Raw genomic sequence first — 57671 nt, forward strand, 5'->3', positions numbered from 1 at the left:
CCGGAAACCGCTGCGGCTTCCGGTTCCGGCAATGAAGACTCCGCCGGCATTCCGGTCGCCCTCGCCGGCAGCGATGTCGACGGCAGCGTCGCCAACTTCGTCATCAAGTCCCTGCCAGCCAACGGCACCCTGCTGCTGAATGGTGTGGCGCTGGCCATCGGCGATAGCGTGCCGGCCAGCGGCAATGGCGCGGCCATCACCTTCGTGCCCAATGCCAACTGGAACGGCACTACGACCTTTCAATACGCCTCGGTGGATAACCAGGGCCTGGAAGATAGCAGCCCGGCCACCGGCACCATCACCGTGGCTTCGGTTAACGATGCCCCGGAAACCGCTGCAACTTCGGGCTCCGGCAACGAAGATTCCGCCGGCACTCCGGTCGCCCTCAGCGGCTCGGACCTCGATGGCACGGTCGATCACTTCATCATCAAATCCCTGCCGGCCAATGGCACCCTGCTGCTGAATGGCGTGGCGCTGGCCATAGGCTCCGAAGTACCAGCCTCCGCCAACGGCGCCAGCATCACCTTCGTCCCCAACGCCAACTGGAATGGCACTACGACCTTCCAGTACGCCTCGGTGGATAACCAAGGCCTGGAAGACAGCAGCCCGGCAACTGGCACCATCACCGTGGTTTCGGCCAACGATGCACCGGTCGCCATGGACAGCAATGCCAGCACCGAGGAAAACACCGTACTGCAGAGTGCAGTCCCCGCTGCCAGCGACACCGACGGCACCATCAGCAGTTACGCGCTGGTCAGCGGCCCCGGTGCTGGCAATGGCACGCTGACCTTCAACGGCAACGGCTCCTACACGTTCAACCCGGGCAGCGACTTCGACCATCTTGCCGCGGGTGAAAGCCGCACCTTGAACTTCACCTACACCGCGACCGACAACGATGGCGCAACCAGCGCTCCGGCAACCATCACCATCACGGTCACGGGGACCAATGACGGTCCGGTGTTCGCTGCCGTGAATCTGACCGCCAACGTCTCGGAGGAAGGTCTGGTCAATGGTTTGCCGGACACCACCGGTTCGCCAACTGATGTCAGCAACGCACTGGTCGCCAGCGGCACCTTCGCAATCAGCGATGTCGACAGCCAGAGCCTTTCAGTGACCCTTACGGCGCCGACGACCAATCTGACGTCGAATGGAATCCCCCTCACCTGGTCGGGCAGTGGCACTTCAATGCTGAGCGCAAGTGCCGGCAGCAATCCAATCATGACCGTCAGCATCACCAGTACGGGGGCCTACCTGGTGACCCTGCTCGGTCAGGTGGATCATTTGCAGGCGAATGCGGAGGATGTGCTCAACTTCTCGGTGGGAGTGACGGCAAGCGATGGCCTGACTTCCATCAGCTCGGCCCTGCAAGTGAGGATCGAAGACGACGCCCCGCTCCTTGCAACCCCGATGCAAGCCATCCTGCTCGACAGTTCGGGAGCGACGGCCATAGGCGATCTCAACCTGTCGACAGGTGCCGACATCAACGGCGCTTCCGTGCAGTTCAGCACGACGACAGGTGTTTCCGTCGACGCCAGCGGCAATATCCTGAGTACGACCTTGAACAAAGACGGAAGCGTGAGCAGCTCGTCAAGTTACATCACCTACCAGGGCAGCAAGCTGCACTACGTGGCGGGAGCCAACTCCTTGACCGCGGTCAGCGCGGACGGCACAGAAGTGTTCAAGATCACTGCCGATCCGGCCAGTGGCCAGTATCAGATCACCAACTTCGTCAGCCTGGACTCGCCCTCTTCGACCTTCACCAGCTTCGACCTCTCCGGCGGCAACTCCGGCTCCTATGATCTGGGCACCGGAAGCCGCTTTTCCCTCCAGGCCACGGCAACCAGCAACGGTGTAGCCGACACGGTGAACACCAGCAACAACAGCTTCGGTGTCGGCTCCAGCCAATCGATCGATACTGGAGACCTGCTCTCCTTCACCTTCATCGACAAGAGCACCAACCAGGCCACCGACCTGACCGCCATCTCGGTGACCACCGACAAGCTCGGCACCGGCGAGAATCTCACCTGGACCGCCTTCGACATCGCCGGCAATGCCGTCGGCAGCGGCACGGTGAACGGCGTGTCGGGCGGCACCACCTCCTTCACCATCGATGACAGTAAGCTCAACAGCGGCGAATACGAGTTCAGCACGATCCGCTTCGGTGCCGGCGCCAGTACCTCCTACAAGCTGCTCATCAGTTCCATCACCGGGCAAACCGAAGCGTACGACCAGCGGATCAGCCTCGGCGTCAAGGCAACCGACGGGGACGGCGACACCACCACCACCCAGTCGCTGCAGATCACCTTCGACTCGGACGACACCATCCAGTCAGGGTCCAACGATTCTGCCCTGGGCGGCGGTAACGGTGCCAACAACCTGCTCGGAGGTGTCGGTGATGACATCCTCACCGGCGGCAAGGGCAGCGATACCCTGACCGGCGGCAGCGGCGCCGACAGCTTCGTCTGGAAGGCCGGCGATGCCGGCTCGGCGGGCAGCCCGGACCAGGATGTCGTGAAGGACTTCAATACCAGCCAGGACGATCGCCTGAACCTGAGCGACCTGCTGCAGGGGGAAACCACCAGCACCATCGACAACTTCCTCAAGCTGATCGTCGACTCGGGCACCGGCAACGCCACCCTCCTGGTGAGCAAGGACGGCCATCTGAACGATGGTGGCAGCGCCGCCAGCCACGCCGACCTGAGCATCACCCTGGAAGGGGCGGCCGCGCAGCTCAGCGGGTCCTCCATCAATTCGCTGATCGCCGGCGCTGACCCGACCATCAAGGTCGACCACAGCTGATGATTACCCTGTCCGCAATCGCTCCGGTGATTGCGGACAGGGGTCGTCTGCCCTCATGCTCGCGACAGTCCTGAAGGGAGGCTCCCCATGCTCTACATCCAGCGCGACGAAGAAGGAAGACTGGTTCGCGTCGAAGCGGCCGGGTTCGATGAAATGACCGGAACCCTGCCCGCCGACGACCAGGAGATCCAGGCCTGGTACGCCAACCTGGCGATGCAGAGCAGCCTGCTGCAGCTCAAGCAGAGCGACCTGGACATGATCCGCGTGCTCGACGACCTGATCACGGTGCTGATGACCAAGGGCGTCATCCGCATCACTGACCTGCCGCCGGCGGCGCAGTCCAAGCTGCTCAGCCGGAACCAGGCGCGCGAGGCCCTGGGCGGTATCTCGCGGCTGATAGTCGAGGAAGAGGACGAAGCAGGCTCCGGGTTGATCTGAATCTCACTCAACCGCATTTTTCTTGTGGGGGCGAATTCATTCGCTATTTAGGCCGCAGGCCTGCCGGGCAAATCCCTGGGGCCCTGGCGCACCGACCAACTGCCCCTGCACGCCCTGGATGCCCATCTCCCGCAGCACGCCCAGTTCACCTTCGGTTTCCACACGCTCGGCGATCAGCGGCAGGTCGATGCTGCGGGCCGCACGCTGCATGGCTTCAGCGAAGCGCGGCCCAAGGTCGGTGTTCGACCTGGGCCACGGATCGTTGGGCTTCGCCGAGTTCAGCCCAACCTACGGGTTGGCTCGGCGTAAGGTGGGCCGGGCGGCGCTCCGCTTCAGCCCACCAATGGACTCAGCGCAGACCGCGCAGGTGGAGGAAGCCGAACAGCAGGACCTGGAACCGCTCCAGCCAGGGGAACGGCCGTGTCTTCAATCTGCCGTTGAACAGCGCCGCTTCACCCACATGGACCAGCAACATCGCCGCCGAAGCCCAGAGCAGGCCACGGTGCAGGGGTTCGCCGAAGGGGTAGGTGAGATTGAGCAGGGCCACCAGCCAGAACATCGCCAAGGCGCCCTTGGCAAACGAGAGGACATGCATCGGGGGGTCTCCAGTCGAGGGATGAGCCCCGCAGTGTGCCGCCCCTACCCGCGGCTGCCTTCCGCACTTTTGGCTGGAAAGCAGCCTCAGGCGCTCGTTTGGAAGGCAGCCGGTGCGCGGATCACCGCAGGGTCAGGGCGATGGGCGCCTCGTCGAAGTCGAAGCAGGCGAGGAAGGTCTTGATGTCCAGCAGGTTGCCATCCACCTTCACGTCGCCCAGCAGGGCACCCTTCAGCAGACCGTTCTCGCCGCTGATGACGGTGTCGAGGTAGGTCTTGTCGAAGGTCAGCTTGAGCGCGGTGCCCTCGGGTATGCCCTTGTGCAGCTGGGCCACGCCGCGACGCACTTCCAGGGCCCATTGTTCATCGATATCGGGGAAGACGAAGCCCAGGGTCAGGTTGACGTCGGCACTCTTTTCCGGATCGATGCGGGTCACCCAGTTCTGCAGGAAGATGCGTGCTGGCAGGTTCTTCAACATGTCCGGGGAAAGGAAGGCGTTGCGCATGCCCTGGGACAGTTGCAGGGCGGCGTCGCCATCGAGCTTGCCCTCCAGCTCCATGGCGCTCATCAGGTACCAGTTGCGCCAGTTGATGTTCATGCTGGCGTAACCCAGGCGGCGGAAGCTGCGCGCCTTGATCTCGCGCGCCAGCGTGTCCCCGTGGTCGATGCGGATGGCATAGCTGGCCAGCTCGGCAGCCCACTGGTAGTCGCCCTTGAGGTAGGCGTCGCCGGCGGCCATCAGCACCTTGTCGCGGCCGCCCATCATGGCCACCAGGCGCTTGGCCTTATCCACCGGCGGCGTCGGATCGAGGTCCACCGGGTCGCCCTGGAACCAGCCCAGGTAGCCCTGGTAGATCTGCCGCACGCTGTGCTTCACCGTGCCGTAGTACTCGCGCAGGTAGGGCGTGTAGCCCGCCAGGTAGGCCGGCAGCTTGACCTTTTCCACCAGTTCGTCCGGGGTCAGGCCCTTGTTCATCCACCGCACGGTCTGGTCGTGGACGTAGGCGATGGCGTCGCGGGTCATGCGCAGCACCTCCTCCACCTTGTCCTTGCCGGACACCGGCTGGCCGTGCAGCGGCACCATGTAGTCGGCCTTGAAGGCACGCAGCTTGTCGAGGCTGTTCACCCAGACCACCGGGTCGCGGAACTTGGTGCCGCGCAGGGTGTGGATGTTCGGCAAGGTCGGGCCCTGGGTCACCTCGGCGCTGATCAGCACCTTGTTGTCCGGCAGGAACAGCACGATCTCGTCCGGCGCCTCGCTGGGCACATGGAGGAACTGCACCGGCAGCCCGGCGATGGTGGTGTCGAGCCTGTCCTTGAAGGTGATGGTGGGCGCGATGAAGGTGGACGAGGCCTCATGGGCCAGCGGGCCGAGGCCGGCATTCATGTCCTTCTTGTCGCTGTCCGGCAGGGCGGCGCCGAAACTGTAGCCCGAGCGCATGCCGAGGATGGGACCGACCAGGGCGCCCTGGGTCACCACGTTCTCCAGCAGGGTGTCCTGGGCGTAGATCTGCACGTCGCCCTGCTTCACCTGCTCTTCGCTGATGAAGCCCTTCACGCCGTTGATGTGGTCGGGGTGGAAGTGGGTATAGACGATGGCCTTGATCGGCTTGTCGCTGATCTTGCGGAACTCCGCCAGCACCTTGCGCGACTGGTCCGCCGACTCGCCGGTGTCGACGATGATCAGCCCTTCCGGCGCCTCGATCATCACACTGTTGGCGAGGTTCCAGCCTACCGCCGAATAGACGTTGTCGGCGATCTTGTAGACCTTCTCGCTGAAGTGCCTGGTGTGCTCGGCCAGTTCGGCATTGATGCTGGGCTCGATTGCCTCTTCCGGCAGGGCGGCGTCGGCGCCCAGGGGCAGTGTGGCGGCCAGCAGCAGGCCGCTGAAACGGGTAGTGATGCGCATGGTTCGCTCGGGGATTGTTGTTATGGGCGCAGACAGGCTGGCAGGGGCCTGTTAATAATTCCAATGCATTCTTTTCCCGATAACGATGCAGATCACGCATGAATGACTTACGCCAGCTCCGCCACTTCGTCGCCCTCGCCGAATACGGTCACTTCGCCCGCGCGGCGGAGGCGGTCAACCTCAGCCAGCCAGCGCTCAGCCGCAGCATCCAGGCCCTGGAAGCCAGCCTGGGCTGCTCCCTGCTCGACCGTGGCCCGCGACAGATCAGCCTGACCGCCCATGGCCGGTTGGTGCTGGAACATGCAAGGCGCCTGCTGGATGGCGGCCGAGCCTTGCGCAGCGCGGTGACCCAGCTGGACAACCTCGACAGCGGCGAGCTCCGCCTGGGCGCCGGGCCCTACCCCGCCGCGCGGCTGGTCCCCCGCGCCCTGGGGCGCTTCGCCAGTAGCCATCCGGGGGTGCAGGTGCAGCTCAGCATCGAGAACTGGCACAGCCTGCGCCAACGCCTGCTGGACGACGCCATCGAGCTGTTCGTCGCCGACGTCCGCGAGTTCGAGGGCGATCCCCAGCTCGACATCATTCCGCTGCGCCGCCACGCCGGCACCCTGTTCTGCCGGCCCGGCCACCCGCTGCTGGAACGCGGCCCACTGGCACTCGCCGACCTGGCCGACTACGCGCTGGCCGGCACCCAGCTACCCGTCGAAGTGGCCAGGGCCATAGGCGAGCTCAGCGGCAGCGCGAAGCCGCTGGGCATCGAGTGCGACAACTTCATGGTGCTCAAAGCGGTGGTGGCCGAGAGCGACGTGATCAGCATGGCGCCCTGGGACGTGGTGGCCGAAGACGTCGCCAGCGGCCGCCTGGCTGTGCTCGATCCCTTGCGCAACACCCGGACCTCATCCGCCTACGGCGTGGTCAGCCGTGCCACGCGCAGCCTGTCTCCGGCTGCGCGGGCGATGCGGGATCTGTTGCTGGAGGAAGACCGGGAATTCCCTGCCGTCTAGCGGCGGTTACCCATCGACCAATCGCTGCGGTTGTTGTGGCGTGGGTTGTAATGCGGGCGAGCTTCATAGCCGGGCTGCACCCGGTAATGTTGCCGGTTGTTGGGCTGGACGTCGTTCCGGCCCCAGGTCCGCAGGCGCGGCGTGTAGTCGTGGCGGCGTTCCTGGTAGTTTTCGTAGCGCTGGTCGTGGAAGCGCCGATCATGGTGGAACTTACGGTCATCGAAGCGCCGGTCGAAACGGTGCTTGTGCATCCGGAAGTCGTTCCGCCGCCCATCGAAACGCCGGTCATGGCGGAAATTGTCATTGCGGAACTTGTCGTGACGGAAGCCATCGTGGCGGCGATGGTCGACGATGTAGTAAGTGGCGTCCGGCCGGTTGTAGTGGTTGTACACCCGATAGTCGTCGTCATCGTAGTAGCGGCGACCGTAGTAGTCGTTGTCGTAGTCGTAAACGGCACAGCCACCGAGGGCCAGGCTAAGCACTGCGAGGAAGAATGATCGGTAGGACATGGCGGCCTCCTTCGACCGCTGGGACGGCGCGGACAAATGTCCGCGACTGGGATTGCTCCCACTGCGTTGGACAACGGGTCCTACCTATCAACGCGCGTTGCCTGTCGGAAAAATCCTTTTCCAGTTGTTGCAGCGTACCAAGTTGACGCTGGACGCCCCACGAACTGGCAACCCACTCCTTCCTGCCTCACCTGCCGATTGCCGAAAAGCCCGTACCAGAGACGTCGGGCCGACGACCGGGCGCAGCTGTCTGCCACCCGCCTGTTCCACACCCCTGCCGATGCCCTGGCCTTCGTCACCAGTCCCAAGCTGCCGGAGACCATGGACAAGGTCGGCAGCTTCAGCATCCGCCACGGGCTGCTGGGCGAAGGCGCCAAGGACGTGGTCACCGGTGACAAGGGCAACGTGAAGCTGCGCTTCGATCCCACCTACGTGCGGATGGCCGCCGAAGGAAAGCTCTGAGCACCGGCACCCGACCGTAGGTTGGCGCAGAGCGCAGCGAAGCCCAACACCGCAATGTTGGGCCTCGTGCCTCGGACCAACCTACGCCGCCCCTCCGAACCGAGTAACCGCCATGCGCCTGATCAACCGCCAACCGGACCGCGCCGGCCGCCTGATCCTGATCCTGCTGCCGTTCGCCCTGCTGCTGTTCGCCTACTTCACCGGCTCGGCGGCGCGCGCCGGCCAGCGGGTGGTGGTGATGGAGGAGGCCTGAGGGGGCTCTCGGGGCAGACCCATCGGTAGGGGCGAATTCATTCGCCAAGGGCGACGCAGCTGCCCCTTTGGAACTCAATGGGCAGGCCTTCGGCCTGCTTGGCGATTGAAATCGCCCCTGCAGGTTCACCTGCCCACCTGCTCGCTCCTCGGGTCCTTAACCGCTAGAGTTCAAACGGCACAGCACGCACAAGGACCCGCAATGCCGCCGCTCAGCCGCGACCAGGCGCAACATCGCGCCGATGATATCCAGGCTTTCTACCGTGAGGTGCAGCGCCTCCAGGAGGAGCAGGCGCTGCTGCTCGCCCCGGAGCAGCACGAACGCATCTGCGAGCACCATCGCCAGCTGCTGGCCGGATACCACAGCACCTACGACATCGACCCGGACGCCCAGGCGCGCCGTCTTTCCCTCGGCATGCGCATCGCCTCCCTGCTGGGCGCCCTGGCGCTGGCCGCCAGCCTGCTGTTCTTCTTCTACCAGTTCTGGGGCCTGTTCCCCGAAGCCGCCCAGGTGGGCATCCTCGCCGGCTTCTCCCTGGGCGGCCTGCTGCTGACCCTGCTGCTGCGCCAGCGCGATCAGTCCGGCTACTTCAGCAAGCTGGTGGCGATACTGGCCTTCGCCTGCTTCGTGCTGAACGTCGTGATGCTTGGGCAGATCTTCAACATCACCCCCAGCGACAACGCCCTGCTGCCTTGGGCCGCCTATGCCCTGCTGCTGGCTTATGCCTGCGAGGTGCGACTGCTGTTGGGCGCCGGCCTGCTCTGCATCCTGGCCCTGTTCGCCACCAGGCTGGCGAGTTGGACCGGGCTTTATTGGCTGGACTGCGCCGAACGCCCGGAACACCTGCTGCCCGCCGGGCTGCTGATCTTCCTGGTGCCGCAGCTCGTCTCCCAGGCGCGCTACAGCGGCTTCGCCGCCCTCTACCGGGTGATGGGCCTGCTCGGCCTCTTCGTGCCCGTACTGGTGCTGGCAAACTGGAGCGCCGGCAGCTACCTGCCCTGGCCGAGCGACCTGGTGGAAGGCTTCTACCAGCTGCTCGGCTTCGCCGGCGCGGCGCTGATCATCTGGCTCGGCAACCGCCGCGACTGGCCGGAGGTGGTGCACACGGGCCTGCTGTTCTTCGTGGTCTTCCTCTACATCAAGCTGTTCGACTGGTGGTGGGAGGTGATGCCCAAGTACCTGTTCTTCCTAGTCCTCGGCCTCACCGCCGTGCTTATCCTGCTGGTGCTCGGCCGCCTGCGGCGGGCTCAGGCACACAAGGGAGGACAGGCCGCATGAAATCCCGCAATGCCTTGCTCGCCGGCCTGGCGCTGATCGGGCTGACCAATGCCATCGCCCTGGCGGGCGTCTGGTACAACCGCAGCGGCGAGGCGGACAGCCGCCTGCTGCTGTCGGGGCGCGAACTCCAGCGCAGCTACGACTGGTCGCAGCATGAGAACAGCGGCCTGGCCCTGCGCCTGGACTGGCGCCTGCCGAGCGACACGGACAGCGACGAGCGCTACCGGTCGCGAATGCTGGATGAAGCCAAGCTGCTCAGCCTGGGCTTCGAGCTGCCCGACACTGAGGGCAAGCACCGCTACCGGGGACACAACCGCGAAGTGCTGGTGGTGCTGGAAATGGACGGCCCTGCGCGCAAGGCCGAGCGGGAGCGCGAACGCCAGCGCCGGGAAAAGGCCCGTGCCGCCCTCGCCGCCGAACCCGGTGACAAGAAGCTTCAGGATGCCGACCGAGCCGCCCGCGAATACCTGGAACAGGAAGAGCGACACAGGAGCCGTCTGTTCGCCGTGGATGTCGGGCTGGACCGCGAGGCCCTGCGCGCCCGCTATCCCGATCGCAGCCGCTATGCCCTGGTGCCCGGCAACCTCCACGCCTGGGTACAGGACAAGCGCCTGACCGGGCAGATCGGCCAACTGCGCATTGCCGAGATCAATGTGCCCCATGCCTGGCGCGAAAACCTGGGCAAAGAGTTGGCGCGTGACTCCCACGGCAAGCGACCGCCCCGCTTTCAAATGGAGGTCAGTTTCGGACGGCGCCTGGAACCCTGGATCAGCGCAGCGCCGGAGTTTCCGGACCCTGTCGATAAAGTGCGGAACAGCGCCGCCGATAGCCTGGCGTCAAGGACCCGTCCGTGACGCCGGCCAGGCTGCACGCTAGCATTGCGCCATCACCATGAGGTCGCGTTTCCCGATGCCGTTACGAGAACACACCAAGCAAAGCCACCGCCTGTTGGTCCTCACGTTGGTACTGCTGCTTGGCTGCGGCTTCCTGGCCACCTCGCTGGTCAGCTACCAGGCATCGCTCAAGTCCATTCGCGCCAGCATCGTCAACACAGAACTGCCGCTGACCTCGGACAATGTCTACTCCGAGATCCAGAAGGACCTGGTGCGGCCCATCCTGATCTCCTCGATGATGAGCCGCGACACCTTCGTCCGCGACTGGGTGTTGAAGGGCGAGAAAGACGTCGACCAGATGACCCGCTACCTGCGCGAGGTGCAGGAGCACTACGGGGCCTTCACCAGCTTCTTCATCTCCGACCGCACCCTCACCTACTACCAGACCAAGGGCGTGCTCAAGCAGGTGCGCCGCGACGAGCCGAGGGACATCTGGTACTTCCGCGTGCGCGACCTGAAGGAGCCATACGAGATCAATGTCGATATCGACCTGGCCAACCAGGATCGACTGACGATCTTCATCAACTACAAGGTGTTCGACTACGACGGCAAGTTCCTCGGTGCCACCGGCGTCGGTCTGACGGTGGACGCGGTCATCAAGCTGATAGACGAGTACCAGCGCCGGTACGAGCGCAGCGTCTACTTCGTCGACAGGGCCGGCCGCATTGTCCTGACGGGCGCGGACGGCGGGCCCATGGGTGCGCGGGCCGGCCAGTCGCTGGCCGAGGTCAAGGGCCTGGAAGCATTGCAGGCCAGGCTGACCCGCCCGCAGACCGGCAAGTTCGAGTACCAGGAAGACGGCCGCGACCATTTCCTCAACGTGCGCTATATCCCCGAGCTGGACTGGTACCTCTTCGTCGACAAGCACGAAAACGGATTGCTCTCGGGTATCCGCAACACCCTTTACCTGAACCTGTTGATCTGCCTGCTGGTGACCGCCGTGGTATTGGTCCTGGTGAGCCGCCTGATGCGCCGCTACCAGTCGAGCATCGCCGCCCTGGCCACCACCGATAGCCTCACTGGCCTGCCCAACCGACGCGGCTTCGAGTTGCTCGCCGGGCAGGCGCTGCAGGAGGCACGCCGCGACCGCCGGCCGCTCGCCGCCCTGCTGCTGGACCTCGACCACTTCAAGCAGCTCAACGACACCTACGGCCACCAGGCCGGCGACCTGGTGCTGCAAGGCTTCGCCCAAGACCTGCGCGATGGCTTGCGCCAGTCGGACATCATCTGCCGCTGGGGTGGGGAGGAATTCATCATCCTGCTCAAGGAAACCAGCAACTCCACGGCCCACCATCTGGCGGAGAAGGTCCGCAATGACGTGGCTGTCCGGCGTTATCCCTACAAGGGCGTGAACCTGCACGTCACCACCAGCATCGGCCTGGCCGAGATGCACCCGGACGACTCCCTGGACAGCCTGATCGGCCGCGCCGACCGCGGCCTCTACCGCGCCAAGCAGTCCGGCCGCGATTGCGTGTGCGTGGAGCCGTCGGGCAATGCCGACGTGCTGTAGTCGCGGATTCATCGACACGCAGGACGCCGGCCGTGAAACCCCCACAAATGCCAGTTCTCAGGCCAGCAAGGCCACCGACTTGATCTGCGCCCAGATCGACTGTCCGGGGTAGAGCCCCAACTGGTCGCGGGAAAAACGCGTGATGCGAGCCAGCATGGCTGTGCCGTCCACGTCGAGGCGGACCAGCACGTGGGCCGGATTGGCCGCTGGCATTTCTTCCACCACCCGCGCCGGCAACAAGTTGAGGATGCTGCTGTCGCGCTGTTTCTCCAGGCTCAGGCTGACGTCCCGCGCCAATACCCGGAAGCGCAGGGTGCGCCCCTCGGCGACTGGTGAATGGGCCACCCGCATGCCGAGGGAGCTCCCCGGCAACGCCAGGGCCAATAGCTGGTAGCGGGCATCGAAGCTCTGCACCCGGCCCTCGATCACCACGCCCGCTTCGTCCTCCTGGGCCGTGGGCAGGTCCAGCCGCGCCAGGGTCTGCTCCAGGGGTCCGCTGGCCAGCACCTTGCCGTCGTCCAGCAGCACCAGGTAGTCGGCCAGGCGCGCCACCTCGTCCGGCGAATGGCTGACGTAGAGCACCGGGATATCAAGCTCGTCGTGCAGGCGCTCCAGGTAAGGCAGGATCTCGCCCTTGCGCTTGAGGTCCAGGGCCGCCAGGGGTTCGTCCATCAACAACAGGCGCGGACTGGCCAGCAAGGCGCGGGCGATGCCCACGCGCTGCCGTTCGCCGCCGGACAGTCCGCCCGGCATGCGTTCCAGCAGGTGACCGATACCGAGCAGTTCCACCGCCTGTTCCAGCTGCACGCGCCTCTCTCGAGCCAGGATGCGCCGCAGGCCGAATTCGAGATTGCGCCGCACCGAGAGATGTTCGAACAGGCTGGCTTCCTGGAACACATATCCCAGCGGACGTTTGTGGGTGGGCAGGAAGTGGCCGCGGGTGCTGTCCTGCCAGACCTCGCCGTTGATTTCCAGGTAACCCTCGGCGGCCCGCTCCAGGCCGGCGATGCAGCGCAACAGGCTGGTCTTGCCGGAACCCGAATGGCCGAACAGGGCACTGACGCCGCGTCCGGGCAATTCGAGGTCGGCTTCCAGGGTGAAGCTCGGGTGGCGCAGGCGGAAACGCGCGCGAATCTGTTGCATGACTCAGGTCCAGCCGGGTTTGAGGCGCCGGCTGGTGTTCAGCGCCAACAGGATGAGGAAGGAGAACAACAGCATGCCGCCGGCCAGCCAGTGGGCCTGGGCGTATTCCATGGATTCTACGTGGTCGAAGATCTGCACCGAGACCACGCGGGTCTTCTCCGGGATGTTGCCGCCGATCATCAGCACCACGCCGAACTCACCCACCGTGTGGGCGAAGCCGAGGATGGAGGCGGTGACGAAGCCCGGCCGCGCCAGCGGCAGCACCACCGAGAAGAAGGTGTCCCAGGGGCCGGCACGCAGGGTGGCGGCCACTTCCAGCGGACGCGCGCCTATGGCGGTGAAGGCGTTCTGCAGTGGCTGCACCACGAAGGGCATGGAGTAGATCACCGAGCCCACCACCAGGCCGGCAAAGGTGAACGGCAGGGTGCCGAGGCCGAGGCCCTGGGTGAACTGGCCGATGAAACCGTGGGGCCCCATGCTCACCAGCAAGTAGAAGCCGATGACGGTGGGTGGCAGTACCAGCGGCAAGGCGACGACCGCTGCCACCGGACCCTTGAGCCGCGAGGAGGTGCGCGCCAGCCACCAGGCGATCGGCGTACCTATCACCAGGAGGAGCAAGGTGGTGAGGGTCGCCAGCTCCAGGGTCAGCCAGATGGCGGCCAGGTCGGTGCGATCGAGGGGAAAGGTCATGGATTGGCCGAATGATCAGGTTTCGCTGTGTGGTGAACTATATAGCGAAGCCCCGCAACCAGCCAGAATCAGGCGCTGTCACCGGCCCTGCCCTGCCCTCTCCGGCGCAATGCGTTGTCCGCTTCCAGCAGCAACTGTTCGAGGTTCTGGCCGGGGTTCGCCTCGGCCAGGCCGATTCGCAGGGTCAGGCCCTGCTGCGCCGCGCGGTTGTGAGCGCCCAGGCTGGCACGCAGGCGCTGCACCAGGGCGTCCGGATCCTCATGGCCGCTGGTCAGCACCAGGAACTCGGCTCCGCCCAGTCGCGCCAGCACGTCGCCCCGCCGGAATTGCGTCCGCAGCAAGCGCGCGGCGGCCAGCGGCAGGCTCTCGCCCTGGCCGCCATTGGTGCTCTCCAGCACCAGGTAAAGCAGCAGGCAGGGGCTGTTGCGCTGCCGCGCGGCCTCCAGTGCCTCGGCGGCCCGGTGCAGGAAGCCGAGGCGGTTGTCGAGGCCGGTGAGCTCGTCGGTCATGGCGAAGCGCTGGATCTCCTGCTCGACCTGCTCGCGCTCGCAGGCTTCGTCGTAGAGCAGGCGGTTGGCGGCCGCCAGTTCCTGGGTGCGGGCGGCCACCCGCTGCTCCAGTTCGTTGTAGAGCTGGACGCTGTCCATGGCTACCGAGGTGGAGTCCGCCAGGGCCTGCAGCAGCCCCACCTCACGCTCGTCGGCGCGGCGCCCGGTCGCCCAATAGGTGCCGATGGCGCCCACCGGAGCGAGGCTGCGGATCGGCACCATGACCAGGCTCTGAACGAAGGTGGGCCGGTAGGCGTCGTGGGGAATGCGCGGGTCGCAGTAGATGTCTTCGATCACTGCGGGTTCGCGGTTGAGCATGGCCCAACCGCTGATGCAGGTTTCCATGGGGAAACGCAGGCCCTTCCAGAGCGGCGAGATGGCGTCTTCGTCCTTGTAGAAGCAGAGGTCGCCGTCACGCAGGACGAAGGTGGCGCCGTCGGCCCCCACCAGTTCCCGTGCGGCGCTGCGCACGATCTCGGCGATGCGGTCGAGGTCGCGGGCCAGGGACAGTTCCTGGATGGCCCTCACCAGGCATTCGAGATTGCGTTCGTAGCTGACAGCGGAACCTTCCATAGCGCCACGCCTCCGGGCCGGGACGAAGTCCGCCCCGGATTCATCTCAGCACATCGGCTCAGTCTTTGCGCGATGGCGAAAGCAGTTCGATCTTGTAGCCATCCGGGTCTTCGACGAAAGCCAGGATGCTCGTGCCATGCTTCATCGGGCCCGGCTCGCGGGTGATCTTGCCGCCGCGCGCGCGGATGTCCTCGCAGGCCTTGTAGACGTCGCCCACTTCCAGGGCGATGTGGCCGTAGCCGCTGCCCAGCTCGTAGTTATCCACACCCCAGTTGTAGGTCAGCTCGATCACGCTGTTGTGGGCTTCGTCGCCGTAGCCGACGAAGGCCAGGGTGAACTGGCCGTCCGGATAATCCTTGCGGCGAAGCAGGGTCATGCCGAGCACTTCGGTATAGAAGGCGATGGATTTGTCCAGGTCGCCGACTCGCAGCATGGTATGCAGCAGTCTCATCGTTGGTTCCTCATCGGTTGCCCGTTATCCCGGACTCTAAACACAAACCCCGGCTCGTGGCCGGGGTTTGTGGGCTCGCACTGACAAGCTTATCAGAACAGCTTGCGGCCCTTGCCGGCGGCGATGCGCATACGCAAGGCGTTGAGCTTGATGAAGCCAGCGGCATCGGCCTGGTTGTAGGCGCCGGCATCGTCCTCGAAGGTGGCGATGTTGGCGTCGAACAGGGAGTCGTCGGACTTGCGGCCGACCACGATGACGTTGCCCTTGTACAGCTTCAGGCGCACAACGCCGTTCACGTTGGCCTGGGAAGCGTCGATCATCTGCTGCAGCATCAGACGCTCCGGGCTCCACCAGTAGCCGGTATAGATCAGGCTGGCGTACTTGGGCATCAGCTCGTCTTTCAGGTGCGCAACTTCGCGGTCCAGGGTGATGGACTCGATGGCGCGGTGGGCCCTGAGCATGATGGTGCCGCCGGGGGTCTCGTAGCAGCCGCGGGATTTCATGCCGACATAGCGGTTCTCGACGATGTCGAGGCGGCCGATGCCGTTGATGCCGCCGACGCGGTTCAGCTCGGTGAGCACCTGAGCCGGAGTCATGTCCTTGCCGTCGATCGCGACGATATCGCCATTGCGGTAGGTCAGCTCGATGTAGGTCGGGGCATCCGGCGCCTTTTCCGGGGAAGTGGTCCACTTCCACATGTCTTCTTCGTGCTCGGTCCAGGTGTCTTCCAGCACGCCGCCCTCATAGGAGATGTGCAGCAGGTTGGCGTCCATGGAGTACGGGGACTTCTTCTTGCCGTGGCGCTCGATCGGAATGCCGTGCTTCTCGGCATAGTCCATCAGCTTCTCGCGGGACAGCAGGTCCCACTCGCGCCAGGGGGCGATGACTTTCACGCCCGGCATCAGCGCGTAGGCGCCCAGCTCGAAACGCACCTGGTCGTTGCCCTTGCCGGTGGCGCCATGGGAGATGGCGTCGGCGCCGGTCTCGTTGGCGATCTCGATCAGGCGCTTGGCGATCAGCGGACGGGCGATGGAGGTACCCAGCAGGTACTCGCCTTCGTAGATGGTGTTGGCGCGGAACATCGGATAGACGAAGTCGCGGACGAACTCTTCGCGCAGGTCGTCGATGTAGATTTCCTTGACGCCCATGGCCTGGGCCTTGGCGCGGGCCGGCTCGACCTCCTCGCCCTGGCCGAGGTCGGCGGTGAAGGTCACCACTTCGCAGTTATAGGTATCTTGCAGCCACTTGAGGATCACCGAGGTGTCCAGGCCACCGGAATAAGCCAGGACAACCTTCTTTACGTCCGCCATGCCATCAACTCCACGGGGGTTGTACGAAAAACCCGTGATTCTACTGACCCTGGCGGCCAAATTACAGTGGCGCGACAGCTTATGACGACGAGGCGACAGATTCTGTCGACCGCGCGACGAACGGCGGGGGTCAGGAGCCTGGCCTGACCGCTTCGCGCTTGGCGGCTGGGGTGGCCGGCTCTGCAGCGGCGGTAGAGGTCCCCGCCGGCGTCTCGGCCGGCGCGGGAGCGGCTGCCGGCGCCTCAACGGGCAGCTCCACCCGCGACAGCAGTACGGTGGTGCGGCGATTCTTCGCCCGGTTGGCCGGGCTGTTGTTCGGCACCAGCGGGTAACGCTCGCCATGGAAACGCATGACCATCTGCGACTCGGGGAAGCCGCGGGCCTTGAAGTAATCGAATACCGCCAGGGCGCGGCGGCGCGACAGGTCGCGGTTGGTCAGGCGGTTGCCGCTGTTGTCGGAATGACCGTCGATCTCGATGTGGTTCACGCTGGGATCGGCCTTGATGAAGTCGAGGATGATCTCCAGCCTTGCCCGTGCCCTCTCGTCCAGCTCGCTGCCACCCGGGAAGCCGACCTGCGCGCGTTTGACCTGGTCGAAGTTCACCGGCAGCAACTTGGCCGTGCAAGCCAGGTAGTCCTGGTAGGCGTGATTGAACTTCACCGGCAGCAGGCGCACCTCCAGGGCATCCCCACCCTGCTGGGTGCGGTGGCGCACCACCGGGCTGCGGCCCTCCAGCAGTCCGGCGAGCAGGCGCCCGGCCTGCTGCTGGGAACTGTTGAAGGGCACCGCGCCACCTGCGACGCTGACCACCCCCAGATTGATATCGCCGCGCCCCGGCTGCCAGGGCGCGGCCGCCGCCAGCAGGGTCGCGGAGCCGGCCCCCATCCAGCGTTCGCGCGCGTTCAGGCGGAAGGTGGCCTGCTCGCCGGCACGGCGCACGAATTCCCCCGAACCGAAATCGGTGATGGGTTGCGACAGGCGGCACTCGAACTTGTCGCCCTCCACCTTCCATTCCACCTTCTCCAGGCGCGTCTGAAAGGTCACGGCCATGGCCGGCAAGCTGGCGAACAAGCTCAGGAGGATGAGGTAGCGCTGGCGCACGGCGGGCTCCACGGGGTTTTACGGTACTCCTGCTGGGTATCGGTGCCGCACGGAAAAACTTGAGCCTCGATTTGCCCCTGAACCGCGCCTGGCACAAGCCCCGCGTGCCCCTGGAGGGCTTTTCCGGTAGCATGTTCGGCCAGTTCTGCCCGCCTGGAAGCCCCCCATGTCCGACCGTTTGACCCTGCTGCGTCCCGACGACTGGCACATCCACCTGCGCGATGGCGCCGTCCTGGCCCATACCGTCGCCGATGCCGCCCGCACCTTTGGCCGCGCCATCATCATGCCCAACCTGGTGCCCCCGGTTCGCAATGCCGAGGAGGCCGATGCCTACCGCCAGCGCATCCTGGCCGCGCGCCCGGCTGGCAGCTGCTTCGAGCCGCTGATGGTGCTCTACCTCACCGACCGCACCAGCCCCGAGGACATCCGCGCGGCCAAGGCTTCCGGTTTCGTCCACGCCGCCAAACTCTACCCGGCCGGCGCCACCACCAACTCGGATTCCGGCGTCACCAGCATCGACAAGATCTTCCCGGCCCTGGAAGCCATGGCCGAAGTGGGCATGCTGCTGTTGGTCCACGGTGAAGTGACCCGTGGCGAGATCGACGTGTTCGATCGCGAGAAGGTGTTCATCGACGAACACCTGCGCCGTGTGGTCGAGCGCTTCCCGACCCTGAAGGTGGTCTTCGAGCACATCACCACCGGCGACGCCGTGCAGTTCGTGCAGTCGGCCCCAGCCAACGTGGCAGCCACCATCACCGCCCATCACCTGCTGTACAACCGCAACCACATGCTGGTGGGCGGCATCCGCCCGCACTTCTATTGCCTGCCGATCCTCAAGCGCAATACGCACCAGGAAGCCCTGCTGGACGCCGCCACCGACGGCAGCGCCAAGTTCTTCCTCGGCACCGATTCGGCGCCCCACGCCAAGCACGCCAAGGAAGCCGCCTGCGGTTGCGCCGGCTGCTACACGGCCTTTGCTGCCATCGAGCTCTACGCCGAGGCCTTCGAGCAGCGCAACGCGCTGGACAAACTGGAAGCCTTCGCCAGCTTCAACGGCCCGGACTTCTACGGCCTGCCGCGCAATACCGACCGCATCACCCTGGTGCGCGAGGAATGGACCGCCCCCGCAACCCTGCCGCTGGGCGAGCAGACCGTGGTACCGCTGCGTGCCGGCGAGAAGCTGCGCTGGCGCCTGCTGGAGGAGCAAGCGTGAGCGAAGACTTCTACGACGACGAACTGGAAGGCAGCCTGCCGTCCGGCCCGCGCCACCCGATGGCGGCTCGCTTCCGTGGCTACTTGCCGGTGGTGGTGGACGTGGAAACCGGCGGCTTCAACGCCGCCACCGACGCCCTGCTGGAAATCGCCGCGACCACCATCGCCATGGACGAGCAGGGTTTCCTCTATCCGGACCACACCCACTTCTTCCGGGTCGAGCCGTTCGAAGGCGCCAACATCGAACAGGCCGCGCTGGAGTTCACCGGGATCAAGCTGGACCACCCGCTGCGCATGGCGGTGAGCGAGGAGCACGCGCTGACGGAAATCTTCCGCGGCCTGCGCAAGTCGATCAAGGCCAATGGCTGCAAGCGCGCCATCCTGGTCGGCCACAACAGCAGTTTCGACCTCGGCTTCCTGAATGCCGCGGTCAACCGCACCGGCCTCAAGCGCAACCCCTTCCACCCCTTCTCCAGCTTCGATACCGCGACCCTGGCCGGCCTCGCCTACGGCCAGACCGTGCTGGCCAAGGCCTGCCAGGCCGCCGGCATCGAGTTCGACGGCCGCGAGGCGCATTCGGCGCGCTACGACACCGAAAAGACCGCCGAACTGTTCTGCGGCATCGTCAACCGCTGGAAGGAAATGGGCGGCTGGATCGACGACGAGGACTGACTCGATCGCGTCCTCCTGTAGGAGCCAGCTTGCTGGCGAACATTCGCGAGCAAGCTCGCTCCCACGAAGAGCCCAGACATGAAAAAGCCCGGCAGATGCCGGGCTTTTTCTTTGCCTGGTAACGCTTACAGAGAAGAAGCGTTCTCGGACAGGTACCGGGCAACGCCTTCCGGCGAAGCGGTCATACCCTTGTCGCCTTTCTTCCAGTTGGCCGGGCACACTTCGCCGTGCTCTTCGGTGAACTGCAGGGCGTCAACCAGGCGCAGCAGCTCGTCCATGTTGCGGCCCAGCGGCAGGTCGTTGACGATCTGGGAGCGCACAACGCCGTTCTTGTCGATCAGGAAGGCGCCACGGTAGGCCACGCCGTCTTCGGACTCGACGTCGTAGGCCTTGGCGATTTCGTGCTTCATGTCAGCAGCCAGGGTGTACTTGACCGGGCCGATGCCGCCCTTGTCTACCGGGGTGTTGCGCCAGGCGTTGTGGGTGAAGTGGGAGTCGATCGACACGCCGATCACTTCCACGCCGCGGGCCTGGAATTCGGGGATGCGGCGGTCCAGGGCGATCAGCTCGGACGGGCAAACGAAGGTGAAGTCCAGCGGGTAGAAGAACACCAGACCGTATTTGCCTTTGATGGCCGAGGACAGAGTGAAGCTGTCGACGATTTCGCCATTGCCCAGAACGGCGGCAACGGTGAAGTCCGGAGCCTGCTTGCCTACGAGTACGCTCATTCCATGTCTCCTGTTGTCATGGGTAAATCAATTGGAGTCCGGGGCCACAGCATGGCCGGCCATTGTGGCGGCGCCATGACGCCCGCTTCCGCAAGGGCCGACCATCATACACTCGGCCCAACGACTGCGCACTTCGCTTTCGACTCGCAGGTCAGCCCCGGCGAATGACCATCGGACACCGCGGGAAGGCCTCTGGTCCGGGCCTTTCAACCATATCTTTGACAATCATTCTCATTACTATTAGTATCCCTTCCATCCAATCACTGCCCCGAGCTTTGAGTCGCCATGTACGTCTGTCTCTGTCTAGGTGTCACTGACGGTCAAATTCGCGAAGCCATCTATGAAGGCTGCTGCAGCTATCGCGAAGTACGCAACACCCTCGAAGTGGGCACCCAGTGCGGCAAGTGCGCCTGCCTGGCCAAACAGGTCGTCAAGGAGACCCTGGCCGAGGTACAGAGCAGCCAGGCCGCCCTCGCCTACCCAGCGGCATATGCCGTGGCCTGACCGCCCCGCACGACATAAAAGAACCGGACCTCAGTGTCCGGTTTTTTTGTGCCTATTTTTCAGATGTTTAGGCTTCAAATGTAGAAGTTAAACATTCTTATTTATATTCAAATTTACTTGCAATTCAATAACTTAGATTTGACACAACAACTTATGGAGATCAAAATTCATTAATCATCCATTCTTCACATGGCAGGACTCCATATGAAAGGCGACAAGAAAGTCATTCAGCATCTCAACAAGATCCTCGGCAACGAACTTGTTGCGATCAACCAGTACTTCCTGCACGCCCGCATGTATGAAGACTGGGGCCTGAAGAAGCTGGGCGACCACGAGTACCACGAGTCCATCGACGAGATGAAGCATGCGGACACGCTGATCAAGCGCATCCTCTTCCTCGAAGGCCTCCCCAACCTGCAGGACCTTGGCAAGCTGATGATCGGCGAGAACACCAAGGAAATGCTGTCCAGCGACCTGAAGCTGGAGCAGCAAGCCGTACCAGACCTCAAGGCCGCCATCGCCTACTGCGAAAGCGTCGGCGACTATGGCAGCCGGGAGCTGCTGGAAGATATCCTCGAATCCGAGGAAGAGCACATCGACTGGCTGGAAACCCAGCTGGGCCTGATCGAGAAAGTCGGCCTGGAAAACTACCTGCAATCGCAGATGGACGAATAACCCGTCTCAAACTAAAAGCCCCGCAAATGCGGGGCTTTTCATTTATGGCTGCAGGAAATTACAACTTGCCAAGTAAGACCAGTTCAAATTAGCTAATAGCACTACCGATATATATGAATAACCAGATGCCATAAAAAAGCCCCGCACTTGGCGGGGCTCTTTCATTCAAGGATCGATCAGGCGCTGGCCTTGCTCACGGCATCCTTGACCAGGGTCTGCAGCTCACCCTTCTCGAACATCTCGGTCATGATGTCGCTGCCGCCAACCAGTTCGCCAGCTACCCAGAGCTGCGGGAAGGTCGGCCAGTTGGCGTACTTCGGCAGGTTGGCGCGGATTTCCGGGTTCTGCAGGATGTCGACGTAGGCGAATTTCTCGCCGCAGGCCATCAGCACCTGCGAGGCGCGGGCCGAGAAGCCGCACTGCGGAGCGTTCGGCGAGCCTTTCATGTACAGCAGGACAGTGTTGTTGGCGATCTGCTCTTTGATGGTTTCGATGATATCCATTGCGCACCTCGGCTGAACTTTCCGACTGGCGAGTCGGCGGGATGGCCGCATTGTAGCGGAAAGCCGAGCGATACGCTCGGCCTTCCCTTACCTTCAAGCGGCCACCACTTCCACGGGAACGCCATTGAGCGCAGCGTTACCGGAAACCGCGTCGAGCTGGCGCTCATCGGTCAGGTCATTGGCGCTGGCACCGGGCTGTTCACTGGCGATGCCCATGCGCACACCGGGGCGTGCATGACCCCAGCCGTGGGGCAGGCTGACCACGCCCGGCATCATGTCTTCGCTGGCGCCGACTTCCACCTCGATCACCCCCACTCGCGAGCGAACCCTCACCCGCTGCCCGTCCACCAGCCCGCGCGCCTCCAGGTCACGGGGGTGCATCAGCAACTGATGGCGTGGCTTGCCCTTCACTAGCCGGTGGTAGTTGTGCATCCAGGAATTGTTGCTGCGCACATGGCGCCGCCCGATCAGCACCAGCTCGCCCTCCTTCGGCACCGCTTGCGCGGCGAAGCGCTCGAGGTCGGCGAGGAGGATGGCCGGCGCGGCCTCCACCCTGCCGCTGGACGTCTTGAGACGGCCGGCCAGGTTGGGCTTGAGCGGCCCGAGGTCAACGCCATGGGGATGCTCGCGCAGGCGCGCGACCGAGAGCTTGTGCTCGGAGCGGTCGCCATAGGCGCCGGCGCGCAGGCCCAGGTCGATCATCTGCTCCGGCGCCAAGGTGGGTTTCAGTTCGATACCGGTGCGTGCCGCAAACGCCTTGGCCAGGCCCACGAAGATCTCCCAGTCATGCAGCGCGCCGACCGGCTTGGCCAGCACCGCCTCGTTGAAGCGGGTGACGTTGCGCACGGCGAATACGTTGAAGGTGGTGTCGTAGTGCTCGTGCTCCAGCGGCGCGGTGGGCGGCAGGATCAGGTCGGCGTAGCGGGTCGTCTCGTTGATGTAGAGGTCGATGCTGAGCATGAACTCCAGGCCGTCCAGCGCCTGCTCCAACTGACGGCCATTGGGCGTGGACAGGACGGGGTTGCCGGCCACCGTCACCAACGCCCGCACCTGCCCTTCCCCGGGTGTCAGCATTTCTTCGGCCAGGGCCGCCACCGGCAGTTCGCCGCCATACTCGGGCAGGCTGGACACCCGGCTCTGCCAGCGGTTGAAATGTCCGCCCGACGTGGCAGCCACCAGGTCCACCGCGGGCTCGGTGCAAAGCACGCCACCGACTCGGTCGAGGTTGCCGGTGACCAGGTTGATCAGCTGGATCAGCCATTGGCAGAGACTGCCGAAAGCCTGGGTGGAAACTCCCATGCGGCCGTAGCAGACCGCGCTCTCGGCTGCGGCGAAGTCCCGCGCCAACTGGCGAATCTGCTCCGCTGGAATGCCGCAACGCGGGCTCATGGCCTCGGCGCTGAAACGGGCGATGGCATCGCGCACCTGCTCCAACCCTTCGACCTGGAGGTGGCTGACGCTCCCCAGCCCTTCCTCGAACAGGGTATTGAGCAGGCCGAACAGTAGTGCTGCATCCTGTCCGGGACGCACGAACAGATGCTGGTCGGCCATGGCCGCGGTTTCGCTGCGGCGCGGGTCCACCACCACCAGCCTGCCGCCCCGTGCCTGCAGCGCCTTCAAGCGTTTTTCCACATCCGGCACCGTCATGATGCTGCCGTTGGAGGCCAGCGGGTTGCCGCCAAGAATCAGCATGAATTGGGTGTGGTCGATGTCAGGAATGGGGATCAGCAGGCCATGGCCGTACATCTGCTGGCTGATCAGGTGATGGGGCAACTGGTCCACCGACGTGGCGGAGAAGCGCCCGCGGGTCTTGAGCAGGCCGAGGAAGTAGTTGCTGTGGGTCATCAGCCCGTAGTTGTGGACGCTCGGATTGCCCTGGTACACGGCCACCGCGTTGTTGCCGTGTCGCGCCTGGATCTCCGCCAGGCGCTCGGCGACCAGGGCGAAGGCTTCGTCCCACTCGATAGGCAGCCATTCGCTGCCGGCGCGGCGCATGGGCTGGCGAATGCGGTCAGGGTCGCTCTGGATGTCCTGCAGGGCCACCGCCTTGGGGCAGATGTGGCCGCGACTGAAGCTGTCCTGGCCGTCGCCCTTGATGGAGAGGATGCGGCGGCTGCCATCTTCCTGGTCTTCGGTCTCGATGGTCAGGCCGCAGATGGCCTCACAGAGATGGCACGCACGGTGGTGGAGGGTCTTGGTCATCGCCTGGCCTCATGTTCTTGTACGAGACGACCGGTCGGGTCGCGAATGCAAGACTATGGAGCCAGAACCGCCACTCGGCCAGCAGCGTCAGCGCCATGAATCGGCAGGCATCAGGCGTGCCGATACGAGCGCGCGGTCAAGCCATCGGCTCGGCCAGGCATACCCGGTTGCGTCCGTCGCTCTTGGCCCGGTAGAGCGCAGCATCGGCCAGTTCCACGAGGTGATCGGGATGATCAATGTCCTGGGGCACCAGGCTGTGCACGCCGACGCTCACGGTCACCACGCCGACCGGATTGCCGGCATGGGCCAGGCCTTGTTCGTACACTGCCTGGCGGATCCGCTCGGCCACCAGCCGCGCGCCGGCCAGGTCGGTGTGCGGCAGCAGCACGGCGAACTCCTCGCCGCCATAGCGCGCCACGGTGTCACTGGCGCGTACCTTGAAGCGACGCAGCACTTCACCCACCGCCTTGAGGCAGACGTCCCCGGCCTGGTGGCCGTATCGGTCGTTAAAGGCCTTGAAGAAGTCCACATCGATCATCACTAGGGCCAGCGCCGTGCCTGCTGAAGCGGCGCGACGGAATTCGACCTGCAGGGACTGATCGAACTGCCGCCGGTTGGAAATGCCAGTGAGGCTGTCGCGGTTGGCCAGGCGGGACAGCTCGCGGTTCTCGCGGGCGATGGACTGGGCCACGACCATACGCTGGCGCATCCGCACTACCAGGCCTCCACCGGCGAGGATCAGCGCCAGCACCAGCACGGCCACCAGGGCCCCCACCATCGCCGCCTTGCGCCCCCATTCGGCCAGCACTTCCTGGCGCGACAGGGACACTGCCACCACCAGCGGAAAGTGATCCAGGGCGCGATAGGCGTAGACCCGGTCCACCCCATCCAGCCCCGAAACGCTCGCTCCCAGGCCCACCGGCGCGCGCTTGAGATCGGACTGGAACAGGTAGCCTCCAGCCATGCTGTCGCCGGTCGCGCCCGCCTGTTCCGGGCGCCGGTAGATGATGGTTCCATTGTTCATCGCGATCAGGATGGAGCCGTCGTGGCCGATATCGAATTGCTTGTAGAACTCGGCGAAGTGATCGATGCGAATGGTCGCCAGCACCACGCCGGCGAAGCGGCCTTCCCTGTCGTTGAAGCGGCGCGAAACCGGCAGGACCCACTCCCCGGTGGAACGGCTGCGGATCGGGTTGCTCACCTCGGTGTCGCGGCTGACCGATTGCCGGTGAAACTGGAAATAGTCGCGATCCGAGTTGCTGGCATCGGGTGTCGGCGGTGCGTTGGTATGGAAGCGCCAGCGTCCCTCGGCGTCGTAGACGAACACGCCGGCCAGCTGCGAGGCGCGCTGCTTGTAGGTCTGCAGCAGCTCGTTGATCGCCGCGGGGCTGTTTTCGCCACGCTCCAGCAGGGCCAGCAGGCCGCTGAGGACGATATCGGCTTCCTTGAGGGACTCCTGGGCATGCTGGGCGATGGAATAGGCCAGGTTGGCGTTGGCCTTGTCCGCTTCCCGCAGGTAGAGCTCCTTGGAATCCAGGACCTGCAGCAGGTTGACCAGGATGGCGCCGAGCCCGGCCATCAGGATCAGGGCATACGCGAGCCACAGGGAACGTCGCGCTCCCGGAAATCTCGGAACAGGTTCCGGCCTGGTCCCTCCCATCCTCATGCTCCTCACTCCCTGCTTCGGCACACCTTAGACAACGCAATTGGCCGAAACAATCTGGACCTGCGCCCGATTGCCAAGCCATCCAGCGCCGTTGTACAACGTGTGTCCCGTCCGGACAGGCAAGCTAGAGCGGCCCGCCGGAAGGTGCCGGGATACCCCGGCCAACGCCGGCCCGTCAGGCGCATAGCCGCGAACGACGCGGCTTCCGGCACATATTGGAAAACGGCGACATTTCCTTATAAGATCGCGCCTTCCCCCTAAATTGTCGCCACGTGCGGCTTTAACCGCCCGTCCCGCCTGCATTGTTCCCGCAAGACCCGGCCAGGACACGCGGCCAGTGGCAAAAGAAGAAAGGTAGTAACCATGAGCGCTAGGCATTTTCTCTCCCTGATGGACTGTACTCCCCAGGAGCTGAACAGCCTGATCCGTCGAGGCACCGAGCTGAAGGATCTGCGCAACCGAGGCGTGCGTTACGAACCCCTGAGGAGCCGCGTGCTGGGGATGATTTTCGAAAAGGCCTCCACCCGTACCCGCCTCTCCTTCGAAGCCGGGATGATCCAGCTCGGCGGCCAGGCCATCTTCCTGTCCCCGCGCGACACCCAGCTCGGCCGTGGCGAGCCGATCAGCGACAGCGCCATCGTCATGTCGAGCATGCTCGATGCGGTGATGATCCGCACCTTCGCCCACAGCACGCTCACCGAGTTCGCCGCCCACTCGCGGGTGCCGGTGATCAATGGCCTGTCCGATGACCTGCACCCCTGCCAGCTTTTGGCCGACATGCAGACCTTCCTCGAGCATCGCGGCAGCATCCAGGGCAAGACCGTGGCCTGGATCGGCGACGGCAACAACATGTGCAACACCTATATAGAAGCGGCCATCCAGTTCGACTTCCAGCTGCGGGTTGCCTGCCCCGCGGGCTACGAGCCCAATGCCGAATTCCTCGCCAAGGCCGGCGATCGCGTCAAGGTGGTGCGCGACCCGCGCGAAGCGGTAGCCGGCGCCCACCTGGTCAGTACCGACGTCTGGACCTCCATGGGCCAGGAAGAAGAAACCGCCAGGCGCCTGGCACTGTTCGCCCCCTACCAGGTGAACAAGGCACTCCTCGACCTGGCCGCGGATGACGTGATCTTCATGCACTGCCTGCCGGCCCACCGCGGCGAAGAGATCAGCGTCGACCTGCTCGACGATCCGCGCTCGGTCGCCTGGGACCAGGCGGAGAACCGCCTCCACGCCCAGAAGGCCCTGCTCGAAATGCTGGTCGAACACGCCCATCACGCATGAATCGCGAACTGATCCTCAGCCTGCGCAACCTCAGCTGCGGTTACCACGAGCAGCAGGTTGTGCGGGGCCTGAACCTCCATCTCAATGCCGGAGACATCGGCTGCCTGCTCGGCCCCTCGGGCTGTGGCAAGACCACTACCCTGCGCGCCATCGCCGGCTTCGAACCGGTGCTGGAGGGCGAGATCCAGCTAGCCGACGAAGTCATCTCCAGCGCCGGCTACACCCTGGCGCCGGAGAAGCGGCGGATCGGCATGGTGTTCCAAGACTACGCACTGTTCCCGCACCTGACGGTGGCCGACAATGTCGCCTTCGGTATCCGCAAGGACCCCAACTGCGATCACCAGGTCGGCGAACTGCTCGAACTGGTCAAGTTGGGCCACCTGGCCAAGCGCTATCCCCACGAGCTTTCCGGTGGCCAGCAGCAGCGGGTGTCACTGGCCCGCGCGCTGGCGCCGGAACCGCGCCTGCTGCTGCTCGATGAGCCCTTCTCCAACCTCGACGGCGAGTTGCGCCGGCGCCTCAGCCAGGAAGTCCGCGAAATCCTCAAGGCGCGCGGTACCAGCGCCATCCTCGTCACCCATGACCAGGAAGAAGCCTTCGCCGTCAGCGACCATGTCGGCGTCTTCAGAGATGGTCTGCTGGAGCAGTGGGACACGCCGTACAACCTGTACCACGAGCCCTTGACGCCCTTCGTCGCCAGCTTCGTCGGCCAGGGCTATTTCATTCGCGGTCAGCTGATTTCTGCCGATTCGGTGAACACCGAACTGGGCACCATTCGCGGCAACCGCGCCTATACTTGGCCCCAGGGTTCGGCGGTGGACGTGCTGCTGCGCCCGGACGACATAGTCCATGCGCCGGAAAGCGAGCTGCGCGCCACGGTCATCGCCAAGACCTTCCTTGGCGCCGCCACCCTCTATCGCCTGCAACTGTCCACGGGCAGCCAGCTGGAATCGATCTTCCCCAGCCATGCCGACCATCAACCCGGGCAGGAAGTCGGTATCCGTGTGGCCGCCGACCACCTGGTGGTATTCCCCGCCCAGGGCAGCGTGGCCGCCCACTTCACCCCGCAGGAATCCGGGGTGCGCCGGATCAGCGGCGCGCTCTGAAACAGAAAAGGGGCCGCTATTGCGCCCCCTTTTTCGTTTGCCCCTTTCGCGAATGAATTCGCTTCCACAAGGCCGAGGGACGCGCTAAACCCAGAACCGTCCGCTCGCCACCAGTACCGAGTGCCCGGCGATGCTCACCCGGTCGCCATCCAGGCGGCACCAGAGTTCGCCGCTACGGGCGGAACATTGCTCAGCACGCAGCACGCGCTTGCCCAGACGATTCGCCCAGTAGGGGATCAGCGCGCAATGGGCGGCGCCGGTAACCGGGTCTTCGTCGATGCCGATCACCGGGGCGAAGAAACGCGAGACGAAGTCGAGCTTCATTCCCGGCGCGGTGACTATCACGCCGGACCAGGGCAGCTTGGCCAGAGCCTTGAAGTCCGGCGTGCATTCGCGAACCGCCTGTTCCGACTCCAGCACGACCAGGAGGAAGTTGGCCCCTAGCGCATCTACCGGGGCAACCCCCAGGGCCTGCTCCAGCTCCAGGGTCACCCCCGCCTCCTGCGGCACCTGCGCCGGGAAGTCCAGGGCCAGCCGCCCCTCTTCCTCGCGCGTCACCCGCAGCTCGCCGGACTTGCTGATGAACTCCAGGCGGTCGCCCGGTTCCTGGTAGAGCTCGAACAGCACATGGGCGCTGGCCAGGGTGGCATGGCCGCTGAGGGGCACCTCGGCCTTGGGCGTGAACCAACGGATATGCCAGGCGCTGCCTTCCTTCACCAGGAACGCGGTTTCCGACAGGTTGTGCTCGGCGGCGATGCGTTGCATGAGCTGATCGTCGAGCCAGGCATCGAGGCGATAGACCATCGCCGGGTTGCCGCCAAATGGACGTTGAGTGAAGGCATCGACCTGATGGAAGTCCAGCTGCATGACAAGCTCCTGGGAAGGTGGGAAACGGGGGAATCCAGCATGCCAGCCAAAGGCGCCCCGTGCGCCGTACAGTAGCCAGCCTTGATCGGAGGTACAGCCTGCTCAGTCTAGCGGAGGGCGGACATGGCGCCCGGCGCGCCGGCGTGGCGCCGTCAGGCCTCGCTGCGCACCCGCTTCACCGCATCCAGCCAACCCTCGTAGAGCTTCTGCCGGTGGCTTTCAGCCATGCGCGGAAGGAAACGCTGCTGACGATGCCAGTGGCTGGCGACCTCATCCAGATCGCGGTACAGCCCCGCCTGCAAACCTGCGAGGTAGGCCACACCCAGGGCCGTGGTTTCGGTCACTTCCGGGCGTTCCACCGGCACGCCGAGGATATCGGCGAGGAACTGCATCACCCAGTTGTTCTCCACCATGCCGCCGTCCACTCGCAGGGCGCTGGGCGGGGCCGCGCCGTCCTGGCCCATGGCTTCCAGCAGGTCGCGTGTCTGGTAGCAGACCGACTGCAGGCCGGCGGTAACGATTTCCTTGATCCCGGTATCGCGGGTCAGGCCGAAGATGGCGCCGCGCGCCCGCGGGTCCCAGTAGGGCGCGCCGAGGCCGGTGAAGGCCGGCACCAGGTAGACGCCACAGGCGTCGCCGGTCTGCTCGGCCAGCGCCTCGCTGTCGCGGGCATGGCTGATCAGCTTGATGCCGTCGCGCAACCACTGCACCGCGGCGCCGGCGACGAAGATGCTGCCTTCCACCGCGTAGGTCACCTTGCCGCCCAAGCGGTAACCGACTGTGGTCAGCAGGCGGTTGCGCGAGGTCACGGGCCGGTCGCCGGTGTTCTGGATCATGAAGCAGCCGGTGCCGTAAGTGCTTTTCACCATGCCCGGCTGGAAGCAGGCCTGGCCGATCAGCGCCGCCTGCTGGTCACCGGCCATGCCGCGCACCGGGATGCTGGCGCCCAGCAACGCGGCATCGGTCGTGCCGAACTCGGCGGCGCAGTCGAGCACCTCCGGCAGCAGGCTGGCGGGAATCCCGAACAGCCGCAGCAGCGTCTCGTCCCACTGCTGGCTATGGATATTGAACAGCAGGGTCCGCGAAGCGTTGGTGGCGTCGGTGCGGTGCACCTTGCCACCGGTCAGGCGCCAGAGCAGGAAAGAATCCACGGTGCCGAAGCGCAGCTCGCCGCGCTCGGCACGCTCGCGGGCGCCGGGCACGTTTTTCAGAATCCAGCACAGTTTGGTGGCGGAGAAATAGGGGTCGATCAAGAGGCCGGTGCGATTGGCGACGTCCACCTCATGGCCGGCCGCCTTCAGCTCGGCACAGTAGTCAGCGGTGCGCCGGTCCTGCCAGACGATGGCCGGGTGGATGGGTGTGCCGGTGACGGCATCCCAGACCAGGGTCGTCTCGCGCTGGTTGGTGATGCCGATGGCGGCGATCTCGGCCGGGTTCAGGCCGCTCTGCTCGATGGCCTCGCGGCAGACCTTGAGGGTGCTCAGCCAGATTTCCTCACCGTCATGCTCCACCCAGCCGTCCTTCGGAAAGTACTGCTTAAACTCCTGTTGGGCACGAGCCACCGGCAGGCCCTGGGCGCTGAAGACGATGGCGCGGCTGCTGGTGGTGCCCTGGTCGATGGCGAGCAGGTAGTGGGCCATGGCGATGCTTCCTTGTTCTTGTCGGGAGGGTCAGGGACGACCGATGTCGGCGAACTGGCCCTGGGTATGGGTGGCCAGGGTGTCCGCGCTGAGTTCCACTTCCAGGCCGCGCCGGCCGGCGCTGACGTGGATGCTGGGGAACGCCCTGGCGGAGCTGTCGATGAAGGTGCGCAGGCGCTTCTTCTGCCCCAGCGGGCTGATGCCGCCCACCAGGTAACCGGTGGCGCGCTGGGCCTGGTTGGGATCGGCCATTTCGGCTTTCTTCGCGCCGGCGGCATGGGCCAGGGACTTGAGGTCCAGGCTGCCCGCCACCGGCACCACGGCCACCAGCAGCTCGCCCTTCTCGGTTGCCGCAAGCAGGGTCTTGAACACCCGCGCCGGGTCCAGGTTGAGCTTTTCCGCGGCTTCCAGTCCGTAGGAAGGCGCCTTGGGATCATGAGTGTAGGCGTGCACCTTGTGCTCGGCCTTGGCTTTCTTCAGCAGATCGATGGCGGGGGTCATGTTCGATTGTGAAAATCCTGCGACAGATTCGGCGTACTTTAGTGGAAAAGCCGCCGTTCGGCAGCTCATCGCTATAATGCCGCGCAAAACAAGGAGCCAGCATGAACCTGGGCCCACGGCAGCAAGACATCCTCGACCTCACCCGCGAGCGTGGTTACGTCAGTATCGACGAACTGGCCCAGGCCTTCGCCGTGACACCGCAGACCATCCGCCGCGACATCAACCAGCTGGCCGAACACGGCCTGCTGAGGCGCACCCATGGCGGCGCCGCCAGTGAAGCCTCGAGCATCCAGAACACGGCCTACGCCATGCGCGCCGGGCAGAACCGTGACGAAAAGCAGCGCATCGCCGAGGCCGTGGCCGAGCACATTCCCGACCACGCATCGCTGTTCATCAACATCGGCACCACCACCGAAGCCATAGCCCGCGCTCTGATGGGCCACAAGGGCCTGAAGGTGATCACCAACAACCTGCACGTGGCCGCCCAACTGGCCGACAAGCCGGACTTCGAAGTCCTGGTGGCCGGCGGCACGGTCCGCAGCGACGGCGGCATAGTCGGCCAGGCGGCGGTGGATTTCATCCAGCAGTTCAAGGTGGACTATGCCCTGGTGGGCATCAGCGGCATCGACGAAGACGGCAGTCTGCTGGACTTCGACTACCAGGAAGTGCGCGTCTCCCAGGCCATCATCGACAACGCCCGCCAGGTGTTCCTCGCTGCCGACTCCAGCAAGTTCGGTCGCAATGCCGTGGTGCGCCTGGGCTCCATCACCCTGGTCGACCGCCTGTTCACCGACCACCAGCCCTCCCTTGCCCTGGCGCGCCTGCTGGCCGAGCACAAGGTCCACCTGGACAAGGTCTGAACCGATGAATTTCCCCTGACCACCCGGCGCGAAATCGCGCCATGGGCTGGTCATTTCGCACGCACTCGACTAGCCTATTTTCGAAAATGAACATTGAAAGTTCGATTTCGACTTTGGTGCCTGCCCATGAATCACCACCACTCCCCCATCGCGGAAGTCTATGACCTCGCAGTCGTCGGCGGCGGAATCAACGGTGTCGGCATTGCCGCCGATGCGGCTGGACGGGGCTTGTCGGTATTTCTCTGCGAGAAGGACGACCTCGCCCAACACACCTCTTCGGCCAGCAGCAAGCTGATCCATGGCGGTCTGCGCTACCTGGAGCACCACGAGTTCCGCCTGGTGCGCGAAGCCCTGGCCGAGCGCGAGGTACTGCTCGCCAAGGCGCCGCATATTGTCAAGCCACTGCGCTTCATCCTCCCGCACCGGCCGCACCTGCGCCCGGCCTGGATGATCCGCGCCGGCCTGTTCCTCTACGACCACCTCGGCAAACGCAAGCGCCTACCCGGCTCCCGCAGCCTGCGCTTTGGCGCCGGCAGCCCGCTGCAGGCCCAGATCACCCGTGGCTTCGAATATTCCGACTGCTGTGTGGACGACGCCCGCCTGGTGGTGCTCAACGCCATGGCCGCACGGGAGCGCGGCGCCCATGTGCATACCCGCACCCGTTGCGTCAGCGCCCGGCGCAGCAAGGGGCTGTGGCACATCCACCTGGAGCGCGCTGACGGCAGCCTGCTGTCGATCCGCGCCCGTGCCCTGATCAATGCCGCAGGCCCCTGGGTGGCCCGCTTCATCGAGCATGACCTCAAGCAACAGGCGCCCTATGGCATTCGCCTGATCCAGGGCAGCCACATCATCGTTCCGCGGCTGCATGACGGCGAGCAGGCCTACATCCTGCAGAACGAGGACCGCCGGGTCGTCTTCGCCATTCCCTATCTGGAACGCTTCACCCTGATCGGCACCACCGACCGCGAGTATCACGGCGACCCAGCCGAGGTGGCAATCACGCCCGAGGAAACCCGCTACCTGCTGGATGTGGTCAATCGCCACTTCAAACGCCAGCTGGACGAGCAGGACATTCTCCACAGCTTTGCCGGCGTGCGCCCGCTCTGCGACGACGAGTCGGCCGACCCGTCAGCGGTGACCCGCGACTACACCCTGGCCCTAGCCGCGCACCCCGGCGATGCACCGCTGCTCTCGGTGTTCGGCGGCAAGCTGACCACCTACCGCAAACTGGCCGAAACCGCCCTGCAACAGCTGACTCCCTACTTCCCCTTCGCCAAGGGTCCCTGGACCGCCACCTCGCCCCTGCCCGGCGGCGAGCAGATGGAAAGCCGCAGCGCCCTGGTGGAAGCCCTCTGCTCCAGCTTCGGCTGGCTGCCCACCAGCATCGCCCGGCGCTGGGCCAACCTCTACGGCAGCCGCAGCTGGAAACTGCTGCTCGGCGTGCGCGAGCTGGACGACCTCGGCGAGCACCTGGGTGCCGGCCTCTATGCCAGGGAAGTGGATTACCTCTGCCAGGAAGAATGGGCGGTCAGCGCCGAAGACATCCTCTGGCGCCGCACCAAGCTCGGCCTGTTCATGTCCGCCAGCCAGCAGGCCCGGCTGGCGCATTACCTGAAGCACGAGCATCCGCGCCGGCCACGGGCGGATGCCGCCTGAAGGCCAAAAAGTGATGGATGTAACCAATCTTCATGCGAGCCCTTGCGTGATGGCTTATAGACATTAGGATGGCACCCCGGCAGGAAGCCCGGCGCTCAATCCCATGGAAACAATGAACGCTCCTTGCTGCCACATTTCCAGCCGGCCCAAGGAACTGACCGTGACCCTCCCGCTTTTCCGCAAATCCCTCCTCGCCTTCGCGATTGCCGCTTCACAACCGCTTCTGGCGGAAACCATCCAGCTCAGCGGCCAGCCTGTGGAGTTGAGCTCGCGGTTGCATTCAGGCGACCTGATCCTGCAAGGCCAGGCGACAGGTGACGCCTATGCCGTGGCGCTGCGCCCCTATCCCCGGACCTACTTTCGTTCCCTGGTCAATCAGGCCAGCTTGAATGCATCAGGGGATGGTTCTCGGACGCTGACGCTCGATGGTTTCGGCGTTCAGTACCCGATGTCCGTGGACATAACGATGGGTGACCTCAGCAACGAAGGGCAGATCAATGCAACTGGCGAGAGCGCCAGCGGGATTTATCTCGGCGATCGGGCACTGGTCCTCGGCAACCTGAACAATTCGGGCACTGTTGTAAGCAACGGCGCCGATAGCGCGGCAATTCACCTGAGTAACCTGAGTCAGGTCTTTTCGGACCTGGACAACAGCGGGACCATCAGCGCGAGTGGAACAGGAGCGGCCGGAATACGCCTATCGAAGAATGCCAATGTTTGGGGGATCCTGAGCAACAGCGGCGCCATTCGCGTGGATGGCACAAGTGCCAAGGGCATTGCCGTAGAAGTCAGTACGCGCGTTTCACTGCAGAACGACGATACCGGTCTAATTCGCGCCATGGGAAACAACAGTCGAGCCCTTTCGTTTGAATCCAACCACGCTTACCAGCCCTCCTATTTGCGCAACTCCGGCTCCATTCAGGCCGAAGGCACCAACAGTACTGCGGTCTACGCAATAAATCCCTTTAGCCTAACCAGGATCGACAACGAAGGACGTATTGAGGCTCAAGGTTCAGGCAGTCGCGCCATCTACCTGGGAGCCTCCCCACAGCCCTATAACTACGTTCAGTCGATCTCCAACGAGGGAGAAATCATTGCAGACGGCATAGCCATCGATATAGCCGAATCTTCTGATACGGCACCTGAGCCTCAATTGCGGGCGCTGGTCTTTCAATGGGGCGGGCTGATCGAAGGCAGCGAAGCGGCGATTCGTGGCCAGGGCCAAGTCGTGCTCAATCTTTGGGGTGGCGAAGTTCGAGGCAATTTGATCGGCCTGGCAGAAATGTACTCGGGCAATGACTCACTATTCACGGGCCGACTGATCGAAGCACGGCTGTTGGACGTTCAATCTCTAGAACTGAGCCAGCCTCATGTCCAACTGGATGGGAACCTCATGCTCTCGGGGGGAGGCAATTTAGACCTGAACCTGCATCCGAATACAGATTCGACACGCCCAATGCTGGATGTCAGCGGCCAGACGGTCCTGGGCTGGAACAGCCAGATCCGCCTCAAGCCTGCCACCGAGGATTTCCAGGGGCTGCCTCTGCGCAAGTTCATCCTCCTTTCCGCTGACCAGATCGAAGACGTGGGCGCCACCGAAGGCTACGGCCTGAGCGTAACCAGCCTGTCCGACCTGCTGCAGATCCGCGATTACCAGATCACCGATACCCAGATCACCGCGACCGTCAGCAGCCTGACCACCGACCAGGTTGGCGACTATCTCCTGGCCCATGGAGCCCAGAGTCATGTGCTGCCTGCCTTCACGGCGTTCTACGGTTCGGTGCTGGGCGGCCTGGATGAACAGGACCCGCTGTTCCAGGCCATGCTCGCCAGCAACGACCAGAATCTGGTGAACCTGGCCCAACAACTGGCACCGGAAGTGAACGGCGCCGCCTACCGCACCCTTGTGGATAACCAGCATCTGATCGCCAGCGCCCTCCAGGAACGAAGCGCCAGCCTGCGCCATCAACCCTCGTTCGAACCGAGGGAAACCGGTGCCTGGGTGCAAGTGCTGAACAGCGACGTCGATCAGGGCGAGCGCAGCGGCATCCCGGGTTACGACGCGGACAGCGACGGCATCGCAGTGGGCGCCGATGGCCAACTGGACCCGAATACCAGGCTGGGTGTCGCCTACAGCTACCTGACCAGCGACGTGCGCAGCCAGGGTGGCAACAAGACCGACATCCAGGGACACGGCTTGAGCCTCTATGTCTCGTACGAACGAGATGCCTGGTTCGTCGACGCGGGCGTTACCTACGGGCGCTACGACAACGAGGGCAAGCGGCACATTGCCGGCACGACCGCCAAGGGTGACTACGACAGCGATGTCTGGGGCGCGGACCTGCTCGGCGGCTATGGCCTGCAACTGAGCCAGAAGGTTCTGCTGGAGCCCCGCGTAGCCGCGCGCTACAGCAATGTGCGAATCGACAGCTACAACGAGCGCGGCTCCGCAGCCGCCCTCGCGGTGGGCAGCCAGCGCTACGAAGTCGGGCAACTGGGTGCGGGCATACGCCTCGCCGGAAATCTCGAGGCCGGCCAAGGGCGGCTGGAACCGGAAGCCATCCTGATGGCCTACCACGACTTCATCGCCGATCAGGTCAGCAGCACCAGCAGTTTCCTGGCGGGCGGAGGGACCTTCGTCACCGAGGGCACCCGCCCCTCTCGCGACAGCTACCAGGCAACGCTCGGCATGGCTTACCGTCTGGGATCGATGAAGGTTGGTCTCGGCTACGACTACCTTTCCGGCGTGGACTACTCGTCCGATTCCCTGAGCGGGCGAGTCAGCTACGAGTTCTGACGTCTGCCCGGCCCCGCAAGGCGCGCTCCAGCAGAAGAACCAACTGCTGGAGCCTCCCGCCGATCCGGTTAGCGAAATGAATTCCCCTACAGACAGACCGTAGCCTGGATTAAATCCGGGAGCCGCGACCGGGCTTGCCCCGGATTGCATCCGGGCTGCCACTGCGCTCGCCGCCGCGGAGAAACGAAGCGGGTCAAGGCACTTGTAGGGGCGAATTCATTCGCCAAGGGATGCGCAGCGCCCCCTTATGAAATCGTGGGCCGAACCTTCGGTCCGGTTGGCGAATGAATTCGCCCCCACAGATAAAAACCGCCCTGATTACAGTTGCGCCACATGCCCCTCGGCCCGGCGATGGGCCATCAGGTGCGGCAACACCGCCGACAGCAACGGCTCTTTGAACGCTTCCTGGAAGCGATGGGCAAGGCCGGGAATCAGCTTCAGTTCCGAACCCTTGATATGCGCCGCGACGTGCACGCCGTGCATCACCGGCAGCAGCGGATCGGCGGTGCCATGCACCACCAGGGTCGGCACCTGCAAGCGGTTGAGCAGATCGACTCGGCTGGGCTCGGCAAGGATGGCCAGTATCTGCCGCTGTACGCCTTCGGGGTTGAAGGAGCGGTCATAGGCCCTGGCCGCCTGTTCCAGCAGTTGTCCGCGATCATCGCTGACGTCGGGACTGCCTAGGGCGGCCAGCAGGTCGGCCTGTTGCTGGATGGCCACGTTCCGGCTCGGCGCCTCGCGCCTGGCCAGCAGCTCCAGCAACGCAGGGCTCGGCGCCGGCAAGCCCTCGGCGCCGGAACTGGTCATCACCAGGGTCAGACTGAGCACCCGCTGCGGCGCCAGGTCCGCCAGGTGCTGGGCGATCATCCCGCCCATGCTGGCGCCCAAGACATGGGCCTGGCGAATCCCCAGGGCGTCCAGCAGGCGCAGCGAATCGCCGGCCATGTCACGCAGGCCATAGGGCGCCGACACCGGTAGGCCCAGGCGATAACGCACTACCTCGACGGGCAGGTTCACCGAGGGTTCGGTGCCTGTCCAGGCGGACAGGCCGACATCGCGATTGTCGAAGCGGATCACCCGGAAGCCATTCTCGCAGAGCCGTTCCACCACTTCGTCCGGCCAATGGATCAGCTGCCCGCCCAGGCCCATGATCAGCAGCAACGCCGGGTCCCGTTCCCGCCCCACGCTCTGGTACGCCAGGCGCACCTCGCCCAGGTCGACGGTCTCCGTCGGCACGGCCACATCGCAGCGGGCGAAAGCAAAGGAAGGCACGCCGCAAATGAGCGCGGCGAGCAGGATCAGCACACGCATGTCGGAAATCCAGAACGCAAAACCCCAGTTGAACGCGATTCTGATGAATTCCAGTGATTCGCACTGCCACAGAACCGTGACAGTTTGATGAAGGGCGCCGAACGGTCATTGCCAGGATCGGGAAGGCAGCCGGCGCGGCCGCCTCCCCGGCGCCTGACTCAGACGCGGACCTGGCGCTGCGGGGCGCTGCTGCGCTGAGCGGTTTCCCAGTTGGCGGCCAGGCCCACCGGCAGGTCCTCGGGTGCCAGCGTCCGGCGGCCGCGCACCAGGTCCGAGGCGCGCTCGGCAAGCATGATGGTCGGCGCGTTGAGGTTGCCATTGGGCTCGGTGGGGAAGACCGACGAATCGATCACCCGCAGGCCCTGGATGCCGCGCACCCGCAGCTCGGAGTCCACCACCGCCATGTCGTCCTCGCCCATGCGGCAGGAACCGCAGGGGTGCATGGTGCTTTCCATGTTGGCGCGCACGAAGGCGTCTATCTCCTCGTCCGTCTGCACATGGGCGCCGGGTGCCAATTCCTCGCCCCGGTAACGATCCATGGCCGGCTGGCCGATGATCTCGCGGGTCAGGCGCACGCAGCGGCGGAAGCCCTCGCGGTCCTCCTCGCTCTCCAGATAGTTGAAGCGGATTTCCGGATGCTGGTAGGGATCGGCCGACAGCGCGTGGACGTGGCCACGACTCTTCGGCTTGTTGGGGCCGGTCAGCACCATGAAGCCATGGCCCTTGAACGGCTTGTCGCCGTCGTAGCGCATCGCCGCCGGCAGGAAATGGAACTGGATGTCCGGCCAGCGCAGCCCCTGCTCGGAACGGATGAAGCCGCCAGCCTCGAAGTGGTTGCTGGCGCCCAGGCCATCCTTGAACAGCAACCAGCGCAGGCCGATCAGGGCCTTGGCGAACAGGCCCATCTTGCTGTTCAGCGTCACCGGCTCCTTGCATTCGTACTGGATGTAGATTTCCGAGTGATCCTGCAGGTTCTCGCCCACCCCCGGCAGGTCATGCCTGACCTCGATGCCGGCCTTCTTTAGTACCGCCGCCGGACCGATACCGGAGCGCTGCAGCAGGTGCGGCGATCCGATGGGGCCGGAAGACACCAGCACCTCGCGGTTGCAGTGGACAGTGTGGGTCTGGCCGCCCTGGTCGTACTCCACGCCGACGACGCGCTTGCCATCGAGGAGGATGCGGCGGGTCATGGCATGGGTGACCACCGTCAGGTTGGGCCGCTCCATGGCCGGCCGCAGGTAGGCGTTGGCGGTGGACCAGCGCACGCCATCCTTCACCGTCATGTGCATGGCGCCGAAGCCTTCCTGCATGTAGCCGTTGCAGTCGTCGGTCTTGATGTAGCCGGCCTCGGCGCCGGCCTCCACCCAAGCGCCGTAGAGCGGGTTCTGCATGTTGTTGCCGTTGTTGGTGGACAGCGGGCCGCTGCCGCCCCGGTAGTCGTCGCCGCCGAACTTGTAGTTCTCGGCGCGCTTGAAGTACGGCAGGCAGTTGCGGTAGCCCCAGTTCTTCGCGCCCAGGGACTCCCATTCGTCGAAGTCGTAGGCGTGGCCACGGATGTAGACCAGGCCGTTGATGGAGGAAGAACCGCCGAGCACCTTGCCGCGCGGGCAGTGCAGGCGACGGCCGTCTAGGTGCGGCTCGGCTGCCGTCTCGTAGCGCCAGTTGTACTTCTTGGTGTTCATCGGGATGGAAAAGGCACTGGGCATCTGGATGAGCACGCTGCGGTCGCTGCCGCCGAACTCCAGGACCAGCACCGAGGTGCCGGCATCCTCGGTCAAGCGGTTGGCCAGGACGCAACCGGCGGAGCCCGCGCCGATGATGATGTAGTCGTATCGCTTATTCATTGCTGTAACCCTTTGCATTGAGGCCCAGAGCCTCGGTCTTGCGATCGTCGCCCTTTGGGTAGGCGCCCCAGCCCAGGCGGGCGGCCAACACGCGGGTCAGCGCGTAGTGGACCAGCCCGGCCAGCAGGCAGGACGGCAGGGATGCGGTGGCAAAGCTGAAGAAGGTGGTGTTGGCCAGGGTCTGCGGGTTGAACACCACCACGTAGATGGCGAAGCCGGCCACCAGCGCCGCCAGTGCCGCCGGGTTGAAGCCCCGCCAGAAACGGAATGGCGACTGCGCTTCGGCGGCGTAGAGGTGGCGCAGGTTCACGCGCTGGCGGCGGAGGAAGAAGTAGTCGGCGATGCCGATGCCAGCCAGGGCGCTGTTCAGGGCCGACGTCCAGACCAGGAAGATGAAGAAGCCGTCATAGATACCCGGCGCGAACAGTACGATCAGTCCCGGCACCACGCAGAACAGCACCACCAGCCATTCCCAGCTCATGGCCCTCAGCGTCTGCCCGGCCAACTGGCGCAGGCCGACGATGGAGGTGTAGAGGATATTCACCATGCTGGTGACGTTGGCGAAGGCCACGAAGCCCAGGGCGATGACGCCGAAGGTCAGGCCGCCGATCCGGGTCATCCACACCGTGGGGTCGCTGTCGCCCAGCGCAGCGGCAGCCAGCAGGCCCACCACTTCACCGAGGGAGGCAGCGCCGAAGATGCCGATGATGTTCGGCCAGAAGGCTGTCCGCTGGCTCTTCGACAGGCGCGCCAGGTTGCCCACGTAGGGCCACCAGGAGAACCCCGCGGCCATGTTCACCTCCACCGCGATCATGAAGTTCACCCGCGGATCGTCGAAGGGGGCATCCAGCGCCGGCATGGCCATCAACTCGGCGAAGGAGTGCTGGCTGAGGATCATGTAGAACATCACCCCCATGATCAGCACCAGGGCCGGCGCCACTATGGTGTTGAATACCTTGATCGAGGTAGGCCCCTTGGCGACCACGAAGCCGGTCAGAACGATGGCGAAGAATCCCGACGCCAGCACCAGCCATCCATTGGCATCGGTCTTGTGCTCGGACACCAGGCCGGTGAGGCCGTCGATGGAGCGGCCGAACATCAGCCCCAGCACCGCCAGCCAGCCCATGGTCAGGAATACCACCGCCAGTACGTACACCAGCCGGCTGCCATTGCCGCCGAACATGCTGCGCAGGAAGGTGAACTGCTCGGTGCCGTACTTGCCGCAGGGCACGCAGGTGGCGAAGGTGGTCAGCAGCACGCCGAGGATGTTGCCGATGACGATGGCCGCGATGCCCTGCATCGGGCCAACGAACAAGGCCGTGGCGCCGCCGATGAGGAAGGCCCAGGTGGCGATGGCCAGGGCCGAGTTGGCATAGGTGAACTCCCAGAAGCCCCACATGCGTTCGTTGGGCAGCAGCGGCGTGTCGCCTCGCTCCGCTTCCAGGCTGTGATTGACGCGTTCCTGATTGGCCATGGCTCAGTACCCCCAGAGGTAGAAGCCGACGACCAGGACCAGCGTCATCAGGGTTATTGCGATGTAGTCGACGGCGTTCAGCGCCCCCGGCCAGCTCTTGCTCTCCTCCAGTTGTTCGTAGACGCGGATGCGTCTTTCCAGTTCTTGCGCACGTTCGATGTCCGCTTGGCTGTTCATCTGGGCATCACCTCTAGGGGTTCTTGTTCTTGAAATTCGATGCATCCCGATCGATCAGCGCCGCCGCCTGCAAGCGGTGGCGCTACTCCGCCCAGCTCCTCAGGGCAGTGTGATCCACACGGCTTTGGTTTCCAGCAGGTAATCCAGTTGTTCCGACCCAAGGTCCTTGCCATAGCCCGACTGCTTGTAGCCGCCGAAGGGCATGGAGGGATCGAGGGTGCTGTGGGCGTTGACGTAGACGGTGCCCGCACGCAGACGCGGGATGAGGCTGTGGACCCGCCCGAGGTCGTTGGAGTAGAGCGCGGCAGCCAGGCCAAAGGCGGAGTCATTGGCCAGGGCCAGGGCCTCCTCCTCGTCATCGAAGGGCGCGGTCACCAGCACCGGACCGAAGATTTCCTCCTGGACGATGCGCATGTCATTGCGGCAGTTGGCGAAGATGGTCGGCTGGACGTAGAAGCCGGGGCCCTCGACGGGTTCGCCGCCGTAATAAAGCTCCGCGCCCTCGGCCTTGCCGGTCTCGATGTACTCCAGCACCCGCTGCTGTTGCTGACGCGACACCATCGGGCTGATGAAGCAGTCCTGGTCCAGACCGGGGGCGATCTTCAGGGTCGCCGTGTAGTCCGCCAGCTCCCGCAGGAACTCGGCGTAGACGCTGCGGTGTACATAGGCGCGGGTGCCGGCATCGCAGACCTGCCCGGAGTTGAAGAACACGCCGTTGGCCACCGCCTGGGCAGCGGCCTTGATATCGGCGTCGGCAAAGACGATCACCGGCGACTTGCCGCCCAGCTCCAGGGTCAGACGCTTCATCTGGTCCATGGCCGCCTTGCCCACATTGCAGCCAACCGGTGTCGAGCCGGTGAAGCTCAGCTTGTCGATGCCCGGATGGCTGGCCATGGCCGCGCCGACCACGCTGCCACGGCCGGTGACGATGTTCACCACGCCGTCGGGAATGCCGGCTTCCTGCACCAGCTCGGCGAAGCGCAAGGCGGAAAGAGAGGTCAGCTCGGCCGGCTTGACCACCACAGTGCAGCCCACCGCCAGGGCGGCGCCGAGCTTCCAGGCCATGGTCTGCAGCGGGAAGTTCCAGGGCACGATGACGCCCACCACGCCCACCGGCTCCTTGCGCGTATAGGCCAGGTAGTTGCCAGGCAGCGAGGGCTCCACGGTGCGCCCGTGGATCTTGCTGGCCCAGCCGGCAAAGTAGCGGAAGGTGTCGATGGTGCCCTGGATGTCCACGGCGCGCGCCTGGGCCACCGACTTGCCCATGTCGATGGATTCGATCTCCGCCAGCTCATCGGCATTGGCCTCGATCAGGTCGGCCAGGCGATGCAGCAGGCGCTCGCGCTCCAGGGGCTTGAGCTGGCTCCAGGCGCCACCGTCGAACTGCGCGCGGGCAGCCTGCACGGCGCGGTCCAGGTCGTCCGCGGTGCCCATGGGGATGCGGCACAGCGCCCCCTCGCTGGAGGGTTCGATCACTTCGGCGCTGGCGCCATCCGAGGCATCCCGCCAGGCGCCGCCAATGAAGAGTTGCTTCGGTTTGGAGAGGAAGCGCTGGGTCGCTTCGGAAACGCCGTATTGCTGCAGGTAGTTTTTTGTTCTGGTGTCCATCGTCGTTCTCGTCGTCATGCGCAGGGCGCGTGGTCGGGAAGACGGCGAGCAGGCCTTGCCACGGATCGCCGTTGAGCCGACTATGGCCCCGGCTTCACATTGGTAAAATGCAAAAGATCAGATACAAGAATCGGAAAAATACGATCTTTAGAAAGGCGGGAGGTTGCGGTGATCCAGCTCTATGACGTCGACCTGAAACTGCTGCGGGTTTTCGAGGCCATAGTTCGCTGTGGCGGCTTCTCCGCCGCCCAGGCCGCCCTGAATGTCGGGCAGTCCACCATCAGCGAACAGATGACCCAGCTGGAGGCGCGCCTCGGGGTCAAGCTCTGCCAGCGCGGGCGCAGCGGCTTCCGCCTCACCGAGCAGGGCGTGGCCATCCACGAAGCGACCCAGCGCCTGTTGTCGGCGGTGGAAGCCTTCTGCATGGATGCCGACGTGCTCAAGCAGCACATCAGCGGCACCCTCAATCTCGGCAGCATCGACACCACCATCACCGACCCGGACTCGCCCCTGCCGGCCACCACCCAGCGCTTCGTCGCGCGCGGGCACGACGTCCACCTCAACGTCTACGTCGGCACGCCATCCGAGCTGGAGGAGCGCGTGCTGGACGGCCGCCTGCACCTGGCCATCGGCCATTTCCCCTTCCGCGTACCCGGCCTGCACTACCGGACGCTCTACCAGGAAGTGCTCGGCCTCTACTGCGGCCGCCACCACCCGCTCTACCTGAGCAAGGCGGCGGGCGAGGCTCTGCAGCAGCAGATCGCCGCCTCGCGCCTGGTGGCCCGGGGTTTCATGCAGCAGAACGATATGGAGCTGGTGGGCGCCAGCAAGGCCGCGGCCACCGTGGATAACATCGAGGCGGCGGCTATCCTGATCATCTCCGGCGCCTACCTGGGCTTCCTGCCCCGCCACTTCGCCGCCCGCTGGGTGGAATCCGGCGAGATGCGCGAGCTGCTGCCCGAGCGCCTGCGCCCCCTCGCCGCTTTCGACGCCATCACTCGCCGCGGTCTGGCGCCGCCGCCGATCCTGCAAGCGTTTCTCGATGATCTGGCGGGGAATACGCAGACATGATTTCTGGCCCGGATGCGCCCGGGCCAGACTTCAGCGGCAGTTGAACTCCGCCCGCAGCGTCCTCGCCGCCGCCACCATATTCACCAGTGCCGCCTCGGTTTCCGGCCAGGCGCGGGTCTTCAGGCCGCAGTCCGGGTTGACCCAGAGCCGCTCGGCGGGGATGCGTTCGGCGGCTTTGCGCAGCAGATTGGCCATCTCGGCGCTGTCCGGAACCCGTGGCGAGTGGATGTCGTAGACCCCCGGGCCGATCTCGTTTGGATAGGCGAAGGCTTCGAAGGCGTCCAGCAGCTCCATGTCCGAGCGCGAGGTCTCGATGGTGATGACGTCGGCATCCATCGCGGCGATGGATTCGATCACGTCGTTGAACTCGCTGTAGCACATGTGGGTGTGGATCTGGGTTTCGTCCTTCACCCCGCTGGCGGTCAGGCGGAAGGCCTCCGTAGCCCAGTCCAGATACGCTTGCCAGCCCGACGTGCGTAGCGGCAGGCCCTCGCGGAAGGCTGCCTCGTCGATCTGCACGATGCGGATCCCGGCCGCTTCCAGGTCCACCACTTCGTCGCGAATCGCCAGCGCCAGTTGCTTGGCCTGCACCTCGCGGGAGACGTCTTCGCGGGGGAAGGACCACATCAACATGGTCACCGGGCCGGTCAGCATGCCCTTCATCCACTTGACGGTCAGGTCCTGGGCGTAGCGGATCCACTCAACGGTCATGGCCTTGGGCCGGCTCAGGTCGCCGTAGATCACCGCCGGCTTCACGCAGCGGGAACCGTAGCTCTGCACCCAGCCGAAACGGGTGAAGGCATAGCCGTCCAGCTGTTCGGCGAAGTACTCGACCATGTCATTGCGCTCCGCCTCGCCGTGCACCAGCACATCCAGGTCCAGGCGTTCCTGTACCTCCACCGCGTGGCGGATTTCGCTGTGCATGGCCTCGGTGTATTCGGCCTGCGACAGCTTGCCCCGCTTGAAGGCCTGGCGCGCCAACCGGATAGCTGAGGTCTGCGGGAAGGAGCCGATGGTGGTGGTCGGAAAGGCCGGCAGGTCGAGCCGTTCGCGCTGCTTGACGATGCGCTCGGCAAACGGAGATGGACGCTGGCTGTCCTCCGGCCGCAGGGCCGCAACACGAGCCTGAACGGCCGGCTTGTGGATGCGCGGCGAAGCGGCCCGGCTGTCCTGCACGGCACGGCTCCGGGCCAGGGCCTCCAGCACCGCCGGGGCTTCCGGCTCGTTCAGGGCACGGGCAAGCAGGGCAACTTCCTCGCACTTCTGCACGGCGAAGGCCAGCCAGCTCTTCAGCTCGGCATGCAGCTGGTCTTCGCGGGCCAGGTCCACCGGGCTATGCAGCAGCGAGCAGGACGGTGCCACCCAGAGTCGCTCGCCCAGCCGCTCATGGGCGTGACGCAGCACCGCCAGCGCCTTGTCCAGGTCGCAGCGCCAGACGTTGCGGCCGTTGACCAGGCCGAGGGACAGCACCTTGTAAGCCGGCAGGCGGTCGAGAATGGTCGGGTACTGCTCGGGGGCTCGCACCAGGTCGATATGCAGGCCATCCAGGGGGAGGCTGGCGGCCAGGCCGAGGCTGTCTTCCAGGCCGCCGAAATAGGTGGCGATCAGCTTCTTCAGCGGCTCGCGCTGGAGAATGTTGTAGGCACGCTCGAAGGCGCTCTTCCATTCCTGCGGCAGGTCCAGCACCAGGATCGGCTCGTCGATCTGCACCCACTCCACGCCCAGGGCGTCCAGGCGCTGGAGGATTTCGCCATAGACCGGCAACAGGCGCTCCAGCAGGTCGAGCTTGTCGAAGCCCTCGGTTTCAGCGGCAGCGCCCTTGACCTTGCCCAGCCAGAGGTAGGTCAGCGGGCCAATCAGCACCGGCTTGACGTTGTGGCCCAGGGCCTTGGCCTCCTCCACTTCCTCGAAGAGCTGTTCCCAGCTCAGGGCGAACTGCTGGTCGGCGCTGAATTCGGGGACCAGGTAGTGGTAGTTGGTGTCGAACCATTTGGTCATCTCCTGGGCATGGGCGCCGCCGCAGCAGCTGTCACTCACACCACGCGCCATGCCGAACAGGGTCTGCAAGGTCGGTTTGGCGTTGCCATGTCCTCGGAAGCGCTCGGGGATGACGCCAAAGGTCAGGGAATGGGTCAGCACCTGGTCGTACCAGGCGAAGTCGCCCACCGGCAGCAGCTCGATGCCGGCATTCTTCTGCAATTGCCAATGCTCGGCGCGCAGCTGCCGGCCAACGGCGCGCAGGCCGGCTTCGTCCAGCTCGCCCTTCCAGAAGGCTTCCTGGGCCTTCTTCAGTTCACGGTCGCGGCCGATGCGCGGGAAGCCGAGGGAATGGGACAGGGCCATGTGGTGAATCTCCATGCAAGTGATGGAGCCATTGTCGACAGTCATGGTCACTTGAGACAAACTCAACAAATTCGTGTTGATCTCAAATTTTGCTCATGGAGTGCCATCCCATGCTCGAGTTGCGCCACCTCAAGACCCTGCACGCCCTGCGTGAAGCCGACAGCCTGGTGGAAGCCGCCGAGCGCCTGCACCTGACCCAGTCCGCCCTGTCCCACCAGTTCAAGGAACTGGAGGAGCGCCTCGGCATGCCGTTGTTCGTGCGCAAGACCAAGCCGGTGCGCTTCACCAGCGCCGGCCTGCGACTGCTGCAGCTGGCCGATAGCGTGCTGCCGCAATTGCGCAGCGCCGAGCGCGACATGTCGCGGCTGGCCGGCGGCACCGCCGGCCGGCTGCACATGGCTATCGAATGCCACAGTTGCTTCCAGTGGCTGATGCCCACCATCGACCAGTTCCGCGACGCCTGGCCCGAGGTGGAGCTGGACCTGGCCTCGGGATTCTCCTTCGCCCCCCTGCCGGCCCTCGCCCGCGGCGACCTGGACCTGGTGGTGACCGCCGACCCCATCGACCTCGCCGGCATCACCTATGTGCCGCTCTTCACCTATGAGGCCTTGCTGGCTGTGGATAACCAGCACGCCCTGGCCGGCAAGCCCTACATAGTCCCCGAGGATCTTGCCAGCCTGACCCTGATCACCTACCCGGTGGAGCGCGATCGCCTGGACATCTTCACGCGCTTCCTCGAGCCGGCCGATGTGGAGCCGGCGCAAGTGCGCACCTCGGAGCTCACGGTGATGATGATGCAGCTGGTGGCCAGCGGCCGGGGCGTCTGCTGCCTGCCCAACTGGGCACTGCACGAGTACAGCTCGCGCGGCTATGTCACCGCCAAGCGCCTCGGTGACAAGGGGCTGTACTGCACGCTGTTCGCGGCGATCCGTGCCGATATGCTGGATGCCCCCTTCATGCGCGACTTCCTGCTGACCGCCAAGGACACGTCGTTTGCCACGCTCGAAGGTGTCAGCGCCGCGCGATGAGCCCCTGCCCACGAGCAACAGATTCTTCGCGAAAAAACCGGGAAGCTACTGAGGCACATCGGATTGGCAATCCGCTGTGGGGGCGTCGAACCTGGGGACCCGCTCATTGCCGAGGATGTCCTGCTCACCGTCGGCGAGCCGCCGCGCCGCCCTGCTCAACCGCCGTACCCGCGCATAGCGCATCACCGGCCAGCCCGTAGCGACGACGAAGTCCCTAGCCAGGCGAAAGCGCGATACGCCGCAGGCGTCGGCGATGGCCTGGAGATCGAGGTTGCCACCGAGATCGCTTTCGATCAGCCAGAGGGCCTTGCCGATAGAGCCTTGCATGGTCATTCCTTACGAGGTGCGCAGGAAGTGTGCCGCGGGCGTGAGGGCGGCACTTGATCGTCCTTGCGCGGATCGCCGAGAGCGAGGGTGGATAGATTGCACACCCAATCTGCAACTTCCCACAAGCCGACGGCCGGGCGGGGAGCGCGCAACCAATCCCTGCCGCCGCTGTCCATAATGGCGCGCTCCGTCAGCGCCTCCGGGAGGCCCATTTGTTCGCTGTATCCCCTCGCACGCTCCTTCGCCAGACCATCCTCGCCCTTTCCTTCGTTTCCACCGCCGTCCTCGCCTGCCCGGCCGGGCAATCAGAGGTCTGCGTGGTGACCTGCTTCTGCGCGCCGGGGAATCCGGGGGAGATGGCGCCGCTGCTGGAGGGCGTCAACGAGATGGCCGCCACCAGCCTGCAGCAATGGATCGTGCAGTCGCGCAGCAACATGGCCGCCAGCCAGTTGCAGCCGATTCCGCTGCATATCCGCGCGCAGCTGGAGCCCTACTATGACCTGCGGGTGCTGGACACCGCGCGCTACAAGGTGGGCGATAACGGCGAGATGAATGCCGCCCATACGCTGATGCAGAACCCCGATGTGAAAGCCGTGACCCTGGTGGACGTGATCGTCTTCCGCAGCGAGGAAGACGCGCAGAACGACGTTGCGCTCTGGGCCCACGAACTCCATCACGTGAAGCAGTACCTGGATTGGGGCGTGGAGGACTTCGCCCGGCGCTACACCCGCGACTTCAACAGCGTGGAAGCGCCGGCCTACAAGATCCAGGGCGAGGTGGCGCGGGCCATCAAGCCAAGCGTGGCGAGCAGCGCCAAGTAGGCTTCAGCCCTGTTGGCAGGCCTGTGGCCTGCTCAGCGACTGAAGTCGCCCCCACAAGGCATGGCCAATCTCATGTGTAGCGCGGGCTTTCGCTCCCACAAGGACACATTGCCCAGCACACAAGACACGACCAGGCGCTGAGCGGTGCCTGCCTTTCCTTTAAGCGAATTCATTCGCGAAGGGCAGCGAAGCGGCCCCGTAGGTTGGGCAGAGCGCAGCGAAGCCCAACGAGCCCAGGCACCGAGCAGGCTCTGGCTCCCCTCACCCCAGCCCTCTCCCGCAAGCGGGAGAGGGAGCTGTCCGTGCGAGCCATCAGCCCTGGCACGTCCCTGTAGGGACGAATTCATTCGCGAAAGGGCCGCGCAGCGGCCCCACCACATCCCGCTACCGCCCCGGCGCCCGCCCCAGCTGCTGACGCATGCGTTTTACCTCGCAATGCAGGTCGCGCTGCTGGAAGGCATCACGCAGCTGATTGCGCAGGTCGTCCGGATCCCAGGGGCGGGTGACGAAGCGGTAGATCACTCCCTCGTTCACCGCCTTGAGGATGCTGCCCACCTCGGTGGCGCCGCAGAGGGCCATGCGGATGGCTTCCGGGTAGATCACCTTGATCCGCCGCAGGAATTCAACACCGTCCATGTCGGTCAGGCTGAGGCCGGTCAGAACCACGTCCACCCGTTGCGTGGCCATCAGGTTGAGCGCCGCATCGCTGGAATCGGCGATCAGCATCCGGTAACTCTCCAGGCGCAATGTCCGCCGCAGCGCGTCGAAGGTGTCGGGGTCGCCATCGACCACCAGCAGGAAACGCTCGTCTCCGTCGAGGATGTTGGCCGGCAAGGTCAGCGCCGAGCCTTCCTGGAGGAACTGCAGGCAGGCCTGGGGCGGCAATGGTGGCGAGTAGTAGTAGCCCTGCAGCTCGTCGCAGCCGGCGGCACGCAGGAAGCCCAACTGCCCTACGTTCTCCACGCCTTCGGCGATGACCCGGATGCCGAGGTTGTGGCCGATGGTGATCATCGAGCGCACCAGGGAGGCGCTATCGGGTTCGGTGATCACATCGGTGATGAAGCTGCGGTCGATCTTCAGCTGGCTGAAGGGGAAGCGCTTGAGGTAGCCGATCGACGAATAGCCGGTGCCGAAGTCGTCGATGGAGAAGCGGATGCCCTCTGCCTTGAGGACGCGCATTTTCACCAGGGCATCGTCGGCATTGGTCATCAGGATGTTTTCGGTCAGCTCGATCTTGACCCAGTGCGGCGGGATGCCATGGACCTTCAGCAGACCCAGCACGCGCTCGATGAAGTCGGTCTCGGTGAAGCTGATGGCGGAGAAGTTCACCGCCACCCTGAGGCCCTGGTTGAACACCTCGCGCCAGATGTTGAGCTGGCGGCAAACCATCTCGAACACATAGAAGTCGATGGAGACGATCCAGCCGGTTTCCTCGGCCAGGGGAATGAACTCATCCGGGCTGACCATCTTGCCGCTGCGGTTCCAGCGCACCAGCGCCTCGAAGCCGCACAGGCGCCCGCTCTGCAGGTCCAGCTGCGGCTGGTAGACCACCATGAACTCCTGGTTCTGCAGGCCCAGGCGGGTTTCCCGCTCCATGGACAGGCGCTTCTGCACCTGGTCGTTCATCTCCGACATGAAGGCGCAGATACGGTTTCGCCCCTGGTGCTTGGCCTGGTACATGGCGGTGTCGGCATTGCGCAGCAGAGTGATGGCGTCGCGTCCGTCGCTGGGGTAGCAGCAGAAGCCGATGCTGCAGCTCACCGCCACTTCCTGCTCGTCCAGCATCACCGGCAGGGCGATGCTCTGCTTGAGGCGTTCCAGCCAGGCCACCTGCTCGCCCAACTGGTCGGTTTCCATCAGCAGCACGATGAATTCGTCGCCCCCCAGGCGCGCCACGGTGTCGATCTCGCGCACCCGCGACCGCAGGCGATTGGCGACCTGGATCAGCAACTGGTCGCCGGCGTTGTGGCCGAGGCTGTCGTTGACCACCTTGAAGCGGTCGATGTCCATGAAGGCCAGGGTGAAGCGGCTGTGGTTGCGCGCGGCCAAGGCAATGGCCTGGCTGATGCGGTCGCTGAGCAGGTTGCGGTTGGGCAGGCCGGTGAGGCTGTCGTGGTTGGCCTGGTGCTCCAGTTCCTCCTGGTAGCGCTTGGCTTCGGTGATGTCGTGGAGTATGCCGACGAAGTGGCTGACCTTGCCGCGGTCGTTCACCACCGGCGACACCTTGAGGTCGTTCCAGAATTCCGAGCCGTCCTTGCGGAAGTTGCGCAGCAGCGCCCCGCCCTCCTCCTGGGCCGTCAGAAGCCGGCGGATGTTGCCCAGGTTCGGCTGATCGCGTTCCTCGCCCTGGAGAAAGCGGCAGTTGCGCCCCAGCACTTCCTCGGCCGAGTAGCCGGTGATGCGTTCGAAAGCCGGGTTGACGTAGACGATCGGCTGGTCGGGCTGCTCGTTGTCGGTGATCACCACCGCGTTGACGCTGGCTTCCACCGCCCGCGTGCGGGTACGCATCTCGAGGTCGCGGCGCCGCTGTTCGGTGATGTCCTGGAACACCACGATGGCGCCCTGGATCACCTCGTTATTGTCGAAGAAGGGTACCGCCGAGTTGAGGATGGTCTTGTGCCCGTCCTTGAAGGTCTGGATGTCGATGACTTCGTTGCGCGATACCTGCCCCTGCCGCACCGCGCGCATCACTGACCAGTCGCTCGCCGTCACCGGCTCGCCGCTGTCGGCCCACCAGCCGCGGTACTGGCTGTAGCCTTCCGCAGCGCTGGGATGCGGCCCGCCCCAGATCAGGCTGCTCTCCGGATTGCTCATGATCAGCCGGCCCTGCCGGTCGGTCACCAGGACGCCCACCGGCAGGCTGTCGAGCACGTTGCGCAGCAGCGCTTCGCTCTGCGCCAGGGCCTCGGTACGCTGCTCCACCAGCTGTTCCATGCTCTCGAACAGGCGCACCCGGCCCAGGGCCATGGCCAGCTGCCGGCCAATGGAGGCCAGGGCGTTGAGGGCTTCCTCGGGCCAGGCCTGGGCATCGCGCTGCACCACGTTGAGCATGCCGATGATCTCGCCGCCCAGGAGCAGCGGGATGCTCGCGTGTACCGGCTTGCCTGGCAGGCTGGCCAGCGCCGGGCAGCCCTGGATATTGCAGGGCGCGCTCAGGCCGTCGCTGACCCAGGCGTGCCGGCACGGGCAATCGCGAACGCACCTGATGAGGGCGTCCAGGCCATAGTCGCGGCCGCGCGCACGGGAGCCGGCCAGGCGCACCGAGCTTTCCGGATCCCGCGAGTCGGCCATCAGCAGCCAGGCGCCGCCAGCGTCGGGAAATTCGAGGATGCGCCGCAGCGCCGCGTCTATCACGTTCTGCTCGTTGCGGGCGTCGGTCAGGCCGCTGGTGAAGTGGAACAGGCAGTTGAGCAGCGAGTTGCTGCGGGCCAGTTCATCGTGCTTGACCTGCAGCTCGTGGTTCAGCCGCACGCCCTGCTCATAAGTGGAGATCAGCAGGTCGAGGATCTGCTGGCGGCCGGCGGTGATGAAATGCCGTTCGCCCTCCAGCACCACCTCCACGCCCATCTGCACCCGTTCGTGGGTGCGCAGTTCCAGGTTCACCAGGAAGTAGCGGATGCGCGACATCAGGTACTTCTCGTCGAACGGCTTGACGATGAAGTTGTCGGCGCCCGAGGCGAGCCCATGCACCACGTCGCGGGCATCGGCCAGGGAGGTGACCAGGATCACCGGGATGCTCTGAGTCTGGGCCGAGCCCTTGACCTGCCGGCACAGCTCATAGCCGTCCATTTCCGGCATCACGATATCGCTGATGACGATTGTCGGTCGCCGTTCGGCAATCATCCCCAGCGCCTCGACGCCGTTGCGGGCGACACGCACCCGGCAGCCGACCGCTTCGAGCATGTACTGCAGCTCGGTGGCCTGGGTCGGGCTGTCCTCCACTACGAGGATTTCAGCATCCGTGTACATGGTGTCTCTCCCATTCATGCATCTTTTGCGGCCAGGCGTTCGGCAATCAGGTTGAGCAAGGCGGCCATGCCGTCCGGCGTCAACACCTGTCGGACGGCGTCCAGGCCAATGGCGGCCTGGGGCATGGAATCGATCATGGCGCTGGAAGGCTCCTGCGCCAGCGTCAGCGCACCGCTGCGGCGCAACATTGCCAATCCCTCCGCGCCATCGCGGCCCATGCCCGAGAGCTGGATGCCAATGGCCCGCTCGCGGAAATGCTGTGCTGCGGAGCGGAACATGTAGTTGGCCGAGGGCCGCACCAGTTCCTCTGGCGGGCCACCGTCCAGGGCGACCCGACGTTTGCCGGCGAAGCCCAGGTGATAGCCATCCGGCGCGAGGTAGAGGCACCCCGGCGCCAGCTCCCGGCCGTCCTCGGCAATCAGCACCGGCAGATGGGTGAGCGTCGCCAGCCAGTCGCGAAAGCTCGGCAGGAAGCCCGTGGCTATGTGCTGCACCAGCACCAGCGGCCAGGGCTGCGGCCGCTGCAGGCGCTCCAGCAGGCTCTTGAGCGCCGCCGGTCCGCCCGCCGAGGCGGCGATGGCCACCAGCTGCGGCGGCGCCTGCACGCATTGCGCCACCAGCTCGGCGAGCGTCTGCTGGCGCGCGGGCTCGCCATTGGCCTTGCGCGGGCGCCGCACTATCTTCACCTGGGACATGCTGCGCACGGTACGCAACAGCTCACCGACCCGCTCGTTGAAATCCTCGGAGTCCGGGCCGCCGGGCTTGTCCAGCACCGCCAGGGCGCCGGCCTCGAGGGCGCGCATGGCGGTGGCCGAGGCATAGGCGTTGGCGCTGGCGGTGAGCACCACCACCGGTAGCGGGTAGCGCTCGAGGATGTGCTCGGTGGTTTCGTAGCCATCCATGCCGGGCATGTGCACATCCATGGTGATGATGTCGGGGGTGAAGCGCAGCAGCAGCTTGAGCGCTTCCTCCCCGGTGCCCGCTTCTTTGACCAGGAATCCCTCACCCTCGAAAATCGCACGCAGCAGCAGGCGGGCAACCGGCGAATCATCCACTATCAGTACGCGCATGGCCTGCCTCTCCTTGGCGCCGATCCCCTGATCGACGCTCCCCTCAGATCAACCGGCGGATGGCGTCCAGCAGGCTGTCCTGCTCGAAGCCACTCTTCACCAGGTAAGCATTGGCGCCGGCCTCCAGGCCACGGGCGCGGTCCTCGGCCGAGTGCAGCGCCGTCACCAGCACCACCGGCAACCCGGCCATCTCGCGGTCGGCGCGAATCCGGCGGGTCAACGTGAAACCGTCCAGCCTGGGCATTTCCACATCCGACACCAGCAGGTCGAACTGCCCTTGTTTCAGTGCATTCCAGGCCTCCAGGCCATCGTTGGCGGTGGTCACCTGGTAACCCGCGCCTTCAAGGATCGCCTTCAGCAGACCGCGCGAGGTAAACGAGTCCTCGGCTATCAGCAGGCGCTGGCGCGCGCTGCCGGGGCGCGCCTGGTCTTGCTGGGCGAAGCTCGAACCCTGGGTTTCCAGGGCGCTGCGATAGAGGTCCCCCGGGTGCAGGATGGGCACCAGCTGGCCGTCCCCCAGCACGGTGGCGCCCAGCAGGTTGCGCACCCGTACCAACTGCCGGCCAAGGCCCTTGACGATGATCTCCTGGTCCCCCAGCAACTCCTCCACCAGCAGCACGAAGCGCTCGCCACGCACCTTCAACAGCAACAGGGTGAGGTCGCCCTCGCCCGGCTCCAGGTGGCCGAGGCCGAGCACTTCGGCCAGGGTCCAGAGCGGCAGCACTTCGCCGTCCACGGTCACCGAAGGCCGGTTCTCCAGGGTCTTCATGGCGTCCAGCGGCAGCCGCAGGCAACGCTCCACCGCCAGTGCCGGAACCGCGAAGACCCGCTCGGCATCGCGCACTATCACGGCGCGAAAGGTAGACAGACTGAGCGGCAGGTGCAGGTGGAAGCAGGTGCCCTTGCCGGCACGGGACTCCACCTCGATGCGCCCGCCCAGCCGCTCCACCGTCTCCTGCACTATGGCCATGCCCAGGCCGCGCCCGGAGAGGTCGGTGATGATCTGGCTGGTGGACAGCCCCGAAGCGAAGATCAGCTTGCCGGCCTCGGGGTCCGCCAGGGTCTGGGCCTGTTCCGGGCCGAGCAGGCCGCTGGACACCGCCCTGGCCTTGAGCCGCTCCAGGTCGATGCCGCCGCCGTCGTCGCTGACCCGCAGCTCGAAGCGGTCCGCCGACTCCTGGATCAGCTCCAGATCCAGGCGGCCCGTCGGCTCCTTGCCGATGCGGCTGCGCACCTCGGGCTTCTCCAGGCCATGGTCGATGGCATTGCGCAGCAAGTGGGTGAGCACAATGCGCAGCTCGTCGAGGATGCGCTTGTCCACCTGCAGGCTCGCACCCTTCACCTCCAGGTCGACACGCTTTCCGGCCTGGCTGGCGAGATCCTGGACCATGGCCGGCAAGCCCTCCACCAGGGCGCTGCCGGAGAGCAGCAGGACTCGCTGTAGTTCGTCGTTGAGGCTGCCGGAGAGTTGCTCCAGGCCCTGCGCCAGGTGGTTACCGGCCCTCGCCAGGCGACTGGCGTTGAAGTGCAGGCGGTCCAGCTGCAGCAGGCTCCAGTCCAGGTAGTCGAGCACACCTTTGAGGGCATCCGACGTGCCCGGCGGCAGCTCGTCCAGGCCCTCGCGCAACTGGCGCAGCACCCCGCCGCTGAGCAGGCGCTTGGTGCGCTGCGGCTCGAAGGCGGCCATATGGGCCTGCAGGCTCCGCGCATGGGCCTGGGCCTCCAACTTGTGCTGGAGCAGTGCCTCGCTCTGGAACAGCAGGGCGTCCAGGCGCTGGGCCGATACCCGCACGGTCGCCGGGTCCGCCGGGAGCGACTCCACGGCCGGAGGCAGTTCCCCCGGCAGTTCGATCGCATCGCCATCTGCGGCGGCTTCCAGGTTCTCGATCAAGCGCTGCTGGTCATGCTCATCCAGGGCTTGGCCACCATGCAGCCGTTGCACGGCCTTGAGAGTATGGCGGCACAGCTCCACCCGCTCCGGCGTCAGGCTCAGGCGGCCGTGGCGTACCGCCGCCAACAGGCTTTCCCAGGCATGGCAGAGCTGCTCGATGGCCGCTAGCCCGGCCGCGCGCGCGGCGCCTTTGAGGCTGTGCACCTCGCGAAACAACGACTCGATGGAATCCACCGAAGCCGTAGCCTCGCGCCAGTTGGCCAGACCATCGGCCAGTACGCCGAGGCGCTCTTCCGCCTCGCTGCGGAAACTGGCCAGCAGGCGCTGTCTGAGGGCTTCCCGATCCAGGCTCATGGCAATCTCACAACTTGAACTGGGCTGCCAGTCCCTTGAGTTTCAGACCCAGCTGGTGCAAGTTGCGCGCCGCCAGGTCGACCTGCCGGGTCCCGCCGACGTTGTCCTGGCTGGCCTGGCGGATGTTCTCCATCGCCGTGCCGATCTGGTCCATGCCGATCATCTGCTGCTGGCTGGTGACGGCGATCTGCAGGGCCATCTCGCTGGATTCCTCGACGCTGCTGCTGAGGGTGCGGATCGCTTCGCCGCTGACCTGCGCCCGTTCATAACCACTTTCCACCGACTTGCTGCCCTCTTCGGCCTGCAGCACCGCCTTGGTCATGGCCTTCTGGATGTCACCGAGGATGCCGCGCACCTGGGCCGTGGCCTGCTTGGACTGCTCGGCCAGGGTCTTCACCTCCTGCGCCACCACGGAGAAGCCCTTGCCGGCCTCACCGGCCTTCACCGCTTCGATCGAGGCGTTGACCCCGAGCAGGTTGGATTGCTCGGCCAGGTCGTTCACCGAGGCGACGATTTCGCCGATGGTCTGACTTTGTTCGCCGAGGCGCATCACGCTCTCGGCCACCGCCTGCATCTGCGCGCGGATCTGGCTCATGCCCTTGAGGGTTTCCTCCACCGACTGGCGCCCGGCCTGGGCGACCTGGCGGGTGCGCTCGGCGCTTGCGGTGACCGCCTGGGACTTGTTGCCGGAGAGCACGGCGGTCTGCTTCACCTCTTCCACCGTGGTGGCGATCTCGCTGATGGCGGTGGCGGTTTCCTGGGTACCCGAGGCGACCTGGGTGGTGACCGCGAGGATCTCTTCGCTGGCGGTGGCCAGCACCGAGATGCCCTCGTTCAACTCCTGTACCAGCTCGCGCAGGTAGCGGCTCATGTTGACGAAGGCCAGGGCCAGGCGGCCCACCTCGTCCTGGCGGGTGGTGTTGGGAATCTCCCGGGGGATTTCGCCACGGCCGATCTGCTCGGCCCAGCCGGTCAGGCGCGCCAGGGGCTGGGCGATATGGCGGCTGAGCAGCCAGGCCAACAGCCCGGTGACCAGCACCAGGACCAGGCTGTAGTAGAAGGTCCGCTCTCGCAGGGCCTCCAGCATGAGAGCCGACTGTTCCATGCCGGCGGTAATGCGCTTGTCGGTGATGGTCACCAGCTCCTGGCCGAGGTCGTAGATCTTCTCCACCCGCTGGCGCTGCGGTCCACCGATCAGGTTGCGCGCCTCCTCCTGGCGGCCGCTGGCGATCAGCGGCAGCACCTCCTCGTCGCGAACGCGCAGGTAGTCGGCGCGCAGGGCCTTCATCCGGTCCAGCAGCTCCACGGTCTGCTGGTCATCCACCACCGCCTCACGCAGGCGGTCCAGCAGCTTGTCGTTGGCCTCCGTATTGCGCTGCAGGTTGTCGTCGCGGCCCTGGATCGAGCCGTCGTTCAGTGCCTGCAGCAGCTCCACCCGTTGCAGTGTGAGGTTGAGCAGCAGCTCCTTCACGTCGGAGATCCGCACGTAACGCCGTTTGAACTGCGCCGCCTCCTGCGCCTGCAGACTGGAGAAGCTTTCCAGCGTGTTGAACAGCAGGAAACCGAACGCCAGGATCAGGGCCGCGAAGGCCAGCATCAGCTTGTTGCCGATCCGCAGGTTCATGAGATTGCCCAGCATGGTTCTTTCTCCTTGTGCCTAATCGGCTGCATCGATGCGCAGGCTGGAGTCCCCCAGCAGGCGCGCACCGTCCAACACCGTCCATTGATCCGGGGTGACCCCCAGCAAATAGTTCGCCCTGATCCCTGTCAGGTTTGCCAGGCCGCTCTGCAGGCTGTCGCGCTGGATGCGCGTGATGCCTTGCACCCGATCGATCAGCAGGCCGAACTCCATCTCCCGCCCGCGCAATACCGCCAGGAAGTTCTTGTCGGAAATGCCCTCCATGGGCAGCTCGAAAAACACCCGCAGATCCAGCACCGAGACAATGTGCCCGCGCACGTTGACTATCCCCAGGACGAAGGGCGGCGTACCCGGCAGCGGGGTGAACTGCGGCAGCGGCAGGACCGCCGAGACATGCTGCGCCTCCACCG

At 65.1% G+C, this 57671-nt stretch carries 46 protein-coding genes and 3 pseudogenes (1 of these 49 running past the window's edge); 20 read left to right on the plus strand and 29 right to left on the minus strand.

What is annotated here, in order from left to right:
- A partial coding sequence (locus tag E8F12_RS03580; RefSeq protein ID WP_280323929.1) for a tandem-95 repeat protein occupies window positions 1–2799 on the plus strand: 2799 nt, incomplete at its 5' end.
- Between the two features lie 87 nt (window positions 2800–2886).
- On the plus strand, window positions 2887–3237 hold the full coding sequence (locus tag E8F12_RS03585) for a tryptophan synthase subunit beta (protein ID WP_280323930.1): 351 nt from the start codon (window positions 2887–2889) through the stop codon (window positions 3235–3237).
- Between the two features lie 36 nt (window positions 3238–3273).
- On the opposite strand, the pseudogene E8F12_RS03590 reads toward E8F12_RS03585, so the two are convergent.
- The 3 genes and pseudogenes from E8F12_RS03590 to E8F12_RS03600 form a co-directional block, all read right to left on the minus strand.
- Window positions 3274–3459: pseudogene (locus E8F12_RS03590) on the minus strand (EAL domain-containing protein); the annotation flags it as partial.
- A 127-nt stretch (window positions 3460–3586) separates the two neighbouring features.
- Window positions 3587–3832, minus strand: coding sequence for a DUF1145 domain-containing protein (locus tag E8F12_RS03595; RefSeq protein WP_280323931.1), 246 nt, complete (start codon window positions 3830–3832; stop codon window positions 3587–3589).
- A gap of 121 nt (window positions 3833–3953) precedes the next feature.
- Window positions 3954–5741 (minus strand): alkyl sulfatase dimerization domain-containing protein, encoded by a 1788-nt coding sequence (locus E8F12_RS03600; RefSeq protein WP_280323932.1) that lies wholly within the window; start codon window positions 5739–5741, stop codon window positions 3954–3956.
- Window positions 5742–5839: 98 nt separating this feature from the next.
- Between E8F12_RS03600 and E8F12_RS03605 the strand changes: the two genes are divergently transcribed.
- On the plus strand, window positions 5840–6742 hold the full coding sequence (locus E8F12_RS03605) for a LysR family transcriptional regulator (RefSeq protein WP_280323933.1): 903 nt from the start codon (window positions 5840–5842) through the stop codon (window positions 6740–6742).
- Here E8F12_RS03605 and E8F12_RS03610 read toward each other — a convergent pair.
- A complete protein-coding gene (locus tag E8F12_RS03610) occupies window positions 6739–7251 on the minus strand; it encodes a hypothetical protein (RefSeq protein ID WP_280323934.1) in 513 nt (170 codons plus the stop codon). The genes E8F12_RS03605 and E8F12_RS03610 overlap by 4 nt on opposite strands.
- 237 nt (window positions 7252–7488) lie before the next feature.
- Between E8F12_RS03610 and E8F12_RS03615 the strand changes: the two are divergent.
- The 5 genes and pseudogenes from E8F12_RS03615 to E8F12_RS03635 all read left to right on the plus strand — a co-directional run.
- Window positions 7489–7713: pseudogene (locus E8F12_RS03615) on the plus strand (lipid kinase); the annotation flags it as partial.
- 112 nt (window positions 7714–7825) lie between these two features.
- A pseudogene (locus tag E8F12_RS03620) lies at window positions 7826–7930 on the plus strand (ABC transporter permease); the annotation flags it as partial.
- A 237-nt stretch (window positions 7931–8167) separates the two neighbouring features.
- A complete protein-coding gene (locus tag E8F12_RS03625) occupies window positions 8168–9244 on the plus strand; it encodes a DUF2157 domain-containing protein (RefSeq protein WP_280323935.1) in 1077 nt (358 codons plus the stop codon).
- Entirely contained in the window at window positions 9241–10098 is an 858-nt protein-coding gene (locus E8F12_RS03630) for a DUF4824 family protein (protein ID WP_280323936.1), read from the plus strand. The genes E8F12_RS03625 and E8F12_RS03630 overlap by 4 nt, the downstream gene beginning before the upstream one ends.
- A 55-nt stretch (window positions 10099–10153) precedes the next feature.
- Window positions 10154–11647, plus strand: coding sequence for a sensor domain-containing diguanylate cyclase (locus E8F12_RS03635; protein WP_280323937.1), 1494 nt, complete (start codon window positions 10154–10156; stop codon window positions 11645–11647).
- A gap of 57 nt (window positions 11648–11704) precedes the next feature.
- Here the strand turns inward: E8F12_RS03635 and modC are convergent, their stop codons facing one another.
- From modC to E8F12_RS03665, 6 genes are all read right to left on the minus strand, one after another.
- Complete coding sequence (modC, locus tag E8F12_RS03640) at window positions 11705–12790, minus strand: molybdenum ABC transporter ATP-binding protein (RefSeq protein WP_280323938.1); 1086 nt, start codon at window positions 12788–12790, stop codon at window positions 11705–11707.
- Between the two features lie 3 nt (window positions 12791–12793).
- Window positions 12794–13480 carry a molybdate ABC transporter permease subunit gene (gene modB / locus E8F12_RS03645; protein WP_280323939.1) on the minus strand — a complete coding sequence of 229 codons (687 nt, stop codon included), beginning with the start codon at window positions 13478–13480 and terminating at the stop codon, window positions 12794–12796.
- A 68-nt stretch (window positions 13481–13548) separates the two neighbouring features.
- The gene (locus E8F12_RS03650; RefSeq protein WP_280323940.1) at window positions 13549–14601 is read right to left on the minus strand and encodes a diguanylate cyclase; all 1053 of its coding nucleotides are present in this window, start codon (window positions 14599–14601) and stop codon (window positions 13549–13551) included.
- Window positions 14602–14659: 58 nt separating this feature from the next.
- Window positions 14660–15052, minus strand: coding sequence for a lactoylglutathione lyase (gene gloA / locus E8F12_RS03655; RefSeq protein ID WP_280323942.1), 393 nt, complete (start codon window positions 15050–15052; stop codon window positions 14660–14662).
- Window positions 15053–15144: 92 nt separating this feature from the next.
- Window positions 15145–16362: an argininosuccinate synthase gene (locus E8F12_RS03660; protein ID WP_280323943.1), complete on the minus strand. Its 1218-nt coding sequence runs from the start codon at window positions 16360–16362 to the stop codon at window positions 15145–15147.
- 130 nt (window positions 16363–16492) lie between these two features.
- Complete coding sequence (locus E8F12_RS03665; RefSeq protein WP_280323944.1) at window positions 16493–17464, minus strand: OmpA family protein; 972 nt, start codon at window positions 17462–17464, stop codon at window positions 16493–16495.
- Window positions 17465–17630: 166 nt separating this feature from the next.
- On the opposite strand from E8F12_RS03665, the gene pyrC reads away from it, so the two are divergent.
- On the plus strand, window positions 17631–18677 hold the full coding sequence (gene pyrC, locus E8F12_RS03670; protein ID WP_280323945.1) for a dihydroorotase: 1047 nt from the start codon (window positions 17631–17633) through the stop codon (window positions 18675–18677).
- Window positions 18674–19348, plus strand: coding sequence for a ribonuclease T (rnt, locus tag E8F12_RS03675; RefSeq protein WP_280287764.1), 675 nt, complete (start codon window positions 18674–18676; stop codon window positions 19346–19348). Before pyrC ends, rnt begins: the two co-directional genes overlap by 4 nt.
- 125 nt (window positions 19349–19473) lie before the next feature.
- On the opposite strand, the gene E8F12_RS03680 is transcribed toward rnt, so the two are convergent.
- The gene (locus tag E8F12_RS03680; protein WP_280323946.1) at window positions 19474–20076 is read right to left on the minus strand and encodes a peroxiredoxin C; all 603 of its coding nucleotides are present in this window, start codon (window positions 20074–20076) and stop codon (window positions 19474–19476) included.
- Window positions 20077–20361: 285 nt separating this feature from the next.
- On the opposite strand from E8F12_RS03680, the gene E8F12_RS03685 reads away from it, so the two are divergent.
- Entirely contained in the window at window positions 20362–20580 is a 219-nt protein-coding gene (locus tag E8F12_RS03685) for a bacterioferritin-associated ferredoxin (protein WP_280287762.1), read from the plus strand.
- A gap of 204 nt (window positions 20581–20784) precedes the next feature.
- On the plus strand, window positions 20785–21255 hold the full coding sequence (gene bfr, locus E8F12_RS03690) for a bacterioferritin (protein WP_280323947.1): 471 nt from the start codon (window positions 20785–20787) through the stop codon (window positions 21253–21255).
- Between the two features lie 176 nt (window positions 21256–21431).
- On the opposite strand, the gene grxD is transcribed toward bfr, so the two are convergent.
- From grxD to E8F12_RS03705, 3 genes are all read right to left on the minus strand, one after another.
- On the minus strand, window positions 21432–21758 hold the full coding sequence (grxD, locus tag E8F12_RS03695) for a Grx4 family monothiol glutaredoxin (RefSeq protein WP_280287760.1): 327 nt from the start codon (window positions 21756–21758) through the stop codon (window positions 21432–21434).
- A 93-nt stretch (window positions 21759–21851) separates the two neighbouring features.
- Window positions 21852–23960: a molybdopterin oxidoreductase family protein gene (locus tag E8F12_RS03700; RefSeq protein WP_280323948.1), complete on the minus strand. Its 2109-nt coding sequence runs from the start codon at window positions 23958–23960 to the stop codon at window positions 21852–21854.
- A 136-nt stretch (window positions 23961–24096) separates the two neighbouring features.
- The gene (locus E8F12_RS03705; RefSeq protein WP_280323949.1) at window positions 24097–25620 is read right to left on the minus strand and encodes a sensor domain-containing diguanylate cyclase; all 1524 of its coding nucleotides are present in this window, start codon (window positions 25618–25620) and stop codon (window positions 24097–24099) included.
- A gap of 369 nt (window positions 25621–25989) precedes the next feature.
- On the opposite strand from E8F12_RS03705, the gene argF reads away from it, so the two are divergent.
- Window positions 25990–26907 carry an ornithine carbamoyltransferase gene (argF, locus tag E8F12_RS03710; protein WP_280323950.1) on the plus strand — a complete coding sequence of 306 codons (918 nt, stop codon included), beginning with the start codon at window positions 25990–25992 and terminating at the stop codon, window positions 26905–26907.
- Window positions 26904–28013 (plus strand): ABC transporter ATP-binding protein, encoded by a 1110-nt coding sequence (locus tag E8F12_RS03715; RefSeq protein WP_280323951.1) that lies wholly within the window; start codon window positions 26904–26906, stop codon window positions 28011–28013. The genes argF and E8F12_RS03715 overlap by 4 nt, the downstream gene beginning before the upstream one ends.
- Window positions 28014–28097: 84 nt before the next feature.
- Here E8F12_RS03715 and E8F12_RS03720 read toward each other — a convergent pair whose 3' ends face one another.
- The 3 genes from E8F12_RS03720 to ybaK form a co-directional block, all read right to left on the minus strand.
- On the minus strand, window positions 28098–28880 hold the full coding sequence (locus E8F12_RS03720; RefSeq protein WP_280323952.1) for a PhzF family phenazine biosynthesis protein: 783 nt from the start codon (window positions 28878–28880) through the stop codon (window positions 28098–28100).
- Between the two features lie 152 nt (window positions 28881–29032).
- A complete protein-coding gene (glpK, locus tag E8F12_RS03725; protein ID WP_280323953.1) occupies window positions 29033–30520 on the minus strand; it encodes a glycerol kinase GlpK in 1488 nt (495 codons plus the stop codon).
- A 30-nt stretch (window positions 30521–30550) separates the two neighbouring features.
- The gene (gene ybaK, locus E8F12_RS03730; RefSeq protein WP_280287751.1) at window positions 30551–31021 is read right to left on the minus strand and encodes a Cys-tRNA(Pro) deacylase; all 471 of its coding nucleotides are present in this window, start codon (window positions 31019–31021) and stop codon (window positions 30551–30553) included.
- A 101-nt stretch (window positions 31022–31122) separates the two neighbouring features.
- Between ybaK and E8F12_RS03735 the strand changes: the two genes are divergently transcribed.
- From E8F12_RS03735 to E8F12_RS03745, 3 genes are all read left to right on the plus strand, one after another.
- Complete coding sequence (locus tag E8F12_RS03735; RefSeq protein ID WP_280323954.1) at window positions 31123–31881, plus strand: DeoR family transcriptional regulator; 759 nt, start codon at window positions 31123–31125, stop codon at window positions 31879–31881.
- A 126-nt stretch (window positions 31882–32007) separates the two neighbouring features.
- Window positions 32008–33537 carry a glycerol-3-phosphate dehydrogenase gene (glpD, locus tag E8F12_RS03740; protein ID WP_280323955.1) on the plus strand — a complete coding sequence of 510 codons (1530 nt, stop codon included), beginning with the start codon at window positions 32008–32010 and terminating at the stop codon, window positions 33535–33537.
- 160 nt (window positions 33538–33697) lie between these two features.
- The gene (locus E8F12_RS03745) at window positions 33698–36334 is read left to right on the plus strand and encodes an autotransporter domain-containing protein (RefSeq protein WP_280323956.1); all 2637 of its coding nucleotides are present in this window, start codon (window positions 33698–33700) and stop codon (window positions 36332–36334) included.
- A 318-nt stretch (window positions 36335–36652) separates the two neighbouring features.
- On the opposite strand, the gene E8F12_RS03750 is transcribed toward E8F12_RS03745, so the two are convergent.
- From E8F12_RS03750 to E8F12_RS03770, 5 genes are all read right to left on the minus strand, one after another.
- Entirely contained in the window at window positions 36653–37645 is a 993-nt protein-coding gene (locus tag E8F12_RS03750; RefSeq protein WP_280323957.1) for an alpha/beta hydrolase, read from the minus strand.
- A 158-nt stretch (window positions 37646–37803) separates the two neighbouring features.
- Window positions 37804–39489: a choline dehydrogenase gene (gene betA, locus E8F12_RS03755; RefSeq protein WP_280323959.1), complete on the minus strand. Its 1686-nt coding sequence runs from the start codon at window positions 39487–39489 to the stop codon at window positions 37804–37806.
- Complete coding sequence (locus E8F12_RS03760) at window positions 39482–40963, minus strand: cytosine permease (protein ID WP_280323961.1); 1482 nt, start codon at window positions 40961–40963, stop codon at window positions 39482–39484. Before E8F12_RS03760 ends, betA begins: the two co-directional genes overlap by 8 nt.
- 3 nt (window positions 40964–40966) lie before the next feature.
- Window positions 40967–41140 (minus strand): hypothetical protein, encoded by a 174-nt coding sequence (locus tag E8F12_RS03765; RefSeq protein ID WP_280323962.1) that lies wholly within the window; start codon window positions 41138–41140, stop codon window positions 40967–40969.
- Between the two features lie 99 nt (window positions 41141–41239).
- Complete coding sequence (locus tag E8F12_RS03770) at window positions 41240–42748, minus strand: aldehyde dehydrogenase family protein (RefSeq protein ID WP_280323963.1); 1509 nt, start codon at window positions 42746–42748, stop codon at window positions 41240–41242.
- Window positions 42749–42916: 168 nt separating this feature from the next.
- Between E8F12_RS03770 and E8F12_RS03775 the strand changes: the two genes are divergently transcribed.
- On the plus strand, window positions 42917–43819 hold the full coding sequence (locus tag E8F12_RS03775; protein WP_280323964.1) for a LysR family transcriptional regulator: 903 nt from the start codon (window positions 42917–42919) through the stop codon (window positions 43817–43819).
- A 30-nt stretch (window positions 43820–43849) separates the two neighbouring features.
- Here E8F12_RS03775 and metE read toward each other — a convergent pair whose 3' ends face one another.
- Entirely contained in the window at window positions 43850–46162 is a 2313-nt protein-coding gene (metE, locus tag E8F12_RS03780) for a 5-methyltetrahydropteroyltriglutamate--homocysteine S-methyltransferase (protein WP_280323967.1), read from the minus strand.
- A gap of 110 nt (window positions 46163–46272) precedes the next feature.
- Here metE and metR point away from each other — a divergent pair, with 110 nt between their 5' ends.
- Entirely contained in the window at window positions 46273–47190 is a 918-nt protein-coding gene (gene metR / locus E8F12_RS03785; RefSeq protein ID WP_280323968.1) for a transcriptional regulator MetR, read from the plus strand.
- Between the two features lie 45 nt (window positions 47191–47235).
- Here the strand turns inward: metR and E8F12_RS03790 are convergent, their stop codons facing one another.
- Window positions 47236–47517 carry a hypothetical protein gene (locus E8F12_RS03790; protein ID WP_280323969.1) on the minus strand — a complete coding sequence of 94 codons (282 nt, stop codon included), beginning with the start codon at window positions 47515–47517 and terminating at the stop codon, window positions 47236–47238.
- Window positions 47518–47729: 212 nt separating this feature from the next.
- Here E8F12_RS03790 and E8F12_RS03795 point away from each other — a divergent pair, with 212 nt between their 5' ends.
- Window positions 47730–48338, plus strand: coding sequence for a DUF4157 domain-containing protein (locus E8F12_RS03795; RefSeq protein ID WP_280323970.1), 609 nt, complete (start codon window positions 47730–47732; stop codon window positions 48336–48338).
- 384 nt (window positions 48339–48722) lie between these two features.
- Here the strand turns inward: E8F12_RS03795 and E8F12_RS03800 are convergent, their stop codons facing one another.
- The 5 genes in view from E8F12_RS03800 to E8F12_RS03820 are tightly spaced (at most 43 nt apart) and all read right to left on the minus strand, a layout consistent with a single transcriptional unit that may run on beyond the window.
- Entirely contained in the window at window positions 48723–52307 is a 3585-nt protein-coding gene (locus tag E8F12_RS03800) for an EAL domain-containing protein (RefSeq protein WP_280323971.1), read from the minus strand.
- A 14-nt stretch (window positions 52308–52321) separates the two neighbouring features.
- Entirely contained in the window at window positions 52322–53377 is a 1056-nt protein-coding gene (locus E8F12_RS03805; protein WP_280323972.1) for a chemotaxis protein CheB, read from the minus strand.
- A gap of 43 nt (window positions 53378–53420) precedes the next feature.
- Window positions 53421–55622 (minus strand): response regulator, encoded by a 2202-nt coding sequence (locus tag E8F12_RS03810; RefSeq protein ID WP_280323973.1) that lies wholly within the window; start codon window positions 55620–55622, stop codon window positions 53421–53423.
- A gap of 7 nt (window positions 55623–55629) precedes the next feature.
- Window positions 55630–57261: a methyl-accepting chemotaxis protein gene (locus E8F12_RS03815; RefSeq protein WP_280323974.1), complete on the minus strand. Its 1632-nt coding sequence runs from the start codon at window positions 57259–57261 to the stop codon at window positions 55630–55632.
- A gap of 18 nt (window positions 57262–57279) precedes the next feature.
- Window positions 57280–57671, minus strand: partial view of a chemotaxis protein CheW gene (locus E8F12_RS03820; RefSeq protein WP_280323975.1) — the 3' portion only. It continues 211 nt past the right edge of the window; only the last 392 of its 603 coding nucleotides appear in the window; its start codon lies off the right edge, out of view — the gene reads right to left on this strand; it ends in the stop codon at window positions 57280–57282.

The sequence above is a fragment of the Pseudomonas sp. BN102 genome, assembly GCF_029871245.1.
Lineage (GTDB): Bacteria > Pseudomonadota > Gammaproteobacteria > Pseudomonadales > Pseudomonadaceae > Metapseudomonas.

What these genes read in the sequence shown, in the direction of transcription:
- E8F12_RS03585 (WP_280323930.1), top strand. Translation starts at nt 2,887, where the DNA reads ATGCTCTACATCCAGCGCGACGAAGAAGGAAGACTGGTTCGCGTCGAA.
- E8F12_RS03595 (WP_280323931.1), bottom strand. Translation starts at nt 3,832, where the DNA reads ATGCATGTCCTCTCGTTTGCCAAGGGCGCCTTGGCGATGTTCTGGCTG.
- E8F12_RS03600 (WP_280323932.1), bottom strand. Translation starts at nt 5,741, where the DNA reads ATGCGCATCACTACCCGTTTCAGCGGCCTGCTGCTGGCCGCCACACTG.
- E8F12_RS03605 (WP_280323933.1), top strand. Translation starts at nt 5,840, where the DNA reads ATGAATGACTTACGCCAGCTCCGCCACTTCGTCGCCCTCGCCGAATAC.
- E8F12_RS03610 (WP_280323934.1), bottom strand. Translation starts at nt 7,251, where the DNA reads ATGTCCTACCGATCATTCTTCCTCGCAGTGCTTAGCCTGGCCCTCGGT.
- E8F12_RS03625 (WP_280323935.1), top strand. Translation starts at nt 8,168, where the DNA reads ATGCCGCCGCTCAGCCGCGACCAGGCGCAACATCGCGCCGATGATATC.
- E8F12_RS03630 (WP_280323936.1), top strand. Translation starts at nt 9,241, where the DNA reads ATGAAATCCCGCAATGCCTTGCTCGCCGGCCTGGCGCTGATCGGGCTG.
- E8F12_RS03635 (WP_280323937.1), top strand. Translation starts at nt 10,154, where the DNA reads ATGCCGTTACGAGAACACACCAAGCAAAGCCACCGCCTGTTGGTCCTC.
- modC (WP_280323938.1), bottom strand. Translation starts at nt 12,790, where the DNA reads ATGCAACAGATTCGCGCGCGTTTCCGCCTGCGCCACCCGAGCTTCACC.
- modB (WP_280323939.1), bottom strand. Translation starts at nt 13,480, where the DNA reads ATGACCTTTCCCCTCGATCGCACCGACCTGGCCGCCATCTGGCTGACC.
- E8F12_RS03650 (WP_280323940.1), bottom strand. Translation starts at nt 14,601, where the DNA reads ATGGAAGGTTCCGCTGTCAGCTACGAACGCAATCTCGAATGCCTGGTG.
- gloA (WP_280323942.1), bottom strand. Translation starts at nt 15,052, where the DNA reads ATGAGACTGCTGCATACCATGCTGCGAGTCGGCGACCTGGACAAATCC.
- E8F12_RS03660 (WP_280323943.1), bottom strand. Translation starts at nt 16,362, where the DNA reads ATGGCGGACGTAAAGAAGGTTGTCCTGGCTTATTCCGGTGGCCTGGAC.
- pyrC (WP_280323945.1), top strand. Translation starts at nt 17,631, where the DNA reads ATGTCCGACCGTTTGACCCTGCTGCGTCCCGACGACTGGCACATCCAC.
- E8F12_RS03680 (WP_280323946.1), bottom strand. Translation starts at nt 20,076, where the DNA reads ATGAGCGTACTCGTAGGCAAGCAGGCTCCGGACTTCACCGTTGCCGCC.
- E8F12_RS03685 (WP_280287762.1), top strand. Translation starts at nt 20,362, where the DNA reads ATGTACGTCTGTCTCTGTCTAGGTGTCACTGACGGTCAAATTCGCGAA.
- bfr (WP_280323947.1), top strand. Translation starts at nt 20,785, where the DNA reads ATGAAAGGCGACAAGAAAGTCATTCAGCATCTCAACAAGATCCTCGGC.
- grxD (WP_280287760.1), bottom strand. Translation starts at nt 21,758, where the DNA reads ATGGATATCATCGAAACCATCAAAGAGCAGATCGCCAACAACACTGTC.
- E8F12_RS03700 (WP_280323948.1), bottom strand. Translation starts at nt 23,960, where the DNA reads ATGACCAAGACCCTCCACCACCGTGCGTGCCATCTCTGTGAGGCCATC.
- E8F12_RS03705 (WP_280323949.1), bottom strand. Translation starts at nt 25,620, where the DNA reads ATGGGAGGGACCAGGCCGGAACCTGTTCCGAGATTTCCGGGAGCGCGA.
- argF (WP_280323950.1), top strand. Translation starts at nt 25,990, where the DNA reads ATGAGCGCTAGGCATTTTCTCTCCCTGATGGACTGTACTCCCCAGGAG.
- E8F12_RS03715 (WP_280323951.1), top strand. Translation starts at nt 26,904, where the DNA reads ATGAATCGCGAACTGATCCTCAGCCTGCGCAACCTCAGCTGCGGTTAC.
- E8F12_RS03720 (WP_280323952.1), bottom strand. Translation starts at nt 28,880, where the DNA reads ATGCAGCTGGACTTCCATCAGGTCGATGCCTTCACTCAACGTCCATTT.
- glpK (WP_280323953.1), bottom strand. Translation starts at nt 30,520, where the DNA reads ATGGCCCACTACCTGCTCGCCATCGACCAGGGCACCACCAGCAGCCGC.
- ybaK (WP_280287751.1), bottom strand. Translation starts at nt 31,021, where the DNA reads ATGACCCCCGCCATCGATCTGCTGAAGAAAGCCAAGGCCGAGCACAAG.
- E8F12_RS03735 (WP_280323954.1), top strand. Translation starts at nt 31,123, where the DNA reads ATGAACCTGGGCCCACGGCAGCAAGACATCCTCGACCTCACCCGCGAG.
- glpD (WP_280323955.1), top strand. Translation starts at nt 32,008, where the DNA reads ATGAATCACCACCACTCCCCCATCGCGGAAGTCTATGACCTCGCAGTC.
- E8F12_RS03750 (WP_280323957.1), bottom strand. Translation starts at nt 37,645, where the DNA reads ATGCGTGTGCTGATCCTGCTCGCCGCGCTCATTTGCGGCGTGCCTTCC.
- betA (WP_280323959.1), bottom strand. Translation starts at nt 39,489, where the DNA reads ATGAATAAGCGATACGACTACATCATCATCGGCGCGGGCTCCGCCGGT.
- E8F12_RS03760 (WP_280323961.1), bottom strand. Translation starts at nt 40,963, where the DNA reads ATGGCCAATCAGGAACGCGTCAATCACAGCCTGGAAGCGGAGCGAGGC.
- E8F12_RS03765 (WP_280323962.1), bottom strand. Translation starts at nt 41,140, where the DNA reads ATGAACAGCCAAGCGGACATCGAACGTGCGCAAGAACTGGAAAGACGC.
- E8F12_RS03770 (WP_280323963.1), bottom strand. Translation starts at nt 42,748, where the DNA reads ATGGACACCAGAACAAAAAACTACCTGCAGCAATACGGCGTTTCCGAA.
- metE (WP_280323967.1), bottom strand. Translation starts at nt 46,162, where the DNA reads ATGGCCCTGTCCCATTCCCTCGGCTTCCCGCGCATCGGCCGCGACCGT.
- metR (WP_280323968.1), top strand. Translation starts at nt 46,273, where the DNA reads ATGCTCGAGTTGCGCCACCTCAAGACCCTGCACGCCCTGCGTGAAGCC.
- E8F12_RS03790 (WP_280323969.1), bottom strand. Translation starts at nt 47,517, where the DNA reads ATGCAAGGCTCTATCGGCAAGGCCCTCTGGCTGATCGAAAGCGATCTC.
- E8F12_RS03800 (WP_280323971.1), bottom strand. Translation starts at nt 52,307, where the DNA reads ATGTACACGGATGCTGAAATCCTCGTAGTGGAGGACAGCCCGACCCAG.
- E8F12_RS03805 (WP_280323972.1), bottom strand. Translation starts at nt 53,377, where the DNA reads ATGCGCGTACTGATAGTGGATGATTCGCCGGTTGCCCGCCTGCTGCTG.
- E8F12_RS03810 (WP_280323973.1), bottom strand. Translation starts at nt 55,622, where the DNA reads ATGAGCCTGGATCGGGAAGCCCTCAGACAGCGCCTGCTGGCCAGTTTC.
- E8F12_RS03815 (WP_280323974.1), bottom strand. Translation starts at nt 57,261, where the DNA reads ATGCTGGGCAATCTCATGAACCTGCGGATCGGCAACAAGCTGATGCTG.